This is a genomic window from Pseudoalteromonas sp. CF6-2 (assembly GCF_021729425.1).
GTDB classification, from domain to species: domain Bacteria; phylum Pseudomonadota; class Gammaproteobacteria; order Enterobacterales; family Alteromonadaceae; genus Pseudoalteromonas; species Pseudoalteromonas arabiensis.
In genome coordinates, this window is sequence record NZ_CP091443.1 from 346029 (window position 1) to 403699 (window position 57671).

At 41.6% G+C, this 57671-nt stretch carries 44 protein-coding genes and 1 pseudogene (1 of these 45 only partly in view); 21 read left to right on the forward strand and 24 right to left on the reverse strand.

Annotation, left to right across the window (positions count from 1 at the left end; translation table 11 throughout):
* Positions 1–213 precede the first annotated feature (213 nt).
* Positions 214–1899 carry a M1 family metallopeptidase gene (locus tag L3Q70_RS18295; RefSeq protein WP_237115660.1) on the reverse strand — a complete coding sequence of 562 codons (1686 nt, stop codon included), beginning with the start codon at positions 1897–1899 and terminating at the stop codon, positions 214–216.
* A gap of 205 nt (positions 1900–2104) precedes the next feature.
* Here L3Q70_RS18295 and L3Q70_RS18300 point away from each other — a divergent pair, with 205 nt between their 5' ends.
* The 3 genes and pseudogenes from L3Q70_RS18300 (at position 2105) to L3Q70_RS18310 (ending at position 4576) form a co-directional block, all read left to right on the forward strand.
* Positions 2105–3841 (forward strand): hypothetical protein, encoded by a 1737-nt coding sequence (locus L3Q70_RS18300; protein WP_237115661.1) that lies wholly within the window; start codon positions 2105–2107, stop codon positions 3839–3841.
* Between the two features lie 217 nt (positions 3842–4058).
* Complete coding sequence (locus L3Q70_RS18305; protein ID WP_237115662.1) at positions 4059–4313, forward strand: type II toxin-antitoxin system prevent-host-death family antitoxin; 255 nt, start codon at positions 4059–4061, stop codon at positions 4311–4313.
* Positions 4306–4576, forward strand: a pseudogene (locus L3Q70_RS18310) (Txe/YoeB family addiction module toxin). The gene L3Q70_RS18305 and the pseudogene L3Q70_RS18310 overlap by 8 nt, the downstream one beginning before the upstream one ends.
* Positions 4577–4606: 30 nt before the next feature.
* On the opposite strand, the gene L3Q70_RS18315 reads toward L3Q70_RS18310, so the two are convergent.
* The 3 genes from L3Q70_RS18315 to L3Q70_RS18325 form a co-directional block, all read right to left on the reverse strand.
* Positions 4607–5143, reverse strand: coding sequence for an RNA methyltransferase (locus tag L3Q70_RS18315; protein WP_237115663.1), 537 nt, complete (start codon positions 5141–5143; stop codon positions 4607–4609).
* Positions 5143–5640, reverse strand: a complete 498-nt coding sequence (locus L3Q70_RS18320) for a YcgN family cysteine cluster protein (protein ID WP_237115664.1) — start codon at positions 5638–5640, stop codon at positions 5143–5145. The genes L3Q70_RS18315 and L3Q70_RS18320 overlap by 1 nt, the downstream gene beginning before the upstream one ends.
* A gap of 79 nt (positions 5641–5719) precedes the next feature.
* Positions 5720–7543 (reverse strand): DUF885 domain-containing protein, encoded by a 1824-nt coding sequence (locus L3Q70_RS18325; RefSeq protein WP_237115665.1) that lies wholly within the window; start codon positions 7541–7543, stop codon positions 5720–5722.
* A gap of 147 nt (positions 7544–7690) precedes the next feature.
* Here L3Q70_RS18325 and L3Q70_RS18330 point away from each other — a divergent pair, with 147 nt between their 5' ends.
* Entirely contained in the window at positions 7691–8959 is a 1269-nt protein-coding gene (locus tag L3Q70_RS18330; protein ID WP_237115666.1) for an amidohydrolase family protein, read from the forward strand.
* A gap of 195 nt (positions 8960–9154) precedes the next feature.
* Complete coding sequence (locus tag L3Q70_RS18335) at positions 9155–11566, forward strand: TonB-dependent receptor (RefSeq protein ID WP_237115708.1); 2412 nt, start codon at positions 9155–9157, stop codon at positions 11564–11566.
* 147 nt (positions 11567–11713) lie between these two features.
* Here L3Q70_RS18335 and L3Q70_RS18340 read toward each other — a convergent pair whose 3' ends face one another.
* Positions 11714–12139, reverse strand: coding sequence for a hypothetical protein (locus tag L3Q70_RS18340; protein WP_237115667.1), 426 nt, complete (start codon positions 12137–12139; stop codon positions 11714–11716).
* 1246 nt (positions 12140–13385) lie between these two features.
* The gene (adhP, locus tag L3Q70_RS18345; RefSeq protein WP_062568053.1) at positions 13386–14396 is read right to left on the reverse strand and encodes an alcohol dehydrogenase AdhP; all 1011 of its coding nucleotides are present in this window, start codon (positions 14394–14396) and stop codon (positions 13386–13388) included.
* Between the two features lie 258 nt (positions 14397–14654).
* Between adhP and L3Q70_RS18350 the strand changes: the two genes are divergently transcribed.
* Both L3Q70_RS18350 and L3Q70_RS18355 read left to right on the forward strand, forming a co-directional pair.
* A complete protein-coding gene (locus L3Q70_RS18350) occupies positions 14655–15215 on the forward strand; it encodes a MarR family transcriptional regulator (protein ID WP_237115668.1) in 561 nt (186 codons plus the stop codon).
* Positions 15216–15396: 181 nt separating this feature from the next.
* Positions 15397–15750: a hypothetical protein gene (locus L3Q70_RS18355; protein ID WP_237115669.1), complete on the forward strand. Its 354-nt coding sequence runs from the start codon at positions 15397–15399 to the stop codon at positions 15748–15750.
* 64 nt (positions 15751–15814) lie between these two features.
* On the opposite strand, the gene L3Q70_RS18360 is transcribed toward L3Q70_RS18355, so the two are convergent.
* Together L3Q70_RS18360 and L3Q70_RS18365 are read right to left on the reverse strand one after the other, a co-directional pair.
* The gene (locus L3Q70_RS18360) at positions 15815–16840 is read right to left on the reverse strand and encodes a lytic murein transglycosylase (RefSeq protein ID WP_237115670.1); all 1026 of its coding nucleotides are present in this window, start codon (positions 16838–16840) and stop codon (positions 15815–15817) included.
* The gene (locus L3Q70_RS18365) at positions 16833–17114 is read right to left on the reverse strand and encodes a YcgL domain-containing protein (RefSeq protein ID WP_062568056.1); all 282 of its coding nucleotides are present in this window, start codon (positions 17112–17114) and stop codon (positions 16833–16835) included. The genes L3Q70_RS18360 and L3Q70_RS18365 overlap by 8 nt, the downstream gene beginning before the upstream one ends.
* A gap of 155 nt (positions 17115–17269) precedes the next feature.
* Here L3Q70_RS18365 and minC point away from each other — a divergent pair, with 155 nt between their 5' ends.
* Genes minC through minE form a run of 3 tightly spaced genes read left to right on the forward strand, consistent with a single transcriptional unit; the run spans position 17270 to position 19054 of the window.
* Positions 17270–17974 carry a septum site-determining protein MinC gene (minC, locus tag L3Q70_RS18370; RefSeq protein ID WP_062568057.1) on the forward strand — a complete coding sequence of 235 codons (705 nt, stop codon included), beginning with the start codon at positions 17270–17272 and terminating at the stop codon, positions 17972–17974.
* Positions 17975–17979: 5 nt separating this feature from the next.
* Complete coding sequence (gene minD / locus L3Q70_RS18375) at positions 17980–18789, forward strand: septum site-determining protein MinD (RefSeq protein ID WP_062568058.1); 810 nt, start codon at positions 17980–17982, stop codon at positions 18787–18789.
* Between the two features lies 1 nt (position 18790).
* Positions 18791–19054, forward strand: a complete 264-nt coding sequence (minE, locus tag L3Q70_RS18380) for a cell division topological specificity factor MinE (RefSeq protein WP_062568059.1) — start codon at positions 18791–18793, stop codon at positions 19052–19054.
* Positions 19055–19094: 40 nt separating this feature from the next.
* Here minE and L3Q70_RS18385 read toward each other — a convergent pair whose 3' ends face one another.
* Complete coding sequence (locus L3Q70_RS18385; RefSeq protein ID WP_237115671.1) at positions 19095–19511, reverse strand: GNAT family N-acetyltransferase; 417 nt, start codon at positions 19509–19511, stop codon at positions 19095–19097.
* A gap of 70 nt (positions 19512–19581) precedes the next feature.
* The gene (locus L3Q70_RS18390; RefSeq protein ID WP_237115672.1) at positions 19582–22371 is read right to left on the reverse strand and encodes a TonB-dependent receptor; all 2790 of its coding nucleotides are present in this window, start codon (positions 22369–22371) and stop codon (positions 19582–19584) included.
* A gap of 387 nt (positions 22372–22758) precedes the next feature.
* Between L3Q70_RS18390 and L3Q70_RS18395 the strand changes: the two genes are divergently transcribed.
* Positions 22759–23487 carry a copper homeostasis protein CutC gene (locus tag L3Q70_RS18395; protein ID WP_237115673.1) on the forward strand — a complete coding sequence of 243 codons (729 nt, stop codon included), beginning with the start codon at positions 22759–22761 and terminating at the stop codon, positions 23485–23487.
* A 2-nt stretch (positions 23488–23489) separates the two neighbouring features.
* Positions 23490–24359, forward strand: coding sequence for a BadF/BadG/BcrA/BcrD ATPase family protein (locus L3Q70_RS18400; protein WP_237115674.1), 870 nt, complete (start codon positions 23490–23492; stop codon positions 24357–24359).
* Here the strand turns inward: L3Q70_RS18400 and L3Q70_RS18405 are convergent.
* Positions 24356–25081, reverse strand: a complete 726-nt coding sequence (locus tag L3Q70_RS18405) for an AraC family transcriptional regulator (protein WP_237115675.1) — start codon at positions 25079–25081, stop codon at positions 24356–24358. The genes L3Q70_RS18400 and L3Q70_RS18405 overlap by 4 nt on opposite strands.
* Before the next feature lie 162 nt (positions 25082–25243).
* On the opposite strand from L3Q70_RS18405, the gene L3Q70_RS18410 reads away from it, so the two are divergent.
* From L3Q70_RS18410 to L3Q70_RS18440, 7 genes are all read left to right on the forward strand, one after another.
* On the forward strand, positions 25244–26404 hold the full coding sequence (locus L3Q70_RS18410; RefSeq protein ID WP_237115676.1) for a Gfo/Idh/MocA family oxidoreductase: 1161 nt from the start codon (positions 25244–25246) through the stop codon (positions 26402–26404).
* A gap of 6 nt (positions 26405–26410) precedes the next feature.
* The gene (locus tag L3Q70_RS18415) at positions 26411–27463 is read left to right on the forward strand and encodes a sugar phosphate isomerase/epimerase (RefSeq protein ID WP_237115677.1); all 1053 of its coding nucleotides are present in this window, start codon (positions 26411–26413) and stop codon (positions 27461–27463) included.
* A 34-nt stretch (positions 27464–27497) separates the two neighbouring features.
* Entirely contained in the window at positions 27498–28718 is a 1221-nt protein-coding gene (locus tag L3Q70_RS18420; protein WP_237115678.1) for an MFS transporter, read from the forward strand.
* 24 nt (positions 28719–28742) lie between these two features.
* A complete protein-coding gene (locus tag L3Q70_RS18425; protein WP_237115679.1) occupies positions 28743–29435 on the forward strand; it encodes a DUF1080 domain-containing protein in 693 nt (230 codons plus the stop codon).
* A 1-nt stretch (position 29436) separates the two neighbouring features.
* Positions 29437–31116, forward strand: a complete 1680-nt coding sequence (locus L3Q70_RS18430) for a GMC family oxidoreductase (RefSeq protein WP_130052585.1) — start codon at positions 29437–29439, stop codon at positions 31114–31116.
* Between the two features lie 2 nt (positions 31117–31118).
* On the forward strand, positions 31119–31874 hold the full coding sequence (locus tag L3Q70_RS18435) for a gluconate 2-dehydrogenase subunit 3 family protein (RefSeq protein WP_237115680.1): 756 nt from the start codon (positions 31119–31121) through the stop codon (positions 31872–31874).
* A gap of 73 nt (positions 31875–31947) precedes the next feature.
* Complete coding sequence (locus tag L3Q70_RS18440) at positions 31948–32778, forward strand: sugar phosphate isomerase/epimerase (RefSeq protein ID WP_237115681.1); 831 nt, start codon at positions 31948–31950, stop codon at positions 32776–32778.
* Positions 32779–32909: 131 nt separating this feature from the next.
* On the opposite strand, the gene L3Q70_RS18445 is transcribed toward L3Q70_RS18440, so the two are convergent.
* From L3Q70_RS18445 to L3Q70_RS18465, 5 genes are all read right to left on the reverse strand, one after another.
* Entirely contained in the window at positions 32910–41513 is an 8604-nt protein-coding gene (locus L3Q70_RS18445; protein ID WP_237115682.1) for an Ig-like domain-containing protein, read from the reverse strand.
* Positions 41514–41700: 187 nt separating this feature from the next.
* Positions 41701–42318, reverse strand: coding sequence for a tail fiber protein (locus L3Q70_RS18450; RefSeq protein WP_237115683.1), 618 nt, complete (start codon positions 42316–42318; stop codon positions 41701–41703).
* A 138-nt stretch (positions 42319–42456) separates the two neighbouring features.
* Complete coding sequence (locus L3Q70_RS18455) at positions 42457–42942, reverse strand: hypothetical protein (RefSeq protein WP_237115684.1); 486 nt, start codon at positions 42940–42942, stop codon at positions 42457–42459.
* 142 nt (positions 42943–43084) lie between these two features.
* A complete protein-coding gene (locus L3Q70_RS18460; protein ID WP_237115685.1) occupies positions 43085–44011 on the reverse strand; it encodes a formyltransferase family protein in 927 nt (308 codons plus the stop codon).
* Positions 44008–45261, reverse strand: a complete 1254-nt coding sequence (locus L3Q70_RS18465; protein WP_237115686.1) for a hypothetical protein — start codon at positions 45259–45261, stop codon at positions 44008–44010. The genes L3Q70_RS18460 and L3Q70_RS18465 overlap by 4 nt, the downstream gene beginning before the upstream one ends.
* 481 nt (positions 45262–45742) lie before the next feature.
* Here L3Q70_RS18465 and L3Q70_RS18470 point away from each other — a divergent pair, with 481 nt between their 5' ends.
* A complete protein-coding gene (locus L3Q70_RS18470; RefSeq protein WP_237115687.1) occupies positions 45743–46258 on the forward strand; it encodes a hypothetical protein in 516 nt (171 codons plus the stop codon).
* A 133-nt stretch (positions 46259–46391) separates the two neighbouring features.
* On the opposite strand, the gene rnd is transcribed toward L3Q70_RS18470, so the two are convergent.
* The 3 genes from rnd to L3Q70_RS18485 all read right to left on the reverse strand — a co-directional run bounded on the left by rnd (position 46392) and on the right by L3Q70_RS18485 (position 50201).
* Positions 46392–47522 carry a ribonuclease D gene (gene rnd / locus L3Q70_RS18475; RefSeq protein ID WP_062568078.1) on the reverse strand — a complete coding sequence of 377 codons (1131 nt, stop codon included), beginning with the start codon at positions 47520–47522 and terminating at the stop codon, positions 46392–46394.
* A gap of 48 nt (positions 47523–47570) precedes the next feature.
* On the reverse strand, positions 47571–49232 hold the full coding sequence (fadD, locus tag L3Q70_RS18480) for a long-chain-fatty-acid--CoA ligase FadD (RefSeq protein ID WP_237115688.1): 1662 nt from the start codon (positions 49230–49232) through the stop codon (positions 47571–47573).
* A 117-nt stretch (positions 49233–49349) separates the two neighbouring features.
* A complete protein-coding gene (locus L3Q70_RS18485) occupies positions 49350–50201 on the reverse strand; it encodes an alpha/beta hydrolase (RefSeq protein ID WP_237115689.1) in 852 nt (283 codons plus the stop codon).
* A gap of 110 nt (positions 50202–50311) precedes the next feature.
* Between L3Q70_RS18485 and L3Q70_RS18490 the strand changes: the two genes are divergently transcribed.
* Positions 50312–51601, forward strand: coding sequence for an alkaline phosphatase (locus L3Q70_RS18490; protein ID WP_237115690.1), 1290 nt, complete (start codon positions 50312–50314; stop codon positions 51599–51601).
* A 67-nt stretch (positions 51602–51668) separates the two neighbouring features.
* Here the strand turns inward: L3Q70_RS18490 and L3Q70_RS18495 are convergent, their stop codons facing one another.
* From L3Q70_RS18495 to L3Q70_RS18515, 5 genes are all read right to left on the reverse strand, one after another.
* Complete coding sequence (locus tag L3Q70_RS18495; protein WP_237115691.1) at positions 51669–51992, reverse strand: hypothetical protein; 324 nt, start codon at positions 51990–51992, stop codon at positions 51669–51671.
* A 76-nt stretch (positions 51993–52068) separates the two neighbouring features.
* A complete protein-coding gene (gene tsaB, locus L3Q70_RS18500; protein WP_237115692.1) occupies positions 52069–52761 on the reverse strand; it encodes a tRNA (adenosine(37)-N6)-threonylcarbamoyltransferase complex dimerization subunit type 1 TsaB in 693 nt (230 codons plus the stop codon).
* A gap of 10 nt (positions 52762–52771) precedes the next feature.
* Positions 52772–54688 carry an ATP-dependent DNA helicase gene (locus tag L3Q70_RS18505; RefSeq protein ID WP_062568084.1) on the reverse strand — a complete coding sequence of 639 codons (1917 nt, stop codon included), beginning with the start codon at positions 54686–54688 and terminating at the stop codon, positions 52772–52774.
* Positions 54689–54783: 95 nt separating this feature from the next.
* Positions 54784–56589 carry a M28 family metallopeptidase gene (locus L3Q70_RS18510; RefSeq protein ID WP_237115709.1) on the reverse strand — a complete coding sequence of 602 codons (1806 nt, stop codon included), beginning with the start codon at positions 56587–56589 and terminating at the stop codon, positions 54784–54786.
* A gap of 118 nt (positions 56590–56707) precedes the next feature.
* Positions 56708–57671, reverse strand: the 3' end of a protein-coding gene (locus L3Q70_RS18515; protein ID WP_237115693.1) for a pre-peptidase C-terminal domain-containing protein. 1226 nt of this gene lie beyond the right edge of the window; the window shows 964 of its 2190 coding nt (coding positions 1227–2190); its start codon lies beyond the right edge, outside the window; its stop codon occupies positions 56708–56710.

A 57671-nucleotide genomic window follows, 5' to 3' on the forward strand; every position in this document is an offset into this window, starting at 1 on the left:
CTTTCATTAAGAAAGCTTTTCTTAATGGTATTTATAAACATCATATTGTATTGAAACTTAGCTTCTATAAGCTACCTACGGAACACTGATTACAGTAATTACTTATCATTTCAGCCTAAAAATGTAAGCATTGGTATTTATTTTAGGGGTGAAAATAAAACGAATACCGTAAAGAAAAAGGGTATTAATTTATTTAATACCCTTTAAAGTTAATTAATCATCGTTTTTACATTTATCAATGATAGGTAGGTAGCGTAGTACTTTCATGTTTGGATCAATCACGACATGATCAGCTTCTTTTAATGTGATACGCAGCTCTCCTTTATCCATTTGGTATATTTTCTCTATGCCATTTGTCGAAATAGGAACTGGCATTGGGAAACGTTCAGCTGCAATTTGTGGATGTTGCCAGCTCAATGTTAACGTATCGCCGTTATATGTTTCTGTTAATTCAGGTAATTCAGCCTGCTTAAGATACATATTAAAAAACCATTGATAGTCTTTTTTGGTTAAACGATTAATTATGGCAATAAACTCGTTTGTATTACGATAACGAGGTGCAATTGGGTATGTTAATGACGCTGTGTTATTCACACCATAAAGAAGCTCTCGTGTTGCTTGCCAAAATACGTCTTCACCCACAAGCCAGCGAAGAGTGTGTAATGTCCAACCACCTTTGCCATATATATCGGAGTTAAACGCTTGGTCTGATGTAATTTGTCCATCAAGTACCACTGGTTCACAGTTTTTCAGCCCAAGGTAAGCTGAGTACATGCTGTGTTTATACGCTGCGTCACCAAATTTATATAAGCTGTAACTGGGTTGCATGTAAAAACCAAACCCCTCATGCAGCCATGCATCATTGAGCTTTTCATGGGTCATTAAGTTGCCAAACCATTCATGAGCCAGCTCATGTTGCAGTAACCAATCATAACCATTTGGATCACGCTTGTATTTTTTACCATACGCGTTGACTGTTTGGTGTTCCATGCCTAAGTGTGGCGTCTCAACAAAACCTAACTTTTCACCGCCCCATGGGTATGGACCAAGCATCTTTTCAAAAAACGTAACCTGCTGGCGTAAATCATTTTCGATAAGCTCTCGTGCTTTTTGCTCATTTTTTTTGAGAGACCAGAATTCGATAGGTACAGTCGCGCCATTCACACTGGTATAATCCGTTTGAATACGCGTGTAAGGGCCAATATTAAGTGCAATGTTATAATCACTGGCAGGCACCGATAACAACCAATCAAACTGTTGTTTATTGCCCCCAACAGGCTTCACTTCTTGTAATACGCCATTAGTCACCGCACTCAGCCCTTGCGGTACTGTTAGACGAATGCGCATACTGTCTGCTTTGTCTGCAAAATGGTCTTTACATGGCCAGAATAAGTCGCAACCTTCTCCTTGCACAGCGGTTGCTATCCAAGGTTCACCTTGCTCTGTTTTTGAAAATACGAACCCGCCATCCCAAGGGGCATTTTTAGCTATATGAGGAAACCCTTGATAGGCTACAGCAACACTAACCACACTGTCTTTTTCTTGTTGCTCACCTAAATCAACACGAATTACACCGCCATCTCGCTCATATTTAAGAGCCTCGCCTTTTGAGCTCACCTCATTAATTGTGAAGCGACTATCCAATTTTAATTCTACAAATTGAGTGGCTGCTAGCAGTTTAAAGTCTGTTGTAGCAATACCTTTAATACGTTTGTTATCAGGAAATACCTCAAGTGCCAAATCGTAGTGTTTAACATCACTTTTAAGTGCAATCGCCGATAAAGCTTGCCCTGTATCACCAATAACAGGATCTAATGCAATAGGTTTTGAACTACACGCGGCTAGCACAGCCGATGCTACGAAAGTAGTGGCTACTTTAACAAATTGATTTACTTGCAAAATACTTTTTCCTTATCGTTATTTTTATCAATTTAAAATGGCATGAGCAATTATTTATTACTAAAATTTGCGATGAAATTCAGACCTATATTAAAAACAGATAGAGGTGATGCTCTGGATATGTAGAGTATCTAAGCCTAGGACTTTTAAAGATAATCGTGGTATGTTTTTCAGCGTATCTAATTATTAAAAAGGAATTTATGCTATGAATAGCAAACTTCTTGCAGGAGGCGCAGTCGCTATTGTCGCTGGCGCGTTCCTCTATTCACAAAGTAATACAAGCGTTAATGTAGAGTTGTCGCAACTTCAGCACGTCCCTGCCGACACGCCAATTTTTTACGGTCAATTAAAACCATTTCCGTATGCAAAATACTTTGAGCTTATGCCGAGTGCAATGAAAGGCGGCAACGATTTAACGCCCGTTGTTACTCAGCTAAGAACAAGTGGCGATCCAAATGCCCTCTTTATTGCCGCGCTTTTAGAAAAGTACCAAACATCGTTAACGTCATATGACACGTTCAAGTCTACATGGGGATTCAGCGATGAATCTATGGGATTATTTTACAGCCAAGGATTAATGCCGATATTTCGTATTAAAGTGGGTGAGCAAACTGCACTTTTAAATAGCATTAAAGAGTCTGCTGATGAAGCGGGTATTGCCTACTCTGATGAGTCTTCACAAGGTGTCACTTACACACAATTTGCACTCACTTTAGATGGTATCGATGATATTCATCTGATTGCATCTGCAACAGATAATTGGGTAACACTCACTTTGAGTAGTCCTTTAACAAACGAGCAAGACTTACGAATTGCTTTAGGGGTTGAAAAGCCTGTTAAATCATTAGCAGATACCGATCAACTGGCAACGCTTATCAATACTTTTTCATTGGATGGAAATTCTGTAGGCTATGTTGATCATCAACGGATTGCTAACGCCCTTACTGGTAAAGAAAACTCTCGCTTACATCAAATGCTAAAAGAGTTACTTAATAAAGCCCAGCAAGGTAATGCATTAGCGGCTATTTCAACCCCTGAATGCCAAGATGACATCGCCAGCATTGCCGCTAAATGGCCTGCAACTGTGTCGGGGACGACAAAAACACGTATCACTACTGATTACGCCAACTTTGATGTAAAAGCTGTTCTACAAAGTACAGATCAAGACTTACTAAATACTCTACAAGCAATACGTGGCTTCGTGCCAAAACACACTACACAACTTGACGGTCAAGTTTTAAGTGTTGCCTATGGTGTTGATGTCGCAAAAGTAATGCCGCTTGCCAATACACTCACGGGTGCAATTAAGTCAGCTGAGTTTAACTGTGGCCCAATTGTCGCACTACAAAATGAAATGCAAGATGTGAGCACTGCAGGGCTTGCCATGATGTCAGGCTTTGCAAATGGCGTACAAGGCATGAGTGTGAGCGTTCAGGATGCTGCATTTACTATTGATGACTACCAAGGGCCACAAATTGATAAGCTTGATGCTATCGTTACCCTATCAGCTACCGATGCCCATGGTTTGTATTCGATTGCGCAAGGTTTTGTCCCACCACTTGCTAATATAAAACTGCCTGCCAATGGTGATGTGGTGCTGATCAACGAATACATTCCCTCACCAGTGCCACTTGACTTTGATATTAAAATGGCGCTAAAGGGCAATCATATCGTGATTTTCACTGGTGATAAGTCAGCACAGGTTGCCGATACTCTAGAGTCGCAAAGTGTCACTAAAAATGGCTTTGTTAATATGGCATTTGACGTTCAAAAAATTCTTTTACCTTTGCTAGATAGCGTTGCAGCAACCGGTCAATTAAGTGATGAGGAAATGGCTGAACTTGATTCACTACGTCATCAACCTGTTAGTGTTTATTTTTCCACCGACATCACTGATAACGGTATTAACATGGAAAGCAGTGTACAAATCACAAAAGAGTGATTAATTGAATTAAATACACAAAGAGCGCAATTTAGCGCTCTTTTTTTACACTCTCTTTCAGTACTATAAGCCCCATTTCATTTAAAAGTGTATTAATGCAGCTCGCTAATGATGGTAAATCAGTTGTTTCTTGATTAACACTTCATGTTTAACTCACTGTATATGTAGATAACTAAAGACTATACTTGTTCCATTAAATGTACATGTTGAGGTTATTATGAGAATCGTATCTTTTACTGAAGCTAAAAATGGTCTCAAAGCTGTTTTGGATGGTGTAGTTAATGATGCTGATACAACAGTTATTACCCGCCGTGACTCTGAAGATGCCGTGGTTATGTCTTTGGATTACTACAATAGCCTCATGGAAACAGTTCACTTATTACGTTCACCTAAAAACGCTGAACATCTAATCCGTTCGATTGCACAGTACCGTGCTGGTAAAACAACAGCACGAGAGTTAATTGATGAATGATAGTCAACGATTACTGTCGTGGACTGATGACGCATGGGATGACTACCTATATTGGCAATACTCAAGACAAGAAAACACTCAAGCGCATCAACAAACTCATTAATGATGTTAAGCGCTCACCATTTGAGGGCATAGGAAAACCAGAGCCCTTATAAGAGAACTTATCTGGTTTTTGGTCTCGTCGTATTGATGACACCAACAGACTTGTCTACATAATCGATGATCAAGCGATAACGATAATTTCGTGTCGTTACCACTATTAAATCTGGCGCTAACAAAGCTATTATGAGTGATTACTCAGTGTCGGCTTTCTCAGATTGATTTGGTTGCCATTTAAGTGAGTTGTTAGTGTCTCGACTATTGCAAATGGTGTCGTTAGAGCTTTCGATGCCACCGAGTTTGGCAAGTCGATCGTAGAGCACAACATTGCAGGTCGCGGCTAGGTTCATACAACCTATTGTTGGCACATACACTACTTCATCACACCACTTCAGCACGTCCTTACTGACCGAGCCATCTTCAGGGCCAAACACATAGAATGCGTTTTCAGGATGCTTAAATTCAGGCAGTGGCGTTGCACCTTCAACCAGCTCAATCACCACCGTTGTTGCACCTTCAGGCTTGGCTTGTTCTAGGCTTTCAACTTGGGTTAGTGGAATATGCTCAAGCACATTTTTGGTATCTGTGTGGTATTTATTGGCGCGTAAATAGCGGCTACCAGTAAAAAACACTTGCTTGGCATTATAACACCCAGCGGCGCGTAGCACCCCACCCACATTCGTTGGGCTTTTTGGGTTTAACAGGCCAATGCTGGCTTTAAAGGCGCTCATTAATCGATGTCTCTGGTTGGCCACTCGGCCACGTATAGGTCAAAGTCATCTAGGTCAACATCACAGTCTTTCACTGTTTTGTCACGCACAGAAATACCTAGCTGATGCATCATATCTTTACTGCCACCGTTCAGTAATGGGTGCCAAGACGCAAGGCCACGGCCTTCGTAAAGGCGACGGTAGCTACAGCTTTGCGGCATAAAAAAGATATCTTTGAGGTTTTCTTTAGTGAGCTTTACACATGAAGGCACCAAGGTTTGGCGGTTAGCATATTCGCTACACCCACAGGTGTCGTTGTCTAGGTATTGGCAAACGATATTAGTGAAAATAAGTTCTTCACCCTCGCGTAGTTGATCCGTTGCGGTAAATTCATCTTCGTCTTCACTGTCGATAAATGTGTTTAAACAACATTTACCACAGCCGTCACAAATGGCTTCCCATTCGGGTTGTGACATTTTCTCAAGCGAGCGCTTAAGCCAAAATTGATCTTCTAACATGGTATTACTCAAAGCCCCTAAACAGCGCGCATTCTAGCGTAAAGCCAGCATGCGCGCAAAGTTTAGCGAGTTTGAGCTATTACTTTTGCTCGTTAACCCAACGCTTAATTTTTTCTTCAAGAATAGGCATTGGTAATGCGCCATCAATCAGCACTTGCGTATGGAAGGCTTTAATGTCGAACTTATCGCCTAGCTCTTTACTCGCGTAGTCACGTAGTTCTTGAATTTTGAACTGACCTAACTTGTACGATAGCGCTTGGCCAGGCCATGCAATATAACGCTCAACTTCGGCGATAATGTCACTTTCGGCCATTGATGAGTTAGCCAACATGTAATCAATACCTTGTTGACGTGTCCAACCTTTCGCATGAAAACCAGTATCAAGCACTAAGCGCATTGCACGTAATTGCTCATCCGATAAACGGCCGTACCACATGTAAGGGTCGGTAAATAAGCCAAGTTCTTTCCCTAAGCTTTCTGCATACAATGCCCACCCTTCTGCAAATACCGTGTAACCACCAAACTTACGAAACAGCGGTAATCCTTCTATTTCTTGTTGCAAGGCAATTTGAAAATGATGGCCTGGTGCCGCTTCGTGAATAGACAGGGTTTCAAGTAAAAACTTAGGCTGTGCTTTTAAATTAAAGGTATTGATATAAAAAATACCTGGGCGTGAACCATCTGGTGCTGGCGACTGGTAAGATGCACCCGCAGCAGATTCTGCGCGGAAGTCTTCAACTGCTTTTACTATATAAGGCGCTTTTGGCGCAATATCGAACATTTGCGGCAGCTTAGCGTCGATTTTTTCTTTTACTGCTTCATACGCAGCAATTAGCTCTTCTGGTGTATCGTAGTAAAACTCATCTGAAGTTCTTAAGTGCTCAAAAAACGCTTTTAAATCGCCTTCGAAACCCACAGTCTCTTTGACTTTTTTCATTTCAGATAAAATACGCGATACTTCGCTTAAGCCAATGTCATGAATTTCATCGGCGTTTAGGCTCAGCGTTGTATGCTGCTTAATTTGATACTCATACCATGCTTTACCATTTGGTAGGTCGCTATAACCAATGCTTTCGCGAGCATTAGGTATGTATTCGTTGGCTAAAAAGTCAGCCATTTTTTGATACGCAGGCACTAGACGCTCGCTGATCATCACGGTGTACGCGCTTGTTAGCTGTGCTTTTTGTTCGTCGCTGAAAGACTCAGGCAACTGAGCAATTGGCCCCCAGAATAATGACTCTTCTGGTTTTTCTACAATATGAGTTTGAAATTGTGGTAATAGTTTTTCAGCAAGCGGTTTAGGAAGAACCACTTTATCTTTCATGCCTTGGCGCATTGATTGCTCAACACTGTCTAACCACGCAATAAAGCCATCGGCACGTTTTTCAAATGCTAGATAATCTTCAACCGTGTTAAAAGGCTGTGCGCTTTGCCCAGAGCCTAACGCAGCAAAGGTATTATGCGCCCCGCCCATTTGGTTAATTGGCATTAAATAACTTGGAAACTGCGCGCCTTCAATCGCAAGGTCTAAATCGCGGGCTAGAATTTCGTAGCTTAATAATGACTGACCTGTTAATTGCGCTTTGTCGATATTTGCTAGTTTGTTTTTGTATTCTTTAACAAAATTAAGCTGCTCGTCACGGTTTGCTTTATTGATAGGTGCAATAAATTGGTCGTTATATTCGCTACGACCAATGTAAGTGCCGCCGATAGGGTTAAACTGTAAACCATCTTCAAAGTAATCGGCTAATAGTGTGTCGAGTTGCGCTGCGGGTGCTTCTGCTTGCGTCGTAGTTTGTGCGTTTTCAGTCGTCGGCTTTTCATTTTTAGAAGCAGGTTCGTTACAACCAACTAATGCAAATAGAACTGCCGAACTGATTATTGCTAATTTTATATTTTTCATTCTTTCCTTGCCCTGATAGTGATTACAGATAAATTATGCGGCTTTAGCTTGCTAATAAGCAAGTATCCCTGCAATTTATCGCAGTTTATTTACACTATGCAAAGTGGTTGCTAGAGTTGCGATTCGACTATCTAACTTTGAATAAAAATGAAAAAGACTCTGCTATCAATAAGCCTTGGCTTAACGGGCTTTATATCAATGAATATAAATGCTGCAACCTATATATCTGCAAAAGAAATGGTTGATGTTCATTCAGGAAAACTGATTAAATCACCACTTATTAGTATAGAAAACGGTCAAATAACAAGTGTAGATAGTAATAAAGAACCACGCCTAAAAGAGGGTGATAAACATATACAGTTGCCTGAACTAACTTTAGTACCAGGTTTAATGGATATGCATGTGCATTTAACGAGCGATCCAACTGTGCCACGCAGCGAACGAATTGGCCAGTCTATTCCACGTAAAGCGATTAAAGCGGCACACTTTGCAGAAAAAACCTTATACGCTGGATTCACTTCTCTTCGTAACTTAGGTGCAGAAGGCTACAGTGTGATTGCTGTACGTGATGGTATTAATGCAGGCGACATTGTTGGCCCACGTATTTGGGCAGCAGGGCCGTCTTTAGGTGTTACTGGCGGTCACTGCGACAACAACCGTTTACCACCAGAAATGAAATACACCGCCGAAGGCGTTGCTGATGGCCCGAGGGCTGTGCGCGCTAAGGTACGCGAAAACATTAAATATGGTGCCAATGCGATTAAGTTTTGCGCAACAGGTGGGGTTTTCTCAAAAGGCACTAAGGTAGGTATTCAGCAGTATTCACAAGATGAAATGAACGCCATTGTGAACGAAGCACACCTACGCGGCCTAACTGCTGCGGCACATGCACATGGTACGAGTGGTATAAAAGCCGCAATCATTGCTGGTGTAGACAGTGTTGAACACGTTAGTTTTGTTGATGACGAAGCCATTAAACTTGCTAAAAAACATGGTACTTGGTTCTCAATGGATATTTATAACACTGAGTACACGCTTGCCTTCGGTGAACAAAACGGGGTTGCAGAAGAAAACCTCAACAAAGAGCGCCAAGTATCTAAAAAGCAGCGTGATAGTTTCAGCCGTGCCGTTAAAGCGGGTGTGAATATGGTATTTGGTACCGATGCCGCAATTTACCCACATGGCGATAACGCTAAACAGTTTTCGCGTATGGTTGAGTTTGGTATGACGCCACTGCAGGCATTACAATCAGCGACTATTAATAGCGCTAAACTGCTAAAAGTGGATGATCAACTTGGTCAAATCAAAAGCGGCTTCTTAGCCGACATCATTGCGGTTAAAGGCAACCCGCTTGAAAACATTGCCGTACTGGAAGATGTAAAATTTGTAATGAAAGACGGCAAAGTCTATAAATAAATTGATTTTCTGGCTTCTTATTTAGAAGCCAGCACTCCCCTTTTTTAACAATTCACCGCTCACAAGTTAAATAAATTTTAACGAAACATCTCTTTTTTGTATTAAAACGAAAAAATACCTAATTTAGATAAATAAAACTTGAAATGAAAATAGCTCGTATTATCATTGCCGAAAATTTTCGACAAATTCCCCATAATAATGACATATAAATACTCAATTTTAGCCCTTGCCTGCTTAAGCGCATTCAATGCAAACGCCAACGATTTAGACTCAGTTGAACGAATTACCGTTTACGACAAACAAAATCGTGTGGTACTTGAATCTGGCCTTGCCACTAAATCAAATATGACCTTAATGGAAACGCCAGCCCCAGTTGTGGTTGTTGATCAAGAGCTTATCAACTCGCAAGGCGCTACAAATCTACAAGACTTAGTACGTAACATCAGTGGTGTAACCCAAGCGGGTAACAACTACGGTATTGGCGATAACTTAGTGATCCGCGGTTTAGGTGCTAACTATACCTACGATGGCATGTACGGCGGTGCAGGCCTAGGCAACACCTTTAACCCTACACGCTCAATGACCAATGTTGAATCTGTAGAAGTACTTAAAGGCCCTGCAACAGGCTTATATGGTATGGGTAGCGCAGGTGGTGTTATCAACCTAATTGAAAAGAAACCACAATTTACTGAAAAGCACACGGTTAATGCAGAGCTTGGTCAATGGGATAGCTACTCACTAGGCTTTGATAGCACAGCGGCATTAACCGACAACCTTGCTTATCGCGTTAACGCAAAAACCGCTCGCAGCGAGGGCTACCGCGACTTAAAAGACGACCGTGACGAAATTTATGGCGCGTTAAAATATGTACTAAGCGACAAACAAGACATCATGATTTCTGCCGCTTATATCAAAGATGCCATTGCCGTTGATTCAATTGGCCACCCTATTCGTATTTTTAACAGCGACTCAGTAAATGGTAAAACCGCAGGTGAAGTAACCGCTGCCGATTTAATTAACGATGCAACGGCAAAAGGCCTGCAACTAACCGATCAGCAACGTCAACAATTAGCAGACTCACTGGCAGCAAATGATGGCCTAACACCTTATACCTTTGGCCATAATGGTATTATTTCGCCAATGGCAAATGATAACGAAGGCGAAGAGCTACGCTTTAAGTTAACCCATAACTACTTCATTACTGATAATTTATTTTTAAACCAGCAACTACAATACCGTAATTACGAATCGAGCTTTGCCCGCCAAACGGGTGCTTATAACTACGTTTATTGGAACCGCAAAGGCGTGATCAATGCCGACCCGCGCGCTCCATTAGTGGTTGATGACGTACTTTACCCATTTGCCGCTCGTCGCCAAGAATACCGCCAAGTAGAAGCTGACGAAAAATCATGGCAATACTTTGCTGACTTGCGTTATGACTTTAGTTTTGCCGGAATCGATAACGAGCTACTGGTAAACGCCAATTACGAAGACCGCGATATTCGTTTTAAACAATACTCTATTTACGATGCCGACAAGATCATTAAAAACAAAGATGGTGAGGTTATTTACCAAGGTCAATTACCTTACATTTTTGATATTCGTAACCCGAACTGGGGCGAAGGCAGCTTTTACGATTACGACCCGCTAAAAACCAGCAATTACAACAAAAAAGTTCAAGCTTGGGGTGTGGGTATTCAACATGTTGCCTATATTCACGACACTTTCACAACCCGTGTAGGCGTTGCGTTTAACCGTATTAAACAAAGCTACGAACACTTTGGTGTTGATGCGCGCTATCGTGCCAGTGCAGCCGAGCCAACACCAGAAGCAGATACATCAGACAGCGGTATGACCTACAACCTTGGTGCAACCTACAAATTTAGCGATGATATTTCGTTCTTTGTAAATCACTCTAAAGGTCGTACAGCATACAGCGTACTTGGTAGTGTATCGGGTAACGAAGCTGACCGCGATGACGCCGAATCAGTCAGTAACGACATTGGTATGCGTGTAAAAGCCTTTGACGATCAACTACTGGCATCACTAGTGGTATTTGATAGTGCACGTACAAACCTTGAGTATATTAACCCTAGTTACGAGGATGGTGTATCTGATGCCTCAGTGCCAAAGAACTTTTACGATGGTGAAGAGCAAACTAAAGGTGTTGAGCTTGATTTAAATGCCGATTTAAACGAGCAGTGGAAACTTAACATCAACGCGGTATATCAAGACGCTCGCGATAAGAAAGATCCTAACTCATCAACCTTCGATGACCGTCAAAAAGGTGTGCCTTATGTAACAGCCAGCAGCTGGTTAAGCTATGACGCTAAATGGTTTGATTTAGCCGAGCCACTTACAATTAGCGCAGGCTTACAATATGTTGATGACCGTAGTACAAACGCTGACTCTTTTGGTATTCCTGATGGCTACGTACCGAGCTACACGGTGTACGACGCCGCAATTCAATACCAAACAGATGATTGGAAACTACAGTTAAACCTAAACAACTTGTTTAACAAAACTTATTACTCAAAAGCAATGTTCTTAGGCGGTATGCCAGGCGAAGAGCGTAATGCTAAATTAACCTTTAGCTACACACTTTAATTGTGAATTGATAACAAAAAGCGCGGCTTAGTTAAGCTGCGCTTTTTTGTTTAGTAAGTAGTTTGAGTAGTGGCTTGCTTTTGGACATAAATGAGTTAGCGACGAAGGAGCGCAAGCCAAGCGTTTTGCGTCCTTTTGAGTAACTTGTTATACGTTTTTATGCCACTTTAATGATTTAATTACTATTAACGCTTCATTACTAACTTTTAAATGTTTAAATGACTCTTCGTTTTCTTGAGCGTTGCCAACCATTTTGAAGCGTTCATTTAGCAGATATACAAGTTCCTCTGACATTTTTTTGATATTTTCATCTGAGGAATCTTCAATATTTAGCTTATTTTGTTGAATCAAAGCTTCTAGGAAAACGCTACAAGTTGCTCTTTTATTTTGAAACGAAGCTTTCTGCCACGCCATAGCATTTGCTGATTGCAAATTGCCACCAACTTGCCAGTATCCAGAATCAAATTTAACAGATTTCTCATGAGAGATTTCTACAGCTAATTTTTCAAACTCGGGAGTTGCTTCAGAGCAACCTGTAATTAATAGGGTAAGTATCAATATCCTTAAATTCATAGTCATTCCTTGATAAACGTATAACGCCAGCCGTAACCGGCGTATTTGTAGTGAGCGCAGCGAACGGAAAATGCGTCCGAGTTTACGGCCTTGTTAGCCATTTTTTTCCTTCTGCAAGTACACTGCGAAACAAACCACGATTAATGCGAAACCACACAATACCTCAAATACGGTAAGAAATTGAGGGAACCAATGAACCGGAGTGATATCTCCATAACCAAGTGTGGTTATCGTAACCCCACTAAAATATCCAGACTCCCAAATACCTTCGGGATTCTTGCAATCTTTCCAAAATGTTTCCGGTGTAAGCAAATACAAGATCGCGAAATTCACTATCAGTTCGAAATAGCTACGAAAGGATAATGCCAACCTATCGTGGTTTTGCAACGAACTCCCTTTAATATGACGAGATATCCACTGATGGACAAAAAGCTTATTTTTTATTCTTACTAATGATCGTGGCCACCACTTCCCTCTACTTTCGGACTTTTTTTCCGATACCTTGTCGAGTGCATCTCTAAGAAATGCCACATATATTTCACTGCACCTTGAGAGTAAAAAAATGCTCCAAATTGCAATTACCCAATTGGACGAAATGAAATCTTCCCAACCAGCGGTTAGTGATACCTCTATTATCAGAATAGCGAGTACCGACAATAGAGCAAAAAGAAAATAGACCCAGTTGAGCAGCCTTATTACTTTCGCCTTATTCACGTCTTGCTTGAGAAGAGATGCCATCCAATACGTTGGTGAAATAAGGCCGATTATCAAGATGCCTATTTGCAATGCTCAACTCCGTTTTTATGGCTAACAATTTTATAGTGCGCCCGTCGCGCATCTTTCTGCCGATGTTACGCGCAGGTATTAATAAATCTATTTTTAACAAATAACGTAATGCATTGCCAATTCTAATTTTTTATTGGCACTAAAGATATTCTGAAAAAGAAAATGCGCTCGTCGCTCATTTTCTTGAATATGGAAGCACAACAACAAAACTGTGTATTAATACAGTTATTTATGTCATCACCAACATAAAAGTTAGTGGAATATCAGATTGTGGAGTAGAGCCAATATCATTAGGTGAATCACTGTATCTGATAGCTCAAAGGTGATCTATAGAGTAATTACGTTAACTCATTTTGGGGCAATAACGAGTCACAGCTCCCTGCTTTTTAACAAACGAAAAACTGTCAGATTCAATTGAATCATTCAACCAAACCTGACAGTACTTGTTAAAAAGCTCAACTTAAAGCGTCATCACAATTCGGCCTGTGATATCGCCTTTTAGCATGTCGTCAAAAATATCGTTGATATCTTCGAGGCGTTTTTCTTCAATAATGGCCTTAACTTTACCTTTGGCTGCAAAGTCCAGGCATTCTTGTAAGTCTTTACGCGTGCCTACGATTGAGCCCACAACAGACACACCATTTAATACGGTATCGAAAATTGGCAATGGCATCTCTTCTGGTGGTAAACCTACAAGCACGCATTTACCGCCACGGCGTACACTTTTGTAGGCTTGCTCAAAACCTGGTTTTGATACTGCTGTACACACAACACCATGAGCACCACCCACTTGCTCAAAAATGGTTTCTGATGGTACTTGCTTCATAAAATCAATAGTGATGTCTGCACCAAGCTCTTTAGCAAGGTTGAGTTTACTTTCACCAGTATCAACGGCAATTACATTAAAGCCCATCGCTTTTGCGTACTGCACCGCTAAGTGACCAAGGCCACCCACACCGACTATAGCAACCCAATCACCTGCTTTTGCACCCGTTACTTTTAATGCCTTGTACGTCGTAACACCGGCACAAAATAATGGCGCAGCTTCTGCAAAGCCTAACCCGTCTGGTACTTTTACGACAAAGTCACCATGTGCAACACAATACTCAGCGTAACCACCGTCTATTGAATAACCTGTATTGTGCTGCTCAAGACACAAGGTTTCTTTACCTTCTAAGCAGTAGTCACAATGCCCGCATGCACTATACAGCCAAGGGATCCCTACTCTATCGCCCACAGATAAGTGCTTTATATTAGCCCCTACTTTTTCAATTGTACCGACCCCTTCGTGACCAGGTACTAATGGCATTTTAGGTTTTACAGGCCAATCTCCATGGCATGCATGTAAATCAGTGTGGCACACACCGCACGCCGCTATTTTAACTAACACGTCGTTTATCCCTACCTCAGGGCATGGAATATCTTCAATAGTCAGCTTACCTTTGTATTCTTTATTAACTGCAGCTTTCATAACGTTCCTCCTTTGTTTTATTTTAATTGAGCACTTTGAGCCTATACGATAACGCAAACTATTGTCACCAATATTGATACAGATCAAACTGTTTATTTTTTGTTCGATTTCAATTTTCCTGTTTAACACTTAGTAAAATCAACGGACTAGCTCAAAATTTAGACTTTAGTCGCGTAACATCGAATAGTGGCTATTTCTTTTAGTTATACCAACACCGTGCTAGCATTAAATTTCTGAAGTTTTTGAATACAAAAAATTATGAGCCTATCTGAAAAAAATTTAGCTTTTGTAATGCACTGCGGTGAAATGGGTAGCCGTTGGGGCTTTAATCGCACTATTGGTCAAATGTGTGGTTTACTCACCATTACTAAAGAGCCCATGACCGCCAATGAAATTGCCGATACCTTAAGTATTTCACGTGGTAACGTGAGTATGGGCATTAAAGAACTTCAGTCTTGGCGTTTAATCAAGGTGCATCATATCCCTGGCGACCGTAAAGAATACTACGGCCCTGCCGGCAGTATTTGGGACATGGCCAACCGCGTATTCGAAGAGCGTAAAAAACGTGAGATAGACCCGACTCTTAGCTTACTTCGCGATAATATTTTAGAAGAAGCCCACAACGATGATGAGCGCTTTGCTCAGCAGCAAATGCAAGAAATTCACGACCTACTCGAAACCGTTACAAAATGGTCGGCAGAGCTACAACGTTTGAGCCCTGAACAACTCCAAAGCCTAATGAAACTCGGTTCAGGTATTGGCAAGGTACTCGATTTTAAAGATAAGATTTTGAAGAAGCCCGGAAAGGGTGAGAATTAATGGGCGCTAGATGGAATCAAGGTATTGGCATACGTATGCTAGGTGATGACTGGTTATGTAATGTGTCAGTTGGAAAAGCCGTTAAAATAACATTACCTTGACTGTAAAGACGTTGATGCATTGCAAAAAGCATTCAAGGTAAAGGTTTAAAATCTGAAATTAAATAATAAAAAGAAATTAAATGAATTTAATAAAATACTTAACGATTTTTCTAGTGACACTGCCTATTGCCTCTTTTGCAGATACTTCGGGGTGCAATATCTCTGGTACTTGGAAGCATGCAGATAAAAATGCGTGGCTTGAATTAGATTTATCAAGCAAGACCATAAAAGTAAAAGAGCATGAAGATAATCCTAAAGCAAATGGCTACACGGTCATAAAAGATATAAAACTTATCACAGAGCTTAACTATTCTGGCTATATGTATCATGCAGCTAATGATAACTATGTTGCCGTTGAATTAGTGCATAACAATTGCAAAGAGATTGTTGTTTTATATAACAAGGATAAGATTCTCACATTACACAAAGAGTAATGGAGTAAAGAGATATAAATCATCAGGCTCAGTAAAACTAAGCCTGACAGAAAATAGCTATAAATTACTTAACCGCTGGGTAACCGATGCGATCTGATAAGTAACCAACACTGGTTGCAAAGTAATACGAGCGATTCCAGTGCATCAGTGCTTTGTAGTTATCGTAGGCTAAGTACATACGGCCATTTACATCATCTGGCATCACCATCGCAGCGGTAACATCAACGTTTGGTAAGTCGCTACCATCCATTTTTCGAACACCGATTGCTTGCCAGTCAGCAAGACTGCGCTCAGAGTCTTTCCAGTACTCTAACCATTGGCTGCGCGTTTTAGTGCCACGTTTAAGAATGTTTGCGTTATCAAAGTCTTCAGGTAATTTAACTTGACGACCCCAAGTTAAATCATCGTTCCAACCTGCTTGCTTTAAATAATTAGCGATTGAAGCAAATGCGTCTTCTTCTGTGGTCCAAATATCTTTGCGGCCATCACCGTTGTAATCAACAGCGTAAGCGTTAAATGAGGTTGGCATAAACTGCGTTTGACCCATTGCACCAGCCCAAGAACCTTTGAACTTATCAAGGGTAATGTGACCCTCTTTTAAGATATCAAGCGCTGCCCAAAGTTGATTTTTGTACATGGTTTCGCGGCGGCCATCAAAAGCAAGTGTGACTAATGATGCAATCACACTGTGACCACCTTGGATTTTACCAAAGTTACTTTCAAGGCCCCAAAGTGCAACAATAAAGCGCGCTTGAACGCCGTATTCTTTGGCTACTTTTTCAAGAACCTCTTGGTTTTCTTTGTATAGTTTACGCGCGCGGTCAATTTTCCATTGCGGCACACGTTTTGGTAAATAGGTTTCGAGGGTTTCTTTTACTTCAGGCTGATTTTTGTCAGCTGAAATGACCTTCTTTTTAAATTTAGCCGTTGCGAATGCTTGCTCGATTAAGGCTTGATCATAGCCTTTTTCTGTCGCTTCATTTTTTAATGCAGCAACGTATACGTCGAAGTCAGCTTGTGTTTTTTCCTCTGCCAATACAGATGTGCTTAATGAAGCACTTAGTAGAACTACGGCAAGTTTTTTAATCACTCTCAACTCCCTTGTCTTTTTTAAATTGGGTTAACAGGTTTTCTTCTGGCGGTGGTAATTGCAAGTAGAAACCTTGGTCAATTAACGCTTGCTTAACCGTTTCTAAGTCTGCCAAACCTAACTTTTCACGACTAGCAAGATTAATTATCATCACATACTGTGGTTGACCAAATGTGTCCATTAAAGGTTCAGGAACACGCGTAAAATCATCTCTTTTTTCTACAAAAAGGTAGGTATCCGCTTTTTTCTTACTTTTATACACCGCAGTTAGCATTATGGCCCTATAATATCTTGCTTAACGAGGGCGCACACTATAACATGACTCTTATAAGAAGATTAAAAATTTCGGTTAGATTTTTACTGTATACGCCTTGTTCAGCCTGCGTTTATTTAAAAAAGAGCTAACCAAGACAATTCAATTGAGCATGTATGTCGGAACAAATTTTTGAACTAAAAGGGAACCTTTTTACTTTATCTGTGTTGCATCTATTTTCAGCAGATACCTCTCTTTTAAGTAAGCAGTTAGATGAAAAAATAGCCCAAGCACCTAAGTTTTTTGCAGGCGCGCCCATCGTAATTAACTTAAGTGATGTACAAGGTGACTCGTTTGATTTTTCTTTCTTAAAATCAATGCTTACCAGTCTATCGTTTAACCCTGTTGGTGTGTGTAATGGCAGCCAAGAGCAAAACGAAAACGCCAAAGCGGCAGGCTTATCAGTCCTAAATTATTCACAGGACGTTAAGGGAGCAACCGCTAAACAACAAACAAATACATCTATCGTTGAGAAAACCGTTCACCTACCTGCACAAGTGATTCACGGCACAGTTCGCTCTGGTCAGCAGGTCTATGCAAAAGATCGTGACCTTATTGTTATTGGTGCGGTTAGTCATGGCGCAGAGGTGATTAGCGACGGTAATGTTCATATTTATGGCACATTGCGCGGACGTGCAATTGCAGGTGCTAAAGGCTACAACGAAGCACAAATATTTTGCCAAAAATTAGAAGCAGAACTTGTTTCAATTAATGGTAGTTATTGGATCAGCGATTCCCTACAAGGTGAACACTGGGGCAACGCAGTACAAATCCAACAAAAAAATGATTCATTAGAAATTTCAGCTTTGGTTAAAGGATAAATCTCATGGCAAAAGTAATTGTCGTTACTTCTGGTAAAGGTGGTGTTGGTAAAACCACATCGAGTGCTGCAATTGGCACAGGTTTAGCGCTTAAGGGCTTTAAAACCGTTATTATCGACTTTGATATTGGTCTACGTAATCTTGACCTTATTATGGGTTGTGAGCGCCGTGTTGTTTATGACTTTGTAAACGTAATCAATGGTGAAGCTAACTTAAATCAAGCCCTTATTAAAGATAAGCGAGTTGATAAGTTACACATTTTACCTGCGTCACAGACACGTGATAAAGATGCCTTAACCCGTGACGGTGTTGAACGTGTACTAAATGATTTGAAAAAAGACTTTGATTACATCGTATGTGATTCGCCAGCGGGTATTGAAGCGGGCGCAATGATGGCAATGTATTTTGCTGATGAAGCAATTATAACAACAAATCCTGAAGTATCATCAGTACGTGACTCCGACCGAATTTTAGGTATTTTGCACAGTAAATCTAAGCGTGCTGAAGAAGGCCTAGAAAGCGTTAAAGAACACTTATTATTAACACGTTATAACCCTGAGCGTGTTGAAAAAGGCGAAATGCTATCAGTTGAAGATGTGCAAGAAATTCTTGCGATTAAACTTTTAGGTGTTATCCCTGAATCACAAGCGGTATTGAGTGCATCAAACTCTGGTCAACCAGTGATTTTAGACGGTGAATCAGATGCAGGCCAAGCCTATACTGATGCAATTAATCGTCTACTAGGTGAAACTGTCGATTTCCGCTTTTTAGATGTAGAGAAAAAAGGCTTATTTAAACGGATTTTTGGAGGTTAATGTGTCTTTACTTGACTACTTCCGCTCAGAGAAGAAAAGCAGTGCGTCATTAGCAAAAGAGCGATTGCAGATCATTGTCGCACACGAACGCTCACAACGTGGTACACCTGATTATCTGCCACAGCTAAAGCAAGATATTCTTGATGTAATACGCAAATATGTGAATGTAAATACCGATGCTGTTCAAGTTCAGTTTGATCAAAATGAAGATGACTTAGCAGTACTTGAGTTGAACGTGACTCTGCCAGAAGAAGAAAAGAAATAGTCAAAATTGGGCGCTTTGTTAATGCTAACAGCGCCCTTTTTTATTTCTGCCACTGCATATGAAACTCATAGTCGTCTGCACCTAGCGTTTTGAATCCTGCCCGTTGATATAGCCCATACGCTGGGTTTGCTTTTAGCACCGTTAAGTTAATTTCTGATGTTTGTGCTTTTAGTGCATTTAACACCTGAGTGCCTAGCCCTTTGCCCTGCTGTTTGGGTGCTATTTGTAGCTGTAATAAACTGATTGTTTTGTCACTAACAATGAACTTAGCAGCGCCTACACATTGCCCATCATTTAACACTAAGTGGCTGTGTTCAAAGTGTTCTGCCACTCTTGCTTGGTGTTGTTCAAGTGATAAAAATAACCCTTGGTTCTCAAGGTGTCCAACCATGGTATTTAACCTTAAGTCGAGTAAATAGGCTTTGTCTTGCTCGGTAGCCGCTACAAATTCAATCATTCTTGTCTTAAAAAAGAAAAAGGTACTTTAGTAAAAGTACCTTTTTAGGTTGCAACAAACAACATGTCGGTTAGAAGTTATAATTTGCGCCTAGGTAAAAGCGACGACCCGAATACTGGTTATAGGTAAAGCGATTACTCTGTTTCCAATAACCTTCTTCAAGCTCTTCTGTTAGGTTTACTACAGATGCAGTAAATGAGAGCTGCTCAGTTAGATTATATGATGCATTCACATCTAGCTGACCATAGTCTTTGGTGTAAAAGTTATATCCTTTGTGTATGCCGTTAGCACGGTCATCTTTCCAGTTATAAGAGGCACGAACGCTAAAATCATCGTTCTCAAAATACACTGAAATATTATATTGATGCTTAGCTGTACCTGGTATTTCAGCATCTGTTTTTTGCCCGTCTGTTGAGACTTCGCTGGTGCTGGTATCTGTGTAGGTGTAGTTAGTTAAAATACCAAAACCATTATCAAACGAATGCTGAAAGAACAGCTCTAAACCCTCTGATTTTGCTTCGCCGCCCCCTACTTTGGTGTTCATTTCAACTTCAATTGGGCCATTACAGCAATCATGCTCTCGCTGCACAATTTCGAGAGTGGAGATTGGTAGGTTTGAGATATCTTTTGAAAACACCGTCGCCCCTAACGCAGAACCTTCCCCATAATACCACTCGACACCTAAATCGAATTGATCAGACAACATAGGGTCAAGACCTGTATTCACAGATGTTCCTCGGCCTCGTCCTGTCCATGAGTCCGGCGAGTTTATATTCACCGGAGGACCATAAGTTTCAGACTGGCTTAAATCTGAATAACTAATTCGTGACATGGTTCGTGCCGCAGCAAAACGCACAACTAAATCTTCTGTAGCATCCCAAGCGAGGTTAAAACTTGGTAAGACTTCGCCATCATCACTGCTACGCTCATTTGGGTCGGTATCATTATTGTCTTGGCCAATCACTTCATCATACGTAAGTGTTGTCAGCTCAGTATTAACATAACGTACACCCAAGTTACCGCGAAAGTTTTGCCATTCAAAATCAGCTTGGGTGTAAACAGACCAAATTTTCTCTTCAAGGGCATAAGTACCCGAAAGTGACGGTACAACAGTTCGACTAAAATTGTCTTTTAAGTAATTATCAAGGGCATTGAAATCAAACGCTAAAAAGTTAAATGCGCCTGTATCCCCTGCGCTATTATCCACCACATGATCGCTCACCAGTGTTGGTGCATCTGGGTGAAAATCAGGATTATGGAACCACTCTGTACCTGGTAAATAGCCACGGTAACCGCCGTTGTCAGCTATGCCATCATCCCAACGAAAATCATTACGCATCCCTTTAATTTCGTGGTCGCGATATTTGCCCCCCACATACACACGGGTAAAAAAGCTGCCATCAAGGTCAAATTTTACGTCTGTTTGAATGTAATTTTCAGAGTCTTCATTTTCAGATGAGTAAGAGTCAAACCAATCATAGTATTGATACGCTTCTTTATCGGTGGCTAAATCTGTAGATACTTCGTAAGATGGCTTGCCCCCTTTTGTTGACCAATGCCAGCTATTTACAGAGCCAAGGCGAGCATCAATATTTGCATAGGTTTCTTTTGATGTACCACCGTCAGCTTTTGTATGTCCAAGCTTTAACGTAATGCTGTATGCATCACCATAATAAGTACCTTCAAAATCAAATGTATTAGACTTTGATTCACCAAAACGCTCACGACCCGTTAGTTGAGGCGACAATAAACCACGGCGAACCGGCACGCCGCCGTTTACATCGGCATCACCCCAGTTATTCTCATTCAATAAACCATTGTCACCATTACCATAAGCAACGACTGTGTCGCCATCTAATTCGACACCAAAATAGGGATTGTGATTATCATTCCACTCGGCAAAGAACACTTCTTGTCCGACTTGGTCATAACTTAATTTTGCACCAAAATAATTAAAGCTCAGATCTAAACGGTCTGTTGGCATCCATTGAATAGCAACTTGATAACCATCACGGTCACGATCTTGGTCTGCGTTTTTCACATGTATGCCAGACGATGCCCAAACATTATCATAAACTTCACCTGTAGCTTGGTCTACAATAGCTGGTTGATCTGCATCTTCCGCCGAATCAGAGTAAAAACGCCAACCAAAAGACTCATTTGAAACAGTAACCACACGTCTTTCTTGCCGTGTAAAGCCTGCTAAAATACCGAAGTTTTCCTCATCGTTTTTCCATGAGTACAATACATTCACTTGTGGTTTTGTGTCCTCAGACACATCATCGTAAGTCACCTCAGCGCTTAGCGCCCCTGAATTTGCTTCCATTTCAAGTGGTTTACGGGTGTGTAATATAACCGTGCCGCCAATACCGCCTTCATCAATACGAGCTTCTGCACTTTTGTACACTTCTACACTTTTGATCATGCTTGATGGCAATAGTGTGTAGTTGAAACTGCGTGCAGGACTCCCTGTGCCAGACGAAGCAATATAGTTACCGTTTAATTGGGTGAGAGTCCAATCTGGTGACGTACCACGAATGCTGACACGACTACCTTCGCCACCATCGCGATCAATGAGTACACCTGATACACGTTGTAATGAATCAGCGACGTTTTTATCAGGAAATTTACCAATATCTTCTGCGGTAATTGCATCAACCGTGGCAGCTGAAAGTCGTTTAATTGCTAAGTTCTCTGCGGTTGATGAACGAATACCACGTACTTCAATCACTTCTACGTCTTCATTCGCTTGTTCAGCGGCGTAACCTGTGTTGATTGCCGAGAGTAACGAAATCACAATTGCATTACGTTTAAAATGCCGTCCTTGCTCTTTTATTTTTATTACACTTTGCTTGCCCATGCTCATCTCCAGTTGTGTGTTCTGCACGCTTTATGAGATCTATACATCTCATAAAACATTTTATTGTTATCGGTTTAAACTGATTATTGGGAGTTAATAGCTTGTTAAACTCAGTTTCAGAATAGGGGGAGCGGTCAAAAAGTGATAATAAAAATTCGGTGACCGATATAACAAAATCGGCGCAAGGAATATTTTATATTCATTTTTATATATTCTACTTTATAGTTAACCTTATGTTTTATGTGCGTAAACCAAAGTTTCAAAGAACACACCGTAAAATATAAGTAATTGATAAAAATAGATTAAAATACATAAAATACTTTCTGATAAAACAAGTGAAATAAGTGACTAGAAACTAGGTGTAATAGATATGGTAAAAACACAACTATGAACAATGGTAAAATCCTTGAAGTCTGTCTAAATGAAAGCGACTTAAAGCAACTTGCAAACAACGTTTTTACGGCTTGCAACTTAGGCGCAAAGCGCTTTGAGCTATGCAGCAATTTACACCTAGGAGGCTTAACACCCAGTATTTCAGCAATTGAATGCGCATTGAAAAGCCTGACCAGAAATACCGAGCTATTAGTAATGATACGACCAGAAGCTGGCAATTTTACTGTTCGTACTGAGTGTCATAAATTAATGGAAAAACAGATAAAACTCGCAGCTAATCTAGGGGCACATGGGGTAGTATTGGGTGCAGTCAAACAAGGAAAACTTGATTTAAACGTGACTCGCTCTTTAGTTGCCACAGCTAAACAGCATGGCTTAATGGTGACCTTTCACCGTGCATTCGATACCCTTACAAACCCGTTATGCGCACTTGATACACTCATTAGCTTAGGAGTTGACCGTATATTAACATCAGGCACGCCGTGGCAAAGCGGGCAAAGTGCCGTTGATGGTCTAAATCAGCTCAACACATATTTAGCGCAGAGCGCCAATCAAATAGAAATTGTTATGGGTGGCGGCGTTACCCTAGAAAACGCGGAAGCTTTTTGGCAATTAATAAGAAACCATTCAGCAAATGCATCTGTGCATGTACACTCTTGCGTGCATAACGCACAAGGTGCAATTAACGCTGAGGCTATCTATAAGCTACTTTCAAAGGATTAAGCATGGCGAAAAAAGCAACGTATTTTTTAGGTATTGATGGCGGTGGCAGTAAGTGTAAAGTTCGTTTAGAAAACGAAAATGGCTCTTTGCTTAGCGAAGCCATAAGTGGCTCAGCAAACGTGGCCACCAGCTGTCAACAAAGCCAAGACTCAATACTGCACGCCACTGAGCTTGCTTTTCATGAGGCAGGGCTTGCCTTAAGCGAGCTCAAAAACACCTATGTGCATGCTGGGCTTGCCGGTGCCAATATCGACTCTGCCTATCAAGCCATGACCAAATGGCAGCACCCTTTTGCTAAGTTTACTCTTTCAACAGATATGCTGATTGCGTGTAAAGGCGCACACCAACACCATGATGGCGCGGTGATTATTATTGGCACCGGCTTTTGTGCAGGCTACCAACAGCAAAACCAATTTAGTGAATTGGGAGGCTATGGTTTATTGCTGAGCGATGGTGCCAGTGGTGGTTGGTTAGGCTTACAACTTTGCCGTAAAACATTTGAAGTACTTGATGGTGTTGCGAAAAGTTCCGCTGCTGTAGATACCCTGCTCACCCAGCTTAACTGCAACTCAAGCCAAGCGTTAAGTCAGCGTTTAATATCAGCACGCCCTGTTGAGCTCGCCAAATTTGCACCGCTGGTTTTTAGCTATTCTGATGACGCTTTTTGTCAGCAATTAATAAATGAAGCGTGCGCATACATTACCCGCTATATCGCTTACTTTGAAAAACAAGGTATTGAAAACGTTACCTTGATGGGCGGCATTGCCAGTGCCATCACGCCTTATTTAACTGATGCCAGTAAAGCGCGTTTAACCCCCGCCCTTGCCAGTGCTGAGCAAGGGGCTATTTTAATGGCAAGAGCGGCAATTTAATCGCCGAGTTGTGAGCGCATTTGTGAGGGAATTTCACCAAACAAACGCCGAAATTGTTTGCTGAAGTAACTCGGCTCAGAAAAGCCGCACTGATAAGCGACTTGTGAAATGGGTAGCTGTGTTTCAATCAGCAGCTTACGAGCATTTTCGAGACGCACTTCATTAATGAATTGATTGGGTGTTTTTGCTAAGTGTTTTTTAAAGCGACGCTCTAAAGCACTTACCGACAAGTGTGCAAGCTCTGCTAATTCATCAATACTGATCTGACGATGATAATGCTCGCGAATAAATTTTACCGGCTCTTCAATTGCTCTTACATGAGAAAGTGCTTTTGAGGTTTTTTGTAAGTGCCGAGTCACACCATAGGTGCCAATCACATTGCCATCATGATCTTTTAGAGCATGCTTTGACGTTGAAAACCAACCGAGCTCACCTTGTTGGGTTTGGTTAAGCTCTAAACGGTCAGTTACTATGTAGCCTTCCGTCACTCGTTTATCGTCATTGACGTACTGAAACGCGAGGTGCTTTGGCGAAAAATCGAAGTCTGTTTTTAGCAATATTTGCTCCAGTGTTTTATAACCCTGATGCTCAATAAAATGCTGATTACAATGCAAAATTCTACTGTCTGTGTCTTTTACCCAAAAGAGGATATCTGGCAGTAAATCAAATGCAGCAATTAGCTGATTTACGCCAGCTTTTTTTATTATTTCTTGAATATCCATCGCTTAATTTTGTCTCAATAAAGAACAACCCTATATATTTTAAACGCCGATTTTGTTGCATTGTCAACCGAATTTTTATTAGCGCTTATTGCTCAAGCTTTCCTATTATCAATAACATGATATTAACAGTAACAAACGCTATTTAAACTAGGAGCGCTTAAGATGAGCAAAGCTAAGATCCGCATGGCAATGGTAGGCGGTGGCGATGGTGCCTTCATTGGCGCTATTCATCGAATTGCAGCGCGGTTAGACGGGATGATAGAGCTTGTTGCAGGCGCATTCAGTTCAGATGCAAACAAATGTAAAGCAACTGGCGAACTACTCGGGCTTGATAGCAGTCGTTGCTACGACAGTTACCAAAGGTTATTTACCGAAGAAGCAAAATTACCCACTGATGAGCGTATCGACTTTGTGGCTATTGTAACACCCAACCATTTGCATTTTCCGGTCGCAAAAATGGCGCTTGAACATGGTTTTCATGTGCTATCAGATAAACCCGCAACGCTCACTCTCGCAGAAGCAGAGCAATTACAAGCCATCATTGCAAAGCAGCAGGTTTTATATGGGTTAACCCACACTTACACAGGTTACCCTATGGTCAAAGAGGCCAAACATCGCATTAAAGCCGGTGAGCTTGGCACTATACGTAAAGTGATTGTTGAGTACACCCAAGGTTGGTTAGCACACAGTGAAGACGAAGGCTCAAAACAAGCTAGCTGGCGTTTAGACACCAGTAAGTCTGGCATTAGTTGTTGTATGGGCGACATTGGCGTGCATGCAGCTAACTTAGCCGAGTATGTCTCTGATCTCGAAATCACCGAGCTTTGTGCCGATTTAAATCATGTGGTTGAAGGTCGCGCCCTTGATGACGATGGCACCGTGCTACTTAGATTCAATAATGGTTGTAAAGGCGTTTTACTGGCAAGCCAAATCGCTATTGGCGATGAAAACAACTTACGGCTACGTATTTACGGCGACAAGGCAAGCCTTGAATGGTCACAGCTTGAACCTAATAGTTTATGGCTGCGTGGTCACAACCAACCCTCTATTTTACTGCGAGCGGGTGTGGGTGAATTACACCCTGAGACACAAAACGCACTGCGCGCCCCTGCAGGTCACCCTGAAGGTTACCTAGAAGCATTTGCTAATATCTACAGCAATTTTGCAGCACAAATTCACGCATTTAAACAAGGCGATAGAGCAACAAACTCAGCATTTGATGTGCCTGGCATCAATGAAGCTATACGTGGTATGGCATTTATTGAGCACGTAGTTGCTTCATCGAAGCAAGACATTAAGTGGCACAAATTACAGATTGGATAATAAAGAATGAATAAAATCAAAGGGCCAGCAATTTTTTTGGCGCAGTTTATTTCTAAAGAAGCCCCCTTTAACAGCCTTCGTGGCTTATGTAAGTGGGCAAGCGGTTTAGGTTACAAAGCGATTCAAGTACCTACCTCTAACCCTGAAATTTTCGATTTAGAAAAAGCCGCCCAAAGTCAGCAATACTGCGATGAAGTCACTGGTATTGCCACAGAGTATGGACTTACAATTTCAGAGTTATCAACACATTTGCAAGGTCAGTTAATTGCTGTGCACCCTGCGTACGATGAAATGTTCGATAACTTTGCCGCAGAGCATGTAAAAGGTAACCCTGCAGCACGTACAGAATGGGCAACAGAGCAACTGATGCTAGCTGCTAAAGCCAGTAAGAACCTGGGGTTAACAACTCATGCGACTTTTTCGGGTTCTTTTTTATGGCATACCTTTTACCCGTGGCCACAACGCCCACAAGGACTCGTTGAGCAAGGTTTTAATGAGCTTGCTAAGCGTTGGTTACCTATTTTAGATTGCTTTGATGAGCATGGTGTAGATGTCTGTTATGAATTACACCCGGGTGAAGACCTACATGATGGTGTGACATTTGAGCGCTTTTTAGCGGCAACCAATAATCACCCTCGCGTTAATATTCTTTATGATCCGAGCCACTTCGTATTGCAACAGCTCGACTATTTAGCGTTTATCGATATCTATCATTCGCGCATTAAGGCGTTTCATGTCAAAGATGCCGAATTTATCGCAAATGGCCGCTCAGGTGTTTATGGCGGTTTTCAAAACTGGCAAGACCGACCAGGGCGTTTTCGTTCTTTAGGTGATGGCCAAGTCGATTTTAAGCAAATCTTTAGCAAGTTAACGCAATATGGGTTTGATGGTTGGGCTGTACTTGAATGGGAATGCTGCTTAAAGCACCCAGAAGATGGGGCAAGAGAAGGCGCTGAGTTTATTAAAGCCCACTTAATAAATCCAACAGACAAAGCCTTTGACGATTTTGCCAGTGGCACAACAAACACTGAGCGTAATAATCGAATTTTAGGTTTATAAAACCGACAACAATTGAACACACAGGACACACAATATGGACAACAATAATTATAACCGCATTGTCTTTCGGCTTTGCTGTATAGCACTGATTGTGACCTCTATGACCTTTGCCATTCGTGCTGGTATTTTAGGTCAACTTGGCAGTGAGTTTGGCCTAACCGACACAGAATTAGGTTGGGTTAATGCCATGGCATTTTTAGGTTTTCCGGTTGCGACTATGATCGGCGGCATTATTTATAATGCCATTGGCGCGAAGAAATTAGTGGCGTTAGCCTTTATCTGCCATTTACTTGGTCTGGTTTTGACCATTACTGCCGATGGCTTTTGGGGCTTACTGGTTTCTACCTTTTTGATTGGTTTTGCTAACGGCTCTGTTGAAGCGGGCTGTAATCCGCTGATTGCAGAAATGTATCCTAAAAATACCACTACCATGCTAAACCGTTTTCATGTTTGGTTCCCAGGTGGCATTGTGATTGGCGCACTTGCCTCTAACTTTATGTCGGGAGCGGGTTTAAACTGGCAATGGCAAGTGGCGTTAATTTTAGTGCCTACGGTTATTTATGGCGCTATGCTGATTAAAGCGCAGTTTCCTAGCTTTGATACGCGTACTCACTCAACCAGCAGTAATATTCGCCACTTATTCACGCCGTTATACCTCTTTTTAATTGCCTGTATGACACTCACAGCAACCACTGAGTTTGGCACGCAACAATGGATTGAGCGTATTCTAGGTTCATCGGGTGCCTCTCCTATGGTGGTATTAGCCTTAATCACTGGCTTAATGGCTGTTGGTCGCTTCTTTGCTGGCCCCATTGTGCACAAGCTCAACCCTACCGGTGTATTACTTGGTTCAGCCATTTGTGCAAGCTTAGGTATATTTATGATGAGCCAAGCCGAGGGCAGCATGATTTATCTAGCAGCCATATTATTTGCACTTGGCGTTACCTACTTTTGGCCAACCATGCTTGGCTGCGTTGCTGAATACATTCCAAAGTCAGGGGCGCTGGGTATGTCGTTAATGGGCGGTGCAGGCATGTTTGCGATGAGCATTTGGAACCCTGTAATTGGTAGCTGGATAGATACAGCACGCTCATCGGCAGAAGCAAGTGGCGCAAGTGTTGAACAAATTGAAATTTTAGCCGGACAGGCTGTATTACAAAACCTACTGATCTTCCCAATTATTTTAATCGTCGCATTCATTGGGTTGCATTTAGTAATTAATAACAACAAACGCACCGAAAAATGTGCGTCTTAAGCAAGTAAATCGTCGAGGAACACTATGTTTAAATCTCTTAAAGCACTGACTTTAATGCTCACCGTTAGTAGCTGTGCACTCGCTAATGCGGCTGACAATCAGCTTACACAACAAGAAAAGCAAGCTGGCTGGCAGTTATTGTTTGATGGTAAAGATATGTCGCAGTGGCGTAACTTTAAAAGCGAATATTTAAACCCTGCATGGGTCGTTGAAGATGGCGCTATGACACTAACCAAAAGTGGTGGCGACCTGCTCACTAAAAAGCAGTACCAAAACTTTGAATTAAAGATTGATTGGAAAATCTCTACCAAAGGCAATAGTGGCATTTTCGTACTGGCTGATGAAACTGGGCAGATGATTTACTCTCATGCGCCTGAAATTCAAATTATTGATAACGAAGAACACCCAGATACTGAAATTGACTCGCATTTAGCGGGGTCAATTTACGATTTATTTGCTGCGCCAGTTGCAGCGCACAAACCAGCAAATAGCTGGAACCATGTACGTATTAAGATGCAAGACAACCATTTACAAGTTTGGCAAAACGGTATTAGCACCACCAGCATTGTGATTGGTAGTACAACCTGGAATACCCTTGTTAAAGGCAGTAAGTTTGCAACCTGGCAAAACTTTGCAACGGCTGAACAAGGTCATATTGGGCTTCAAGACCACGGCGACAAAGTGTGGTTTAAAAATATAAAAATCAAGGAGCTATAAGATGTCTGATTTTAAACACAAGGTATTAGTAGTTGGCTCTGGTGCTGGCGGTGCCATGGCTGCTTACACGCTGACCAAACTTGGCCACAAAGTGTTATTACTTGAAGCCGGTCGTAATTATGACCCGAAAACAGAAAGCCCGATGTTTCGCCGTAACAACGAAGCCCCACTTATGGGTGCAGGTAATAAAGACAAAAACTTTGGCTTTTACGACGCAACTGTTGATGGCGGCTGGCAAGTGCCTGATGAGCCATACACTAGCGCAAAAGGGAGCGACTTTTATTGGTGGCGCGCACGTATGCTAGGTGGTCGAACAAACCACTGGGGCCGCTATTCATTACGCTTTAGCGAGCACGATTTTAAAGGCAAAAGCCGTGATGGTCACGGTGCTGACTGGCCTTTTGAATACGCTGATTTAGCACCTTGGTACGATAAAACTGAAGAACTTGTTGGTGTATGTGGCACCAATACAGGCCATGAAGATATGCCAGATTCGTCACCGGGTATTTTACAGCCGCCACCAAAGCCGCGTGTTCCTGAGCTTTTAATTGCCGCTTCTGCAAAGAAAATGGGTATTCAAGCAGTACCGATGCACCGTGCGGTATTAACTCGCCCGAAAGATGATCGCATGGCGTGTTTTTATGCAACGCCTTGTGGCTCGGGTTGCTCGATTGGCGCCGCTTTTCAAACTACGACATCGCTATTACCTATGGCAAAAGCTACCGGTAACTTAAAAGTCATTACCGATGCCATGGTTAAATCAGTCAAGGTTGATGAGCAAGGTAAAGTAACTGGCGTAACCTATGTTGATAAACATACGGTCACTGAGCATGCCATTGATGCTGATGTGGTTATCTTAGCAGCCAGTGCCTGTGAATCAGCGCGTATCTTATTAAACTCAAAAAATAAAAAGCACCCTAAAGGCCTTGCTAATTCAAGTGGCCAAGTAGGTAGAAACTTAATGGATTCGACGGGTGCATGGTTAGGTGCACAAATTCCAGCACTTAAAGGCCGCCCACGCTATAACGAAGATGGCCATACCGCTAACCACTTATTTATTCCTTGGTGGGGTCATCAAGCACAAGCTAACAATGAATTAGATTTCCCACGTGGTTATCACTTTGAAATTGGCGGTGGCTTTAGGCAACCAGGCTCAGGTGTATCGGGTGATAAACAAGGTTATGGTCCTGCCCTTAAACAACAAATTCGTGATGCATATGGCTCTTACGTTGGCTTTGCTCTACGTGGCGAAATGTTACCGAACAAAGATACCTATATGGAAATCGACGAAAAGGTTAAAGACAAATGGGGTATTCCGGTATCAAAGTTCCACTTTAAGTGGTCTGACAGAGAGTTAAAGCAAATCGAACATGGTTTAAAAACCGCGAAGCAAATCTTAGAAAACATGGGGGCGACCGTTGGCGACCTCCCGCCTGCTGAAAAAGCAATTTCAAAAGGTGGCGAAATCATTCACGAAGTGGGCACGACTCGAATGGGGAGCTCAAAGAAAGATTCGGTCACCAATCAATGGGGTCAAACATGGGATTGTAATAACCTATTTGTAATGGATGCCGGTGTATTTGCTTCTAACCCCCATAAAAACTGTACGCTCACCATCATGACACTGGCAATGCGTAATTCAACTTGGCTTGCTCAACAAATTGATAACGGGGTACTTTAATTATGCATCATCGTAACGAACATGACTCATATAACTATGTTTCTAACATGAGCCGCCGTGAGTCTTTAAAATGGCTTGGCCTATTAGCTGCGGGCTCGGCGGTTGGTTTAACTGCTGGCTGCACAAAAGCACTTGAAGATGACGGTGCTGTCTCTGCAAAAGAGCATTGGCCTGATTTAGATATTAAGCCTGTCACCGCTAAAGGCTATGGCCAAGATCCTAATTTGGTGATGCCACCAGAATCACCTTGGCCGCTGACCTTAACAGCGGACGAGCTTACGTTAGTAGCGCTTTTATCTGATTACATTGTACCGCGCGAAGGAGCTATTCCATCAGCCAGTGAGCTACAAGTACCGGCAGTTATTAATGAGTGGGTAAGCGCGCCTTATGAAGGCCAACAACGCGATAGAATTAAAATTTTAAATTCACTCGCGTGGCTTAACGATGAAGCACAGCTTCGTTTTAAAAAGCAATTTGTTGCGCTTAACGAAAAGCAACATCGCGCGATTTTAGACGATATTGCGTTTTTAAACGAGCAAACACCTCTGCAATTTCAGCGTATTGGTAAAGCCTTTTTACGCTTTAAAGAGTTAGTGCTTGCTGCCTTTTTCTGTACACCTGAAGGCTGTAAAGACATAGGTTACCTTGGTAATGTACCAATTGCTGGTGATTACCCTGGCCCTTCTGATGAAGCAAAAGCTCATTTAGATCAGGTTTTAGCTGAGCTTGGTTTAAGCGAGTACGCCTATACCGATTAACTTTCCCCCTTGTGTTGTTTTATAACACAGTTTAATGCAGGGGAGCTCTCCCCTGCTTTTTTAGGATTTAAGTATGTTTAAAACCCGCATTTTATTGCTCATTTTTAGCCTTGTATTTAGTGGTCAATTATTCGCAAAACTGCCAGTGAGTGTGCAGTTATGGTCAGTCAAAGACACCTTAAAAAATGACTTTCATGGTACGCTTAAGTCTCTTGCCGAAATGGGCTTTGACGGTGTTGAGTTTGCCGGAGATTTTGGTCCATACTCAAATAACCCAGCAGCCTTAAGAGCAAAGCTCAGTGAATTAGGCTTAGTTGCCAGTAGTGCCCATATAGGCTTTGATGCGCTCAGTGAAAACACAATTGATAGCACCCTGCTGTTTTACAAGACCCTTGGCGTTACAACACTCTATATACCTTGGGATGAGCGAGCATGGCACCCAGAGGGTGTTAAATCTCTGGTTAAAGAGCTCACTAAAGTCAGTGATTATGCAACCCGCTTTGATATGAAGATCGGTTTTCACAATCATAATAAAGAGTTTAATGCATTTAATAACGCAACGTTTTGGGATTACATTGCCACTAATACACCCAAGACCATGCCATTGCAGTTAGATATAGGCTGGGTCAATTACGCAGATAAAGATCCAATCTACTTTATTAAAAAGTACCCTAACCGTACACTTGCAACGCACATTAAAGTACGCACGATTAAGGGCAGCAACATGAGCCCGATTATTGGTGAAAACAACATTGATTGGTCTGCCATCATCGATACGTTAGAATCGCACGGCGACACCAAGTGGCTAGTGATGGAACAGGAAGAATACCCAAACGGACTAACCCCACTACAAAGCGTTGCTAAATCAAAACAAAACTTAGATAAGATTTTACAGCATCGCTAAAGAGTTCAGCATTATAGGTCCACAATTTTTGTAAAAATAAGTATGACCTTGCTAATTCAACTCCAAGTGTTTTTGCTCTGTCGGCTAACTCTAATAAAAAAGCCAGCACAAAAGTGCTGGCTTTTAAATAATTAAAATTGATAGCTCATTGAAAGAGCAATTTCATTTATATCATTCTCAGAGACAAAATACCGCGTATAGTCAACACCTATACTAACTGAGTCAAGTAGTTGATAATTTATACCTGCGCCAAGAAAAAAATCAGTTCCTTCATCCCGTTTGACAATAGTATTTGAATTATCTCTGCGACTGTTTATTTTATATTTCCAATGATACGCACCTAGAAACAGCTCCCCTTTGAGCGATGAGGCTAAATCAACTAAATAGTTAGCTTGAATTGCCAAGCCAGTAGGTAAAGCAGGCGCTTTGTCTGAAAGTTCTGAGTGCGCTTGCTCAGGGTTACTCGTTTCTTTAGAAAAATTAACACTCGCTTCGCCTAAATCAATATATCTAATACCCAACTTCCAATTAGGTTTTAAATTATAAAAAGCACCAACCGACCAACTAATGCTTTCATCATCAATCGCCGTTTGTACCCATTGCTCAGATGAATATGAACTTTGAGCTGTCGCTTGACCTAGGGTTGCAGACACTTGCCAATCTTCCGCGGCTGCTGAACTTGCTAACACACAACTAGTGGATAGGAGAGCAAAACTCGGTAACCGAGACACTCTACGTCTTACTACAAAAGCAGAAACGACGAGTAAGGTGATCATGCCAAGGCCACCACCTGATGATTTATTGCTCACATTAACAGTTTGTTTTAACTCAACGGTTACTGAAACGCTTCCCTGTGATTGCGCACCTTGTGCATCTTTCACAATATAGTTGATCGTATCCATCCCTTCAAAACCAGCCGCGGGGGTGTAGCTCAACGTACCATCGCTGTTAACAACGGAAGTGCCAAATTCTGTGGTAGCCGAAACTAAGAACAGTTCACCTTGTTCTGGGTCGCTGTCATTAGCTAAAACATCAATCGTGATGGTTTCTCCATTGCTAGATGCGCTATCATTTTGTGTCACGGGAGCTTGATTAACTTTAATAGTCACAATTGCAGTACTATTAGCCGTTCCTCCCATCCCATCAGTGATACTGTATTGAATAGTCGCATCCCCGATATACCCGACTATAGGCGTGTAAACAAGCTGATTATTCTCGATAACAACAGTACCGAAATCAACCGTTGCACCGGTAATGGTAAGGGTATCATTATCGATGTCTTCATCATTGGCTATCACATCAATAACGACAGATTCCTCAGCCATAATTGTCACAGCATCTGCATTCGCAATTGGGGCGTTATTTCCTGTGGTTGGCACAGCAACACCACCTGGGTCTACAATACTACCATTGGCAACACCATCATCATCATTTGGACCACCGTCAACAATACGTAGTTGTACACACCAGTCCCCTTCAGATAGCCCTGTTGTCCACTCATTACTACCTGGCGGAGGACAGAAGCCTGGTTCACCTTGCGCTGACAGTACTTCATTGCCGTCAACAATTACAAAGTTCTGCCAATCTCCATTAATTAATTTCCGATAAACAGCATTTACAGGAATAGGTTGTCTCTGCGGTAAAACAATACTGTAGGTATCACCAACTTCTGGTAAACCCGTTGCTATAAAGTCGAATAGCCCTCCAGTATTGCTTGCAGTTGGATCTTCCGGTAATTCTGTTTCTAGCAACTGCAAACCGCCCGTATTATTTTGCGGCACTGTAGCCCCTTTGCGCAGACATACTCCAGGGTCACCTTCTACTAAAAATTGTGACGACTCTAATGCTTGCTCTTGCATTACGTTACAATCAGAGATTGCATCCATAAAATCAGGAATACCGTCATTGTCAGAGTCTACATACCCTTCTTGATCATCAGGTATTAAATCGCCATCGCTATCAACCGCAGTCAGTTCAGGTAGTGACGGTATTACTTCAATATAAACATCTTTCATAGTCGACAAACTTGGTACTGCATTATCTTTTGCAGTAACACGTACCTTGTAAATGCCAGAAGCTACAGCGGCTGGATTAAACTCAAAAATGAACGGATCATTTGAGGTGTTCACAAACTCTGGCGCAGCATCCCACTCAACAGTTACTTCATCCGTTGGATTTGGATCTGATACGTTTGCGGTAATTGTCACCAATTCACCTGAAGCAGTAATAGTGCTGCGTTGTTGATTATTCTGTAAAACTAAAGTCTCAATATTCGGCGCGACGTTGTCTTCGACAATTGTCACCGTTGAAGTAGATTTTGCGCCCTTATTTACAGAGTCACCAAGGGTTATAACAATAGTTTCGTTACCTTCATCACTACTGTCGGCAAAAATCATTAGTGGAATACTCGCCGACACGCCAGCGCTTATAACCAATTCGCCAGATTGTAAATCATGATCAGCGCTGTCCGCTGTACCAGATACAGTGTAAGGAATTACCACAGGATAACTTGGAGCAGGTCCGTTTAAATACACTTTAACGGCATGCTCTTTATCTTCAGCAACTCGACTATCTTTTTGTAATGATACAAGAGGATTGACGTTTAATTGCTGAGTTGTCGTTACTTGTTGACCTTCATTATCCTCGGTTTGCCAGTACACCAAGTGTTTACCCGGTGCAAAAATGGGGGCTCCACGTACGAGCGAAACAGGTAGAGGATTATCTGAGCTATCAAACGCCATTGCTATCCCCAAATCAACTTTGGTGAATAAACCCGTTGCATTGACAGTTAAATCTGCAGGGGCTGTGATTACTGGCATTGCAGACGAGTCATCACTATTGATAGCAATCGTTGCGGTCGCTTCAGCTCGAGCTTTACTCTGATCTTCAATAATATAATTAACAAGAATTGGGCCTTGAGTATTCTCAATTGCTTGATAACTCAACGTGTTATTGTTGATAGATACTGTGCCTATCGACGCTTTTGCACCAATGATACGCAATGCATCGCCATCAGCATCGGTGTCATTTTCAAGTACTGATAATGTATATTGATTATCAGATACGGCTGCAAAATTAAAGTTATCGTCATTCGCCACAGGGACATCATTTACCGCACTTACATTTATCACCACTGAAGCGTCATTAGATGATAATTGTCCATCAGAAACACGATAAGTAAATGTATCATTGCCATTAAAATTTGGACTCGGTGTATAAGTAAAAATCGTCCCTTGTACTTGTACGTTACCATTTTCAGGTTGCGAGATAAGTTCGATAACTAATGAATCATCATTGGCGTCTTGAACATCTGCCACAAAGCTCGTTGTCCCATCTTCTTGGACATTTCTCTGCATGTTATTGGCTACTGGCGCTGCGTTAGTCGCAGTAACAAGGATAGAGAACCCTTCTAAACTTGCTTGTAATGAACCATCACTGACACTAATGACAATATTTTCATAATTACCTACGTCAGTAATATCAGGCGTGCCTGACAGTCTGCCCGTAGAAGTATCAAAACTCAGCCATGCAGGTAGATTAGAGACAGAAAAGCTGAATGTGTCTGAATCAACATCTTCAACGGTAGGCGTGAAACTATAGTTTTCACCTTGCTTCACCTCGATAGGCGGTACACCGAAAATAACAGGTGCATCATTCACTGGATTCACAATAATGTTAAATGCTGGTAGAGCTGATTCAAGTTCACCGTCAGAGACAGTAATAACAATATTATCGTAACTACCACTTTGTCCCTCAATTGGTGTACCTGAGATTGTTCCCGTCGTATTATCAAAACGAGCCCATAATGGTAAGTTCGTAATACTGAACTCCAAGCTATCGCCGTCTGAATCTGTCGCAGAAGGAGTAAAGCTATAAAGCGTGTCTTCATCTATTGAAGTAATAGGTTGACCTGAAATAACCGGTGCATTATTCGACGGAACACTTGGAGGGACAATTGTTACAATAGCCTGATTGGTGCCCGTACTATCTATCAGCCCATCATTAAAAGTATAGTTAAGCGTGACAGTTGAGGCAGGGTTATTAGCATTATTAATGTAGCCAATTGCCTGCAACACACTATCAACGAGAACTGAAGTCGCATTACTGTTGAAAGTAAGTTGTAATGTTCCTGCTGAATTAGTGGTTACCGTTCCCACCACATTGCTATTATAGCTTAGCGCACCGCCTTGAGTTAACACTCCCAGCAACCCTGTGTTAGTAAAGAGATCGTTACCGTTGGCTCCACCCGCTCGCGCGATAGTTACAGATGCACCATCATAATTACCATTGCCGCTATTAAGTGCGTCTAGTTCACTATCTGCGACTGTGACATTGGCATCAATTACGATCGCTGAACCGCCCTCAGTAAACGTGCTTCCTCCATTTAAGCCACTAAAAACAGGGCCACTATTTGAAGATCCAAAAGTAATCACAGTATCACTGCCCGAGTCAGCGACTGTATACACAAGATCACTCGCTGGAGCATTTGTAAGTGAGAGTGATATTTCAGGACTTGAGAAGTCAGTAGCATTGGTATCAATCTCTAGGATACTGCTGCCATTAAAACGCACATTACTGGTTGATAACCCAGTCATACCAGTAATCGTTATTACGTCACCAATACTCAGATCTGTTAGTGTATCGCCATTCAAATCACTTGATTCACCAATGAAGTTATCACTTCCACCATTACCTGTGATGGTATCTGCTCCCCCACCTGGGCGGATAGTATCTGCACCACTACCACCAATCATCGTGTCTGATCCATCTAAGTCAGCAGCGGTAATTTCAAGAACATCGCCAACAAACGCTGAAGCATCAATTACTAGATCAGCAGTTATTGCACTGCCAGTGGTATTAGTAACAGACACTGTTTGTGTATCTGCATTGAAGTTATCAGTTAAATTAATCGTTGCTACATTATTAGTGCCAATTGAGATCCCTTCGATCCCCGTAACATTAGTTGTAGCAAAGTCAAAGGTTCCCCCATCCATAAGGTTTAGTGTTTCAATGCCTGTACTGCCAGTAATGCCAGTTGTAAAATCATTTAAATTTTCAGCATCAACAGCAACACTTGCACCACTCGCTAAGCTGAGCGTTCCTATACTATTAAATACACCACCACTGACGTCTGCACCATCAGTTACTAATAGATTATCAGCAACACTACTATCGCCAGTTAATATGCCACTGTAAGCACTTCCGCCGATAGCAAATGTGATGGCATCTGAAGTTGAATTAGCTGTGACAGATGTCGTACCGCTTAAAATTGTGATGGTTCGAGTATTAGAACTATCATCACCAATCAGATAGTTTTCGATACCTGTTAGTGCTGTTATATCCCCGTCACCACTTAGCGTAATAGTTTCCGAACCACTGGCAGTCAATGTACCGTTAAAGTTTTGGTGCTGGCTGACTGTCATTGCAACATTGGCACCCGATTCTATCGTTAAATTACTTACTCCATTGATAGTTGCAGCAGTAATATCAGCACCAGAACCCAAAGATAATGTGTCCGCAGTCGTATTGTCACCCGTGATTGTGCCTGCGTAAGTAAGCGAACCTAAATCGAAGGTCACTGCATCTGAAGTTGAAGTAGCTGTAACAGAGTGGTTAGTGTTGCTTACTGTCACTGTTCGTGCGTTTGTAGAATCATCAGACAGTGTATAACTTTCAATTGCAGAAATAGTGGTAATATCACCGTCACCTGACAGTGTTAAAGACTCACTTCCACTACCAGAAACTGTTCCGGTAAACGACGATAATTGCGCTACCGAAATTGTAGCTGAACCATTTTCTGCTACTGATAAATTTTCAAAACCACTAACCGTTGCGCCAGCAATATTCCCACTATTGCTGAGTATGAGTGTATCTGTTCCACTTCCTCCAGCCAGCGTTCCCGTTGCATTCAATGTGCCTACATTTACTGTATCGTCACCACTGCTCCCTGTTAGGTTCTGCGCTGCATGACCCAAAGTAAAAGTGTTAGCTGCAGACAATATGTATGTTTCAACTGCACTATTACCCGTTAAACCATCACTTGAATCACTGATAGTGATACTCTCAGTGCCAGCAGCAGTGATTGTTGTGAAGTTATCATGCTGTGCTTCGGTCATCGTCACTGATGCATTATCACTCAAGGACAATGACTCAAAGCTGCTAAGCGTTGCACCACTGATGTTTGCGCCAGTATCCACTCGTAACGTATCTGTACCCGCACCACCTGCAAGCGTACCTGTTGTCGTAAAACCTGCAACATCTATAGTATCAACTCCAGTGCTTCCCGTAACACTCTGCGCAGAACTAGCCAGTGTAAAGCTCATTGCCGCACCCAGCACATAAGACTCGATATCGCTATCACCGATAAGGGTTTGATCTCCATCAGCACTCGATATTGTAAATTGGTTAGTACCTGAGCCATTGATCGTGGTAAACGCATCATGCTGCGTTTCTGTAAGTGTCAAAGATCCATCAGTTTCTGGCGTTAATGTTTCGAAATTAGTTAATGTCGTAAAATTAGCTAGATTAGAGCCTGTTGCTACAGACAAGGTATCTGTCCCCGCACCCCCATCTGCAATTGAACCGACAATATGGCTGGGATCAGCAATAGTCAGTGTTTCATCGTCACTGGTGAAGGTAATTGCTGGAGATAAATTCGTGCCGTTTGTTGTATTAAAACTGGCTGCAGTACTGCTCGCCGCTGTGAGATTACTCACAGAAATAGTCGCTGTGCGAGAAGTACTATTATTTGTACCGTCATTTATGACAACGGTGACGGTTCTAGAAGTTTGATTCGGTGAACTGGAAGTATTGTTGTAAGTGATGGCCTGTAGAAATGTTTGTACTTCTGCTGCAGAAGCAGTTGCGCCCGTTATAGATATTGTATCTTGTAGCGTAATATCAGACGATCCTGAAACTCCCGTCAATGCATCTTGGGCTGATGCACTAATATTTAACCCTTCAGATACACCATCTTGATCGTTTGTAAGACTTACGGTAATGGTTGTTAGCGTGTCGCCATCTGCTTCTGTCACAGCCGCATTCGCTGCAATATTGACCGCACCAGCCCCTTCAGAGAATGATACACTGCTATCGTCACTGCCGCTCGTTGAATCTAAGTCAACTGCAGGTGCAGTGTTACCTGTCGAGAAATTAAAGCTTGTATCATCATTAATACCTGGAAAGCTGTTTCCCGCAGAATCATCAACAGCAGTTGCGTCAATACGAATAGCGTAGTTACGATTACCCGATAAATTATTGCTAGGGTTTATATAAATTTTATCATTTGTAATGCCTATACGACCGGCACTTGGGCTTGTCGTTGTACCATCGCTCTCGGTTGCTACATTAAAAACTTCAAAGTCACTATTGCTACTGACGTCACGAATAGTAATGTTCCCCGTTCCAAGGGATATATTTTCATTAAAATCGACAACGATATTGGCATTTCCTGCAACACCTGTGGCATCATCATTTGGCGTCGAATTTGCCCCATCAAACGCAGGCCCTATACTGTCAATTGTAAAAGCAGTTATCGCCAGTGGCGTATTAGCATTACCCGCAGCATCCGTTATTGTAATCGTACAATTACTGTATGTACCATCGACGAGCGGTGTGCTGTTATCGGTTTCCGTCAGAGTAATAGTTTGGTTACCTGTTGAACTAATCGTTGTTGAGCTTGAGGTGCCACAACTCCCTCCTACTGATAGTGTGCCCGTTTCAGTGGTACTAAATGTGTAGCTCGGAGTACTGTCACTCCCTGGAGTGGTCACTGCGGTCACTTCTGCAACCGCTGGCGCTGTAGTATCCACTGTGAAACTGGTAATATTCAAAACTGAACTAGGATTATTCGCAGCATCGGTCACAGTGATAGTACAGTTGCTGTAGGTGCCATCAGCCAAAGCTGTTGAATTATCAGTTTGAGTTAAAGTTATAGTTTGATTACCTGTACCACCGATAGTTGTAGATGTCGACGTACCACAGCTACCTCCTACAGACAAGGTACCAGCCTCATCGGTAGTAAAGGTGTAGTTAGGCGTGTTATCGTTCGTTGGGGTTGTAACGGGTGTCACTTCACTGATTATTGGTGGGGTTGAATCGGAGGCTACAGGGTTAGTCACCACCATACTCAGAACAGCTATCTCCTGAAAGTCTGTAGTGCCAACCACACCGCCAGAACCATCTGAGGTTGTAGCCCAAGTAACTACTAATGTATCTATATTTTGCCATTCAACATCATCCGACCAAGTACCTGAGCCTCTGGTAAATGTTTCAGCACTGCCTCCCGAAAAAACACTCCATGTTAAATCATCGGTAATAACCGCGCTGCCACTTCGGTAGCCCGTAATAGTAAAAACGTTATCACTAGTGCTACCAGTAGATCTTCGCCCTAAGTACATAGAGTCTAATGAAAAGTTATTTGTAGCGGATAGCTGAAAACCGCCTGTAGAAGCATCGAAAGCGATATTTGATGCCGTATCAAATGGCAGCATTGCAGCATTCGCCGCATATACTTTTTCATCCGTATATACATTGCTACCTTGTAAACCGGTTCCCCAATCGATTGTAAAGTTTGTGCTAGTAGATAGACTGACTGTTGAGGTATAGTCGTTTACTGCCCCCCCTGTATCTACATTGGTATAATCAATTGTTGCAGCCGAGGTTGCTATTGATGCAGTCAAGGTTGTTGATAAACCAACAAGCCTAATAGAATTAGTTATTTTATTTAATCGCATGATACTCAACCTCTAACCTGCGCTTGATACACATAAAATCCCATGATATGAAGCAATTTCTGCTTTTTATCATATTAAACAAATACTTATACAGCATTCTTTGGTAATATTGAAGAAAAAGCTCTTCAACCTTCTAATCTAAAGAACGAGTTTTGCATAAGCCTTTGCAAAACTCGCTCTGTCTGATTTATGAACGAGATGGGTATATTCCCTCCAGTACCATTTGCCAGTTAACTACCTGATATGGACTAACAATACTAAATGGCTCTGAGTTGCCAGTATTCCCCACAACGACATTACCTGACACACCACCACCCTCGACAGTTAACCCCGATATATCAGTCAATGTGGGAGCTGGCGAAAAGCCTTGCTCTTTATAGTACATTTGGCTACTTGTATTCGCTGCCAAGTAAGACTCAGCATCCGGCGTCGGTGTATTGGGGCCGTTTGTTGCAACCTGTAGTCGCCCAGTTGCTTGCGAAGCACCTGTAGACTCAAATATCGCAATATGATTATGCTGCGGCAGTTGCGATAAAGCTAAGGTTCTATATTCGGAACCAAAGCGTTGGCCAAGATTATAAGTAGCACCACCAGGCATATTACCCATACCTAATGGGCTACGACCACGTAAATCAGGTATACCAAACGTCGTTCTTGCATCACCACCATAAAAATCTCCAATTAAAGAGAATAAGGCTGAGTTTTGAGATATTGCCATTAACTGGCCCTGACAAATCGTCCAGTTACGAATTGTAAAATTGCCACCAAATGGTCTCATGGTGCCGATATATGAATCTGCTGACATAATTGGTCCTTAATAATGTTCGAGTTGTAATTGGCGACAAATTGACTTAATAACTGCTTTCAAATGCCTCACCAACTAGGTTACTTGCGATTAAATTAGATATATTTTGTACAACTAAAATCACCTCGTTTATTGAGATTATTTGTTATCTTCTGGTTTACTTCCCACAGGGTGGGCAGAAAATACTGGGGGAACAAACAATTCTGGTAATGCCACCTGACGAACACTTCCAGATGATACTTTTCCTAAACAAACAGTACCTACATCATTAACACTTAAGCTAACGGAAGGATGCTCTGGTTGTGTAGTAAAACGCCAATAAAGCTCAGAAGTCTTATAGCGTATCAATACCATTTGTTCGCATTGATCAAATTCATCTGGCTGTTCACAAAATTTATCGTGGTATTCAGACAGCCGCTGCTCACCCAAAAACTGCACCAACAAGCTCCCCATTCCTGGCACTTTTAAAATTGCGGACTGCCCACGCTCTACAATTAACTCCCCTTTACCCTCAAGTTTGGCGATGGTTTGGGCCAAATCATTGCTAGGCACAGCGCCATCGTTATATGGATATGCTGCTAGGTCATAGCCATAATTATTGGTAAGTTCTATTTTTATCTTCATTTGTTATCTCGCATCTGAAGTGTCATCTAGAGCACCGCGCACATGGAATTACGATAACAGCCCAACCTCTATTGCCTTTCATGCGACTTTGCTCACCATCTTTAAAACTATTATTAACTTGTTGCCTGCGAACCCTGCTTCACTAGATCAAAGAAAATCCTGCATCTAGTCCAAAAAGTACAGCAAATCTATAACCATCAAAGAGCCCTTGCTGTGTGCCAATAACATCTAGACACACAGCACCATCAAGAGTTTTAATAACTAAACCTTCTCGACGACTTAGTTGAATAACAGTACCTGCTTGTACGCCTTTGATATCACATTCAAGCTCACTCGCTTGTAGCAATTGAAACATCTCTTGTCTTAGACAAAAGGTGGCACAGCCAACATCGACATTGCCAGCACGGCACATGTTCACAATTTCCGAAGTGGGCTGTTTACACCAGTTAATAGCCAGCTGCTGCGGTTCGAGCATGGGTGCAAAATGCTCAAAGCATGTGTCTTGCTCACGCCAAGAGATATTTTCTTGCTCTTCTAATTGACAAAAAGTATTGAGCAAATGAGGTAAAGCTTGCGAGACTTTTTGATTTACTATACTTATCGTATCGAAAGGATGAATAGTAAGGTCAATATCGATAGCTATATCTCCGCTATCCACTTTTGATGTAACATGGTGCAACGTAAGCTTAGTGGCTTGTTCACCGTTTCTAATTTGCCAATAAAGGGGGAAAGGTCCACGGTATTCAGGTAGAGGACTAGGATGAATATTGACTAAGCTGCCATCAAAGTAGCTGATCAACGTTTGTTTTAAAATATGTCTAAATAGGTAAATTACACCGCGATTAGCGCCTAGCCTGTCCAAATCCGCTATTAGGGCCATATCGTCATGCTGGTTATACTGTAAAGTAGGGATCTGCGCTTGATGCAGTAGCTGCTGCAATTGCATTAAATCCGGGTTTGGCTCAGCGTCCGCCAAAACCACACATGCTAATTTATTGGTTTGTTGGAGATATTGGATCGCCGATAAACTCTGGCAACTCCCCGTAAACACCGCATACCTTTGCATCATATACTCTCCTGTACTTTTACAGGCACAAAACCCGGTAACCCTGTCAGTTGATAGTAAAACTGAATCGTATCTCCGCTACTAGCAACAAAGTGAGTATGTTCGATGTCTTTAGGTTTAAGATCTATGTAGACGCTATTGTCTGGTCTTGGGTGTGTGATCCCTGAATCATATTGGCCAACCTCTTCTTGCGCGAAGGTTTCTATGTGAGCATAGACCGCAAAAATACGTTTGCTCATATCTTCGACACCCTTAGGTAGTACAATTTGATTCGCAGGGATCACTTTTATACCGCCTTCAAGTTTAAGCTCTTGCATCTCTAACAAAGTAGATTTATTGATCTTAAGGATTTCGCCTAGCTCCACGCGGTCTTGTTGTGCCTCATTAGCTACATTACTTGAATGACTAAACTCTTGAGTTTTCCATTGTTGATTAAACTCAATTTCCCCAACAACCATCATGCCTTTTACCGACACATTTTGCGGGATCATCCAACCGTCTAGGGATAAGTACTTTACTAAATGTTTGGCAATACTTAATTGGCCCTCTTTCGTAAAACCATGTTGCATCGCTTCTAACACTAAAAGATCAATCGCATTTTCTGGCTCAAATATGCTCGCATCGGCCTCTTCAATAAGTGATATATACTCTTCTAGCTGCAAGTCACTCACGAGCTGTTTAAGGGTTAATATTGCACCGGGCTGAATATCCACAAGTGTCACTTGGATTTGACTCGGCTTATAAGTTTGAGTCTCTTTGTAATAACTAAGTAAAGGTAGTAATAAAGGGGCGAAAGGGCCACATGCTGGATACAACACATTAATTGAAGGTTTATTTTTTAACTTACCTTGAATTGCTTTATCAAGCCCGCGTGCATATCCCTTTATCCGGTATATATCCTTTATTGTGTGCTTACAGTTATAGGGTGACATAATCAAACCCGTCGCTGAAATATACTGATGTGTAAGTTGCTCTTGGCTTAATCCCGCAACGGCCATAGACAGCACTGCTTGGTCATACATATTTTCGAATGTTTTCACTAATTGAGTGTGAGGGGCAGTTATTTCAGAAAGTACCAACGTCATAGCTTCAACAAAACTTTGTTGCAATACAACGAGCCTTTGTTCAACACTAATAGAAGTCTTCAGCAATGATTCCAACTGTGTTCTAACAGAGTGTTTTAGTAACACGTCTATCTCAGGGTTAGCGTAATCGTATAAAGTCTTACTGTTTGTACCGTCTATTCTATCCATGTAATAAAAACTCAGATTTGTTAAATTGCTAATACCTATAGTTATAGATAATTTTATCTTTAACTAAACAATGTCACGCTGTTTTAGATCAAAGCGAATTACATCAGTATAGTTTTAATACTGTTATTTACAATTTAAGGGTACACTTAAAACAACAAATTATTTATTACACTTTATTACAGCTCATTGCATTACCAATTACCTAGTGCTACTTTGAAAAAATGGCATAAAATAAATTGATAAAATGAAAATACTATCGGGGTGTGGTAAATATTATTACCCGTATTTATTTGCCTAGGGTTCGACCAATATTTGAAGAAATATCACTGAAAAGCTTGCCATGAACAAATTTGAAAAAATATCTTTTCAGATGGAAAAGAGCGTGTTATTTCATCCTCGAAAATAAACTTTCGAGATCCACGTTTATAGCATTCCAAAAAGTTTTCAGTGTTCATCCCTCATTTTAGACAGGATCTCTAATATGAAAAATTATATTGAGACTATTTTAAGTTTTTTAAGCGAAATAAAAATAGCTTATGAAATGACTGATATTAAGAATAAAACCCTTTTGCCTGGGTTATTTATTCAAAATGAAATTCTTCAAATAGATATAAATAAGCTTAAGTATCCAGGAGATATTTTACACGAAGCCGGCCATATCGCAGTGTGTGAACCTATTTTTCGAAATCAGCTAACGGGTGATGTTTACAAACACGGTCTATCGATTAAGAGAGAGCCTCAAGCAATGCATGGTGAAGAAATCGCCGCTACAGCTTGGTCAGTTGCTGCTGTAAAACATTTAGGCTTACCTATGGAGCTCATTTTCCATGATAAATCCTATAAAGGATCTGCACAAAACCTTTTCGATTTATTTGAAAATGGTGGGTTATTTGGTCAACCGTTATTGCAAGCGTGGGACATGACTTGCCCAAACTCTGGCTTTCCCATTATGCGAGCATGGATAAGAAAAACAAGATGGGTTAATTCGCTTTCTTAATGAGCGACTAAGCGCTTAGTAAAGAGCTAGCTTCTAACAAAAACACTTTATAATAATGGACTTATAGTGCTTGAGCAGGCTCTGTCGCATATAAGACAAAGCCACAACAAAGCTCTTTTAAACTAAACGAGCCTTATTTTTCCCAAGCAGAGAGTACATCTTTCACCAACTCATAGCGCCATGAGTTAAAAAGGTCTGGTCTTGATGCCGCTTTACGTTCTTCATCATCGAGCTTCCAATTCCAGCTGATCAGTTGATTAATCTGTTTTTTAGAGGCCAATACATCTTCAGGAATCCCCTGCTCTTTTGCAGCCTTGGTAATTTTTTGTTTAATGTCTTTAGCGGCTTTTTTATAAGCCGGAAAATCAATTAAACGTTTTAATTGTGCTGGTTGCTCGCTTACAGGGACAGCTTTACCACGTTCAATACATTTTAAAATTTCGACGCCTGAGCGGTTAACTTCCATCGACTCAACACCTGGGACACGGCGAAGTGCATTCAAGCTTGTTGGCTTACGTTTGGCAATTTCGACCATGTTATGCTCTTTTACCACAAAGTTAAGAGCAAGGTTTTTGCGCTCTGCTTTTTCACGGCGCCATGCTGCAAGTTCGCGTAATACAGCTAAATCATGCGGTCGTAATTGCCATGCATTTTTAATGTCTTTGTAAAGCTGATCGGCAGGGGTTTGATAGGCACGTTTTTGCGCAACTAACTCGCTTTCGCTGATCACTATGTCAAAAAAGCCGGCTTCATCAATTTGTTTTTTAATGATTTCAAAACAAGGCAGTAAATGAAAAGTATCGGCAGCGGCGTAATCTAACTGTTTTTCAGTTAGCGGACGCTGTAACCAGTTAGTGCGTGATTCGCTTTTATCAATTTCGATATCAAGCAACTCTCTCACCATGTGCGCAAAGCCCATGCAGTTACCATGACCTAAAATTTGCAGTGCAAATTGGGTATCAAACAGCGGTGTTGGTACAAAGCCAGCATACTTTTGAAACACTTCAATATCTTCTGATGGTGAATGCAGTACTTTTAACACTTCTGGGTTTTTAAGTACTTGCCAAAAATCAAAAAGCGACAACTCAGCCAGTGGGTCAATTAATGCTAAATGCTCACCATCATATACTTGAATAAGTGCAACTTCAGGATACAGTGTGCGACGACGCATAAACTCGGTATCAATTGCCAGTACCGATTTACCTGTAATTTTTTCTACAAAATCATTTAATTGGTTTTGTGTTTCGATCAGTTGATATTGCACTTACACTCCTATAGGAAACATAAAAAAGCCGGCTGATGCCGGCTTTAATTATTTCTTTTCGTCCTTTAAGGCTCTTCTTAGAATCTTACCAACGTTTGTTTTTGGTAATTCATCTCTAAACTCAACGAGTTTAGGTACCTTATAGTTCGTTAAATTATCACGACAGTGCTTTATTATATCTTTTTCAGTTAAAGATTGATCTTTTTTCACAACAAAAACTTTAACTTGTTCACCACTTACCTCATGAGGAACACCAATCGCTGCCACTTCAAGCACGCCATCGTGCATTGCAACAACTTCTTCAATCTCATTTGGGAAAACATTAAAGCCAGATACGATAATCATGTCTTTCTTACGATCAACAATGTAGAAGAAACCTTCATCATCGTAAGTTGCAATATCACCTGTTGCAAACCAACCATCTTTTAAGCATTCGGCTGTTGCATCAGGGCGGTTATAGTAACCTTGCATAACTTGTGGGCCTTTAACCCAAAGCTCACCAGGCTCACCTTTCGCTGCTTCTTCACCATTTTCAAGCATTAGCTTAATATCAGTGCTTGGTGCAGGTAAACCAATGGAACCGTTATAACCCTCAAGGTCGTATGGGCTCAGTGTTACAAGTGGTGCACACTCAGTTAAACCATAACCTTCCATTAATTTGGTTTTCGTTACAGCTTGCCATTTTTCAGCAACGGGACGCTGTACCGCCATACCACCGCCAAGTGACATTTTTAAGCTTGAGAAGTCTAGCTCAGCAAAGCCAGGGGTATTTAGTAAACCGTTAAATAAGGTATTTACCCCCGTCACCGCAGTAAATTTGTGTTGTGCTAACTCTTTTACAAAACCAGGCATATCGCGAGGGTTAGTAATAAGCACGTTCAAACCGCCATATTTCATAAAGGTTAGACAGTTCGCTGTCAGTGCAAATATGTGATAAAGCGGTAATGCCGTAATAACGACTTCTTTACCTTGCTCTAGCACTTTATCTAAGCAACCTGATACTTGTTCAAGGTTACCAACCATGTTGCCATGCGACAGCATTGCACCTTTTGATACGCCTGTTGTACCCCCTGTGTATTGTAAAAACGCTAAATCGTTTAAATCAATATCAGGCTTTTTATAGTTTGCTTCATCACCTGCCAATGCATCTGAAAACTTGATTACATCTGGTAGTGAGTAACTTGGCACCATTTTTTTGATGTGTTTAACAACAAAATTAACAATGTGCTTTTTAAGACCACCTACCATATCACCCACTTGGGTAACAACAATGTGTTTAACATTGGTTTTTGGAAGGGCTTTTTCTAGCGTATCGGCAAAATTAGCAAGAATGAAAATTGCAGCTGACTCTGAGTCATTTAATTGATGCTCTAATTCACGTACGGTATAAAGTGGATTTACGTTAACCACCACACAGCCAGCACGAAGAATACCTAAAATTGTTACGGGTGTTTGAAGCAAGTTCGGCATCATCACCGCAACTTTATCGCCTTTTTTTAGACCTAGGTCGTTTTGAATATACGATGCCACACGTTTTGTCGCACTGTCTAGCTCACTGTAGGTCAACTCTTTACCCATGTTGGTAAAGGCTGGAAGGTCACTATAGTCAGCAAAACTTTTTTCAAACAAGTCGAGTAACGAGTGATAATGCTCAGGGTCGATTGTTTCAGGCATACCTTCTGGGTAGCGCTTAAGCCAGATTTTTTCCACTCTTAGCTCCTGTTTATAATTATATTTTTTAATAACCTTAATCTAACTAAGGCTGTTTCACAATGGAGTAAATACTCTAATGGTGCAGATAATCCCACATTTGGTGCAATTATACAATTAACTTGCTTTATAGTGCTTAATAAATGCATGAATGTGCTCTAAGGTTAATGCAGGATTTTGCATATGGCAATGGTGACCGCCAGGTATCTGATGAATTTTTAACTCCTTGTAATATTTGCCATATGCTTCTAAGTTTTGCTTAACGAACGGGAACCCTTGCTCGCCAAGGATTAGCTGGCATGGTGCCTGAATTTGTTTGATGGTTGCAATACATTGTGCTTCATCAAAACGAAAACCTGAGTGATTTTTAAGCTTAGGGTCCGTTGTTAAATACCACTTACCTGCTTTGTGGTAGCTATTTCTGTCCATCAGTAACTCTGCTTGTGGGTATTCAAGGTCACCACTGGCAAGTCTTGCACTAATAATGTGCGCTTTAGACTCAAATGCTCTGAGCCCTTTAGTACTGACTCTTGCTCTATTTAAAATTGCTTTGCGAAGCTGACTGCTCACATCATTACTGTTTGTTGTGACGCCCCCTATTCCCTCAATAAAATTCACCGATGCCACTTTTTCAGGGAAGCAGCTGGCAAAAACACCTGCAACCATAGCGCCCATTGAATGGCCCACTAAATGCACTTTATTCACTTCAAGTGACTCAATAAACTTATATACGTCATCAATGTAGTCAATAAAGTAATAATGAGCATCGCTACTTCGCCAATCAGATAAACCATGGCCTGGGAAGTCTATACAGTACCAAGTATTATCGAGCTTGGCATTCTCTAACATAGGAATGTAACTATGTGCATTATCAAGCCAGCCATGTAACGCAACAACAGCCTCTTCACCATGGCCAAAGGTTAGGCCACGTAATGTCTGAGTACCAGTTTGAAAAGAAAAAGGTTGCACAATTACTCCTATTTATTAAGCGTTTCAACTTAAAGGCGTTTATTTATCGTCTAGCTAGTATACAATAATCCTCGCAGTATAAATAAGGGCACAATAATAAGGTTACATCAATGAAATTAAAATTAAGTCTTTTAGCATTATTATGCTCAGCAGGCTCAGTAATGGCTGAATCAGCACCAAAAAACATTATTTACATGATTGGTGATGGTATGGGCCCAGCATATACAACTGCATATCGTTACTTTAAAGATGATCCAAATACTAAAGTCGTTGACCCAACTGTATTCGATACCATTTTACGTGGTATGGCACATACTTACCCTGATGATCATACTTATGTAACTGACAGCGCAGCGGGTGCAACAGCACTGAGCAGTGGTCATAAAAGTTATAATGGCGCAATTGCTGTTGATACTGATAAAAAACCAGTAAAAACCATGCTTGAAGTTGCTAAAGAGCGCGGTATGACAACAGCATTAGTAGCTACTTCACAAATCAACCACGCAACACCAGCAAGCTTTGCTTCACACAATGAATCACGCCGTAACTACGACGAGATCGCTAACGACTATATCGATAACAAAATCGCGGGTAAGTTACCGGTTGATTTAATGCTAGGTGGCGGCACTAAATATTATGTTCGTGAAGACCGTAACCTAGTTGAAGAATTCAAAGCAGCGGGTTATCAGTACAGCGATGACTTCGCAGCAATGAGTGACTTAAAACAAGTTCCAGCACTTGGTTTATTCGCTGAAGTGGGCTTGCCTTATGCACTTGACGAAAATCCGACTCGTCTTACGCAAATGACAACTAAAGCACTTGATTTACTTGATGGTCAGAACGACAAAGGCTTCTTTGTGATGATCGAAGGTAGCCAAATTGACTGGTGTGGTCATGCCAACGACATCGCGTGTGCGATGGGTGAAATGGACGACTTTGCTAAATCGATTGAACAAGCAAAAGCCTATGTAGATAAAAACCCTGATACTCTCCTTGTTATCACAGCCGATCACTCAACAGGCGGTTTAACACTGGGTGCTCATGGTCAATATAAGTGGGAAACTGACGTTGTTAAGGGTGTCAAAGCAACAGCGGGTACCATCACAAAAGCCTTGCTTGAAAGCGAAGATTTAAAATCGGTATGGCAAAAGTATTCTGATATCGAGTTTACTGAAGCAAATGCGATTAAGCTCAGCGAAGCGAAGAAAATGGGCGATAAAGCTTTAGTACTCGCAGTTAAAGATATCATTAACCATGCCAGCTTCACGGGTTGGACTACTGGCGGCCACACCGCTATTGATGTACAAGTGTTTGCCTATGGTAAACGTGCTGAAGATTTCTACGGCTCGCAAAACAATACCGCGATTGCCAGTAAGTTGATTGATTTTATTAAAGAGTAAACCTTTTAATCATAAAAAGCCTAAACACTGTTTAGGCTTTCTTCATTTAATTCAGTTATTTTATTAATTATGCGTACACATCAACGCCAATTAAGCTTTGCACTTCGGCACGGCGATCTAAATTAGCAAATTCAGTATAGGTTGAAATTGCACGGCTTATTTTTGGATTGCTTGGTTTGTCATAAATTGTTTGCTGATAGCTTTGCGACTCAGCTTTAAACTTATCGGCAATAACAACAGCTTGAGGGCTCGATTTAACATACTCTGTTGACGATTTTTGCTCAGCCGTTCGGTCTGATATCGCCTTGGACGTATCAGTAACGGTATTTTTACGGCTATATTGACCAGGGATGTCACCGGTATAAAAGCCTGAGCCAATAGGTAAAGTCAAACGAGTATTTCCACATCAAACATGACTAAATTATGTGCCATAACTGACGGGCACGCAAGTCCCGTTGCTCTTTCAGTTACTCTCGGCCTGGTAGCTTTTTCCAAGTCACTGTATCACGAACATATTTAGGCTGTGCATTCGCAGCTGTCACCGTTTCACTGTTAGCGAAAGCTGTGGCAACAGATGACAGCATGTATTTCGCATCAGGCAATAAGATGTTTTCATGTAAGCTTACATTTGCAAGTTCTGTAACAAGCTCAGGATAGGTTTTCCAACCAGTGCCCACCGCGGTTGCAGTTGTGTCAGGTAATGTTAACAACTCAGGTTTAATGACTTGCTCTTCATCAACAAGTCGCATTAAGCCATGTTCATTTGCTTTATAGTGAGCGTAATAAATTTCACCCATACGCGCATCAATCGCAGAAAACACATCACTTAATTGGTGTTGCTCAAACGCCTGTTGCGCCATCATTTGTAATGTTGATACGCCAACCAAAGGCAAGCGTGCGGCATAAGCTAAACCTTGTGCAATCGCAACACTGATACGCACGCCCGTGAAGCTTCCTGGTCCTTGACCAAACCCAATCACATCTAAGTCGGTTAATTTACATTGTGCCTTTGCGAGTAACTCATCAATTAAAGGCAAGATCTTTTGGCTGTGCTGCTGTGGGCACTCTTCAAAATGATGAAATGTTTGCCCTTGATAATGTAGCACCAGCGATAAAGCTTCAGTTGATGCATCTAAGGCAAGAATATTGTGTTTAATCATCTAAGTTACTCTAATTGATCTGTTCTAAAAACGCGTTTGCCATTGCTAAATCACGCGTGCGGCGCATGGGTGGCAAACTTTTTAAAAATACTTGGCCATAATGGCGCGTTACTAAGCGATTATCGCAAATAACCAGCACACCTTTATCTTTACTATCGCGAATCAGTCGCCCTACCCCTTGCTTTAATGCAATCACCGCTTGGGGTAATTGAATATGTGCAAATGGGTCTTTACCTTGCAACTGACAATCTTGCATTTTTGCTTGCAACAATGGGTCATCCGGCGCGGCAAACGGCAATTTGTCAATGATAACACAACTTAATGTGCTGCCTCTAACATCCACGCCTTCCCAAAATGAGGCGGTACCGAGTAAAACGGCATTACCGTGACGGGTAAACTTTTCAAGGATAATACGCTTTGACATTTGCCCTTGCATATAAACAGGGTAATCCATTTGTGTAGTTAAACCTTCCGCCACTAAGTGCATCATACGATAACTTGTAAACAGCACAAAACAGCGACCTTTTGCTGATTTAATCAACTCAAGGGTCAGCTTGATAATAGCATGGGGCATATTATTCGCATGAGACTCAGGTAAATAGCGCGGTAAACAAAGTAGCGCTTGTTGTTGATAATCAAACGGACTTTCAACAATCATGCTTTGCGCGGGTTTTAGTCCAAGACTGGCATTAAAATGCGCTAATTCATTATCAACCGATAGAGTGGCCGAAGTAAAGACAAAGCCAGCCCCAGTGTCTTTCATCATTTGCGCAAATTTAGCCGATACATTTAGCGGTGTAATGTTTACCGTTAAATAGCGGCGAGTTGTTTCATACCAATAGCTATAGCCCGTTTGTGCAGTATCAAATACCCGCTCTAACTGGCCTTTAAAGGCCAGTGTACGCTCAAACGGGTGCTCTATTTTTTCGCTACGGTCTAAACATAATTTCAACACTTGATATAAAAAGTCGAGGTCGCTTATCACGCGGTGCAGGGCTGCACAGATATCTTTATCGGCTAGCTTTTCACGCCAGTCACCGCGACTGCCATCTAAGCCAAACTGCAAACGTAAATCTGCCACGCTGGTTTCTAACTTATTGAGGGTTTTACCTAATTGCAGCATATCGGGGATATCTGCACGGTAAATCGCGCGTAAGTCATTGATTAAATCCATCAGCTTTTTAGTACTAACACTTTCACCAAAATAGTCACTGGCTATTTCACTTAACTGATGAGCCTCATCAAAAATGTAGGCATCAGCAGTGGGCATCAATTCAGCAAAACCCGTGTCTTTCACAGCCATATCAGCAAAGAATAAATGATGGTTGATCACCACCACATCGGCTTCCATCGCATTTAAGCGCGCTTTACGAATATAACAATCTTGGAAATCGGGGCACTCTTTACCTAAACAGTTATCAGCGGTTGAGCTAACATAAGGCAGTACTTTGGCGTCTTCTTCAATACCAACACAATCTGCTAAATCGCCAGAACGCGTTTCACTGGCAAACTTTGCCACCATCGCCAGTTGATGCATGACATCTGGATCATCTGTTGGTACATGCGCAACGTGCTGACTTAAGCGATAGGTACATAAATAATTTGCACGCCCTTTTAATAGGGCTACTTTTTTCGTGGCACTGAGTGCTTTTACTAAGTTGGGTAAATCACGATGAAACAACTGTTCTTGCAGCGCTTTTGAACCCGTTGAGATGATAGTTTTGCCTTTTGATTTTAACGCAGGCGCTAAGTAAGCATAAGTTTTACCTGTACCTGTTCCCGCCTCAACCACTAATTGGTGACGTTTTTTCAAGGCATCATCAACCGCAACAGCCATGTCAATTTGTGGCTGTCTTGGAGTGTATCCATCAAGAGAAAGTGCAAGCGGACCCGTGGCACTGAAAAGTTGTTTGATAAACTTCGCCAATAAGATTAAAAGTGATGGGCAGATTTTACGTAACTGGTTAACCTAGGGCAAGACTAAATGAGGAAGCAAGGCTTCCTCATTATTAAAAACATGGGTTATTGTGCTTCTATAGTGAGTGTCACACCCAATGCAGAACTGTAACCTTGCAAGTCTATATACCAAGTACCCGCTTGTGGATTACTAATCTGACATGTCTCTTCGTTGCCATTTTTATAAGGTCGACATTGATAATTTGAACTCGTCGAAGGTGAGCCGTAATTAACATATAAATCAGCATCACCACTGCCCCCTGACATAGTCACTGTTAGATTACTCATACCGCTTGGGATCGCTTGAGTAAACCTCTGCCAAGTACCACTGGGTACATTAACATTCGTTTCTGTGCGGTCTATAGGTGTACTGCCAGAGCCTTGGCTATAACTTCCCGTTAATGCAACACCGGCAATTTCATTCCATGCTTCAACCATAACGTGATAAGTCCCCGCTTGTATTGATGAAATCGCACAGCTTTCGTTACTTGAAGATGTTGTACTTTTACAATCAAAATCTTGTAAAGTCGGCTTGCTGCCAAATTTGACATATAAATCGGCATCACCTGTACCGCCCTGTGTCGTAAACTCAAGGTTGCTGCTCATTGCTGGCACTTTAAGGGTAAAAAATAGTTGCTGTTTTGCAGCCGCAGATAAACCGGTTTTTGCTACACCATTTTCAAGTTCATTACTTGGTTCGCTCACAACATCACCGGCATTTTTTGCCATTTCAGCAAGGTAGCTCACAGCCAGTTTGGCGAATTTGCTGGCATGTTGTGCGTCGAACTGTGAATCGTTTGAAGTATGGATGAGAGGGTTAATATCGCTCATTCTTGATTCAAATGGCATTGATGCAGCAAAACCTTGCTGATACCAAGATGCATGATCTGAACAGCCATAACCACATTGGTCAAAGCCGTAGCTAACACTTGGTTGATAAGCATCAAGTAATTGCGATAAATACTGGTTTTGTGGTGAATTAGTGTAATCTGTCATCATCACAATGTCTGTGCTACTGCCGTTATTACCTGTCATATCAAATTGCACCATACCAACCACATTTTTAGCCTGCGATTTATAACTCTGGGCAATATCTTTAGAGCCCCGAAGGCCGACTTCTTCTGCAGCAAAGCCCATAATTTGGATAGTCCGTTGAGGTTGATAGTTATTATCAACAATTGCTTTTAAGGCTTGGGTAAGCACAGCAATGCCTGATGCATTATCGTCTGCACCAGGCGCACGCCCATTACTTGGATTTGATTGATTTATTGAATCTAGGTGACCCCCAATCACGACAATTTCATCGGCTTTTTCGGCACCTGGAATAGTCACAACAACCGACGACTGTGAAAAACTATGATTGAAGTATTCGACGCTAATATCGCTACGGCTACTTGCTATTTGTTGCCAGTGATTTTTTAACCACTGAGCTGCATCTACACCGCTTTGCACTGAATAGTATCGATTATGGAAATTCATCATACTATTCACTGTATCAGTAAGCTCACTTGCATTAATTGATGAAAGCAACGCATTGACAGTCGTAGCGTTATCAATGCTGTAACTTGCAAAGCTGCTCGTCGAAGCAAGGTGTGAAACACTATTTAGCTTTTGAGTATACAGTTCGGCATCGGCTAGAGATTCATGAGCGACAAAACCACCACAGCGATGGTAATTATCATGCATAAATTCGCTTAACCCTGCTATATCTTGTTTATTGACACGCATAAAGTTTACATCATTTATAACTGACGATTGCAAAGCGAGGTTACGTGTTTGTTTTTGTTTACTTAGCGCATCTTGTTGAAAATGTTTTGCGGCTAGGGCATCAATTGTCACCCAGACTGTTTCATCATCTTGAGCGAAACACATTTGGCTTAACGACAGTGAGGCTACACCGACTAAGCACTGCTTAAGAAGGGTTGTCATAATGGGTCCTTTTCTTTGTAAGGGAAAGTAAAGGGAGCAAATGCTCCCTTTTTATGATTGGCTAATTAGCCGAGATGGAGAGTGTTACGCCACTCGCTGCGTTGTAACCACGTAAGTCAATATACCAAGTGCCTGCTTGAGGGTTGGTAAAGGTACACGTTTCGCTGTTACCATTTTTATACGGACGGCAATCATAGCTAGAAGTTGTTGATTGCGAACCAAACTTAACGTAAAGATCTGCATCGCCAGTGCCACCTGAAATAGTGACATCCAGTGATGAATAACCCGCCGTTAAATCTTGTGTGAAGCGTGTCCAGCTACCTGATGCAACACTTACATTTGATTCTGTACGATTGATGGGTGTCACTCCACCTGAACCATTATCAAAACTACCAGTTAAAGACACACCTGAGATTTGGTTCCATGCTTCTACCATCACATAGTATGTGCCTGCTTGTACATTACTGATTGCACAGCTTTCAGTGCTAGTAGATGACGTACTCTTACAATCAAAGTTGTTAAGTGTTGGTCTAGAGCCATACATTACATACAGATCGGCATCGCCACTTCCACCTGTGGTATTGAATTGCAGGTTTGTAGCACCACTCGGAACATCTAAAGTGAAGAACAGCTGTTCTTTGGCTGCGCCACTAATCCCTGTGCGCGCAACACCATTTGTTAACGCTTCGTCAGTCGGTGGCTCAGTTGTACCGCCACAGCTACTACCTGCGCTTAAGTTTGAACTAACACCTACCGCAGCAAGCGCTGCTTGAACATCGGCAGGATCATAGTTTAAGTCACATGCCGCATCCATCACGCCATTACCTGCAAGGTCCCAGTTAGTGCTTGCTGTCCAATAAAGTTGGTTAGCGCGTGCCATAACCACAAATGCCTTTTGCGTATCCCAACCCGATGTGGTTGCAAGATTATAAAATGCTTTATTGAATACGCCTGAGCTGTAGTGAACATCCATACCAGAGTAGTAATCATTTTGATGATCAATTGAGCTACCATCTTGAGTTGGA

Bases quoted from the DNA above. Each gene is read 5' to 3' on its own strand.
- L3Q70_RS18300 (WP_237115661.1), top strand. From the start codon at position 2,105: ATGAATAGCAAACTTCTTGCAGGAGGCGCAGTCGCTATTGTCGCTGGC.
- L3Q70_RS18305 (WP_237115662.1), top strand. From the start codon at position 4,059: ATGAGAATCGTATCTTTTACTGAAGCTAAAAATGGTCTCAAAGCTGTT.
- L3Q70_RS18315 (WP_237115663.1), bottom strand. From the start codon at position 5,143: ATGAGCGCCTTTAAAGCCAGCATTGGCCTGTTAAACCCAAAAAGCCCA.
- L3Q70_RS18320 (WP_237115664.1), bottom strand. From the start codon at position 5,640: ATGTTAGAAGATCAATTTTGGCTTAAGCGCTCGCTTGAGAAAATGTCA.
- L3Q70_RS18325 (WP_237115665.1), bottom strand. From the start codon at position 7,543: ATGAAAAATATAAAATTAGCAATAATCAGTTCGGCAGTTCTATTTGCA.
- L3Q70_RS18330 (WP_237115666.1), top strand. From the start codon at position 7,691: ATGAAAAAGACTCTGCTATCAATAAGCCTTGGCTTAACGGGCTTTATA.
- L3Q70_RS18340 (WP_237115667.1), bottom strand. From the start codon at position 12,139: ATGAATTTAAGGATATTGATACTTACCCTATTAATTACAGGTTGCTCT.
- adhP (WP_062568053.1), bottom strand. From the start codon at position 14,396: ATGAAAGCTGCAGTTAATAAAGAATACAAAGGTAAGCTGACTATTGAA.
- L3Q70_RS18350 (WP_237115668.1), top strand. From the start codon at position 14,655: ATGAGCCTATCTGAAAAAAATTTAGCTTTTGTAATGCACTGCGGTGAA.
- L3Q70_RS18355 (WP_237115669.1), top strand. From the start codon at position 15,397: ATGAATTTAATAAAATACTTAACGATTTTTCTAGTGACACTGCCTATT.
- L3Q70_RS18365 (WP_062568056.1), bottom strand. From the start codon at position 17,114: ATGCTAACTGCGGTGTATAAAAGTAAGAAAAAAGCGGATACCTACCTT.
- minC (WP_062568057.1), top strand. From the start codon at position 17,270: ATGTCGGAACAAATTTTTGAACTAAAAGGGAACCTTTTTACTTTATCT.
- minD (WP_062568058.1), top strand. From the start codon at position 17,980: ATGGCAAAAGTAATTGTCGTTACTTCTGGTAAAGGTGGTGTTGGTAAA.
- L3Q70_RS18385 (WP_237115671.1), bottom strand. From the start codon at position 19,511: ATGATTGAATTTGTAGCGGCTACCGAGCAAGACAAAGCCTATTTACTC.
- L3Q70_RS18390 (WP_237115672.1), bottom strand. From the start codon at position 22,371: ATGGGCAAGCAAAGTGTAATAAAAATAAAAGAGCAAGGACGGCATTTT.
- L3Q70_RS18395 (WP_237115673.1), top strand. From the start codon at position 22,759: ATGAACAATGGTAAAATCCTTGAAGTCTGTCTAAATGAAAGCGACTTA.
- L3Q70_RS18400 (WP_237115674.1), top strand. From the start codon at position 23,490: ATGGCGAAAAAAGCAACGTATTTTTTAGGTATTGATGGCGGTGGCAGT.
- L3Q70_RS18405 (WP_237115675.1), bottom strand. From the start codon at position 25,081: ATGGATATTCAAGAAATAATAAAAAAAGCTGGCGTAAATCAGCTAATT.
- L3Q70_RS18410 (WP_237115676.1), top strand. From the start codon at position 25,244: ATGAGCAAAGCTAAGATCCGCATGGCAATGGTAGGCGGTGGCGATGGT.
- L3Q70_RS18415 (WP_237115677.1), top strand. From the start codon at position 26,411: ATGAATAAAATCAAAGGGCCAGCAATTTTTTTGGCGCAGTTTATTTCT.
- L3Q70_RS18420 (WP_237115678.1), top strand. From the start codon at position 27,498: ATGGACAACAATAATTATAACCGCATTGTCTTTCGGCTTTGCTGTATA.
- L3Q70_RS18425 (WP_237115679.1), top strand. From the start codon at position 28,743: ATGTTTAAATCTCTTAAAGCACTGACTTTAATGCTCACCGTTAGTAGC.
- L3Q70_RS18430 (WP_130052585.1), top strand. From the start codon at position 29,437: ATGTCTGATTTTAAACACAAGGTATTAGTAGTTGGCTCTGGTGCTGGC.
- L3Q70_RS18435 (WP_237115680.1), top strand. From the start codon at position 31,119: ATGCATCATCGTAACGAACATGACTCATATAACTATGTTTCTAACATG.
- L3Q70_RS18440 (WP_237115681.1), top strand. From the start codon at position 31,948: ATGTTTAAAACCCGCATTTTATTGCTCATTTTTAGCCTTGTATTTAGT.
- L3Q70_RS18445 (WP_237115682.1), bottom strand. From the start codon at position 41,513: ATGCGATTAAATAAAATAACTAATTCTATTAGGCTTGTTGGTTTATCA.
- L3Q70_RS18450 (WP_237115683.1), bottom strand. From the start codon at position 42,318: ATGTCAGCAGATTCATATATCGGCACCATGAGACCATTTGGTGGCAAT.
- L3Q70_RS18455 (WP_237115684.1), bottom strand. From the start codon at position 42,942: ATGAAGATAAAAATAGAACTTACCAATAATTATGGCTATGACCTAGCA.
- L3Q70_RS18460 (WP_237115685.1), bottom strand. From the start codon at position 44,011: ATGATGCAAAGGTATGCGGTGTTTACGGGGAGTTGCCAGAGTTTATCG.
- L3Q70_RS18465 (WP_237115686.1), bottom strand. From the start codon at position 45,261: ATGGATAGAATAGACGGTACAAACAGTAAGACTTTATACGATTACGCT.
- L3Q70_RS18470 (WP_237115687.1), top strand. From the start codon at position 45,743: ATGAAAAATTATATTGAGACTATTTTAAGTTTTTTAAGCGAAATAAAA.
- L3Q70_RS18490 (WP_237115690.1), top strand. From the start codon at position 50,312: ATGAAATTAAAATTAAGTCTTTTAGCATTATTATGCTCAGCAGGCTCA.
- tsaB (WP_237115692.1), bottom strand. From the start codon at position 52,761: ATGATTAAACACAATATTCTTGCCTTAGATGCATCAACTGAAGCTTTA.
- L3Q70_RS18510 (WP_237115709.1), bottom strand. From the start codon at position 56,589: ATGTGTTTCGCTCAAGATGATGAAACAGTCTGGGTGACAATTGATGCC.